Source organism: Hyperthermus butylicus DSM 5456, assembly GCF_000015145.1.
GTDB classification, from domain to species: Archaea; Thermoproteota; Thermoprotei_A; order Sulfolobales; family Pyrodictiaceae; genus Hyperthermus; species Hyperthermus butylicus.
Map to the genome: position 1 here is coordinate 227793 of NC_008818.1, position 56401 is coordinate 284193.

The window sequence follows — 56401 nt, forward strand, 5'->3', positions numbered from 1 at the left end:
ACCAGTGTGAGGAAAACAAGCTCTGGGCGTGGAGGCCGAACAAGGCCTTCACTCATGGCTAAGGCTGTAGCAGCGTCACGCAACCCCTCAAGAACGCCCTTGAGTGCCTTGTCGAGCCCCGTGCTCAACGTTTTGCCAGCCTCGCAGCTGCCAAGCCTATGCCGAGTATCACACCTACGCCTATTGCGCCAGCTACTATGTAGCCTATAGTGTCGGGTAGACCCGGCACGGTGTAGTCGCTGAAGGGTGTCCACTCCGCGATAGTGTGCTCCTCCAGGCCGAGCTTCTCAGCAGCAACATCGAGGGGTTCATGGTATCCGACTTTCTCTGCCAACACGACTCCAAATATTGGACTAATCACAAGCAATGCTGCAGCCACGATGAGAGCGCCACGGTACCTGCTTAGGAGGCCCTTCATCATTCCACCCCCGCTGAGTCAAGCCGCTGTATAGGCAGCTATCTTCTCGGCTGTCTCCACAATAGGACTGTGACGCTGGTACAGATAGTCGACTACGAGGGCCGTTATCAGCCCCTCTATCACGCCGAGAGCAGCATGCCATGTAACCATTACGGGTACCGAAATTTCAACCCCGTAGGGGAATGATGGACTTAGACCTATCTCTACGCCGGCTGCAAGGCCCGCCAGCACTATTCCCAGCCATCCGCCGAGGAATGCACCTATGAACCTAGCCCTCCTGGTACCATCCAAGCTTCTCGCTATAGCCTTGTACACGTAGTAGCCGGCTAGGACAGCCACTATACCCATGTTCAGTATATTAGCGCCCAGTGTCGTTATGCCGCCGTCGTGGAATACTAGTGTCTGCACAGCGAGAACTAGCGCCATAACATAGAAGCCCAGCCAGGGCCCAAAAAGTATGCCAGCTAACGCACCACCAACAAAGTGTAGCGATGTGCCGCCGGGCAGTGGCCAGTTCAGCATCTGCGCCACGAATATACCAGCAGCAAGCACAGACATCGCAACTACCTGCTCGCGAGTGAAGAGCCCACGTATTCTCCTCCACGCATACACGGCATATGCTAGCGTGGCAGCATAGGTTCCGGCAATCCAGAAGGGGTCAAGAAAGCCGTCCGGAATATGCATGCCCCATGCCCCCTGTGCACCTTTCACCTACAAATGGTACACATCACAGGACCTATTTAAAATTGACCCTTTCCTAGCGTAAAACCGGAGAAACGCATAGAGTAACACAAAGCCATGGGTCACAGCATGTCCATGCATGGTCTCTACACAATCCAGCAGCCGTAAGAGAGTAGAGCAATTACCAGCTAGCTAGTCGACCCACACACGCGTCCTGAGCTAGCAGACCACATAGCCTTGCCGGGCCCACAGCCGTATAGGCGCAGAGTTAGGCTCCAAGTAATGCCTAGTTGTACCAGGGCAGTGGCGGGCTGGCAGATTCATGGCTTATCTGGGTGGTTCTCCTGTGCTAGCAGTAGTGTTTGATACCATGCGCTGCAGTTCTTGCAGCTCCTGCTGTATCTCCTCAAGAGTCTTTATAACCTCTGCGATGCGGTGCTCAAGCGTATTTATCCTCTCCTCTAGACTCTTAGCAGGGTGTTCCTCTATGGCCATGTGACCCAGAATGGCTTGGAGAGCGTCTAGGTATGTTATGTGGCGACGTGGCTGTAGCGAAGTAATCTCGCTAGTAGCGGCATTAACTATGTCCACTGCTACCAGGCCACGATAGTCTTTCGTTGTGACTGTTGCCTTCCAATAGAGTGTTCCATTCAGCATCGTGAGCATGGGCTCCTCTATGCTGAGTTCGCCCCAGTCATAGATGGGATGTGCCTGCTTTATGTAGCTCTCCACCTTGCTTATCCCGATGACGGGTTCAGGAAACTCGTAGAAGAGTAGCTGGAGCCCTTCCACATGGCTGGCTTCGACGTAGATGATGTATCTGGTGCTATAGGTCTCGCCGGGCGGCTCGGCTACAAACACCCAGTACAGCCTACTGTCAGCTCCCTGCTCAAGGTAGGGCTGGGGATTAGTGCCGATGTCACGTATCACGTAGGTGTTATGATGCAGATAGAACTCGATGAGTCCAACACGATACCGGTATGCCTCTACCCAGCTCCTAGCTATAGCCTCTGGAAGCAGCGGCATGCCCTGGAACCGGGGATCACTTGCAAGCCTATCCTTTTCCACCACCTCTATACCTCCATCCTCGTCTACTACCGCGTAGCCATAGAGTATCGGTATGCTGTAGAGGAGGCCCCGCTTCCACGTCACAAGGGGTACTAGGATGTATATCCTCTCCTCGTGGAGTATCTCGATATTGTCCTCGAGTAGCGGCTTATACCGGAGCCCCGCGGCCAGGACGATGCGGCGTTCAAGAGTATCGAAGAATAATAGCCGAAAGACTTTGCTGTGCAGCCCCCATTCGAGTGGCTTCTCTACAACCTCAACGTGTGGTGGATACTCGTCACCGTAGACGAACACTACGCCGAGTGGCTTCTTGGTGAGATGGTTCCAGAAGCCCTCCGGCTCTATTATCCAGTTGTAGACGCTATGGTTGCCCAGGTAGTAGACATAGCTGTCCTCCGAGTACACACGGTGTGTTGGTATTTGGATGCGGCCGCTCGCATAGGCATAAGCGGTCATCAACGGTATAAAGCACTTCAACCCGTTAACATCTATGGGCTCATCAAGAGACATAACCTCAACATGCCTGCTCGCTGCCACCGGCGCATAGAGAGAAGCTAAGCCAAGCGCAACAGCCAGCATGGCAGCAGCGGCGACAATATAGGCTACAAGCCTCCTTCTGCCGAGAAGCCGGTAGGCATAATTAAGCGCAGCCAGGCCAGCGGTAAACCAGTAGGCAGCCAAGACGGCAAGACTAGCAACACCATACAAGCCGAAAGGAAGGCAGCAGCTACAGCAAAACCCAGAGAAAAGAATACAACCCTGCCAGCAGCCTCACGGAGCGGCTCAACCCTCCAAAAGGTATACAGTAAAACCGCTAAACCAAGCCCAACTAGTAAAAGTCTAACAGCAAGAACTAGAATGGGCAGGGAGGCGAATGCAACAGCAAGCCCGTGAAGATACAGTACATAGCCTCCGGAAGCGATGGAGCCGAGCAACACCGTTACCACAGCACCAGCAAAAGCCCAACCACGCCCACTATCCACACCAGGAACCAGCGCCAACCACTACACCTACATACAACACCCATCAAAATCGGTCTAAACACATAAACTTACCCGTATCGGTGAAGTTTCCACATAAAGCATGGTGGCAAGCATGGTGGCCCCTCTAGTGTAACATCATAATACATGCAGGCAACGAGGATCCTAGTTGTATAGCCTTGCACGCTCATGGCAGGAAGGATGTAGAGCAAGTGATACCAGATTATAGAGAAGGTACAGCTCGTGAAGAGACTACTCGCAGAGAGAACAGGCATAGGCTAGGCAGGCTCCTGGAGCCCGGTACACACTAAGTGTTGGGCGGTGTTGGCTCCTAGCCTGTGCATCCCTGGGCTCATGGCCTCTCTTTGGCTAGTGCTTCTAGTGCCAAGTGTGCTATGTAGAGGGTCTTTGTCCTCCTGGCAAGGTATTCTGAGACCTGGCCCAGCACCTTCTTGTCGGCTTTGCCCCTGCGGGCTAGCTCGTAGAGTGGCTCCTCCAGCTTAGGCTGCTCCAGATCTTCGGCCCTCCAGAGCCTCTGCTATGTGTTCGAGCGGCGTGTCTGCTGGGAGCCCGGCTGCTGGCAGCAATTCCTTTGTCTCGTGGGCCTCCTCTAGTAGTCTCACCAGCCTCTTCATGCCCGCCTTCTTGGCCGCGTCTAGCTCTACAACCTTTACACCCACAGCTGAGGCGTACATGTTTATCCTCTTAACCTGGTCGTGGGCGAGCGCAAGCGTCGGATAGAGCGCGAGACAACGGTACTCCCCCGAGAGGCTGCGGCGCAGAAAGTGAAGCAGCCAAGCCTCTGTCTTTCCGGACCCGGTGCCAGATACCAGGACAACATTGTAGCCTCTATTGAGGGCCTCTAGCGCCTCAGCCTGGTGCCGATAAAGCCTTCATTTGCTGCTAGGCAGGCTCGAGAGCTGGGGCACAACATCCGAGAACCTAGCCTCCACGGTCTCTGGCTCCGACGGCGGCTCCACGAAGGAGATGTAGGAGTAGCCTAGCCTCTCTAGCAGCTTGGCAGAATCAACGCGAGCCATACCATGGCCTACCACTTTGAGGCGATCAACCGCCACCCTATTAACCCGCGCTGCACGACGCGTCAACGAAGACTGTACAGAGGCATGCTGGGCTTAAGGCTAGCCTCCCGTAAGCTGTCTATGATACCTAGGGGGCCTCCTCAAGCTAATCTTGACGGATAGCCAGGCTGTATGGATTCCTACAGCTTCCTATCCACAGCACCTCGAGCTATACGTCAGACCTCTCTGATCGTGTTGCTGTATTTTCCGCTTACATAGATCCAATTGTACCGTATGGGTTTGAAGCAGGAAGGGCGGCAGCACTATACTAGCCTCTGGCTGCCGTGTAGTGTACGCGGCGTCTGTTATGGTTGCATTGCGTCGCCGTAGGCTGGGTAGAAGCCAGCCTGTGGGGAGGCGGGGGCCTGGGCCTAGCGAGGATTTCCTCAGGGAGGCTAGTGAGGCTGTCCAGCCGATCCACGGGCAGGGCTTCTTCTACGTGGGGTATGGCTACATAGCATATTACATAGTATTTGACTACAATGATCCCCTAGGCTACTACGAGGCTGTACTCCGCAATCCCAAGCTCTACGAGGAGGAGACGCTGAAGCTCTACTATGGGATGCAGGAGCTTGTGGATCAAGAGGAGGTGAAGGTTAACGGGGAGCGTGTCCGCCCCAAAGTAGCTATGGTAGATATCGGGTTTCGAGGGCGCAGCTCAAGAGTCTACATAGTTTTCGCGCTACGGTTCCGCGCCCCGATAAGGCCGGGGGTTAACGTGTATGAGAACCGCTACGAGCCAGAGCCCATAGAGTACGACTATGAGGCCTACTGGGTGTTCCCGCCGGGCTCCAGGATCCTAGAAGTGGACATGGGCACGGGAAGCGAGGACTGGGAGATAGTCGATGACAATGTCCTAGCGATCTATGGGAAGCGGGGAGGCAGAACGGGCGGCTACGAGAAGATAGTCTTCCGCATGCCTGAGAAGCCTATAATGCAGGACGAAGAGTAACAGGCCACAGCTGGACGGGGATGTTGAGCCAGGGGCTAGCCCCTCTCCACGAATATCTCAGCGTCTCTAGCGGGTATCCTCACCCCCTCTAGCAGCGCCTCCCTTCCAAGAAGCATTGTGCCATCATCCCTCTCTACCACCACTTGGACTCTGCCATTCTCGACGACGGCCTGCACAACCGTCCTGTCGCCCCTGCAGAGTGTGTATATGCGTGCACCTGCTATCTCAGCAACCTCGAGCACTATGTCGGTGCAGCTCCGGTTAGTGGTCTGTGCTGTCAACCGTTCACCCCTAAGTATTATGGCCACTGCTGTCAGCGGGTTAAAGTAGTCCCTAAGGTCTAGCCTTGAAATCCTAGCCTCAAGCGCTGCAGGTTTGGCAGGCATCGCTGCAGGTGTTGCAGTAAGTCTCAGTGGTGATGCTGCAGGCTGTAGGGATGGCCCAGCAGCTGCTGGCGCGGCGGGAGGCCTTGCTGCAGGTGGATGAGCGCCTATAAGCTTGTAGAGGGCCATCACTCCATCTGACAGTATGCTCTTCGGCCATGTCTGCAAGTCAATGTTTACCAGCTGGGGTGTGAGCGTTATCAACTCGATCGTGCCACGCTTAGCGCCAAGGAGCTTGGCGAACTCCTGGAGACACTCGTCACCCTGAAGGAGCCTAGCGCCGATGGCTATACAGCCAGCGCGGCCGTCGCCCGAAACGTCTATCTGGAATATCCTACCGTCCGGCGTCTTATAGACGAGTCTCCCATTACCCATCCTCAGCAGCTGAGCTATAGCTGCGCGTAGAGGGAACCTGGAAGCATCACTTATCCTCACAACCGGGCCTATGGTCGTGTACATGGCCCGGTTGCACCACTCCAGAACAACTCTACTTCTTCGTGAACAACAGTATATAGCTTGCCGCTAGCGGTGCGGCACCAGCCACCGTAGCCTCTAACAGCGAAAGGCCAGCAATCAGCGATGACAAGTAGTAGGCGGCTGTTATGGCGCCTGCAAGGAGCACCCTTAGCGCGGAGACCGTGAACCCAACCCTCTCCTTAGCAGCCTCCGCCAGGGCTGGCCTTGCTGCTGGCGCTGTAGCCTCCTCGAGCCTGTCAACAGCAAGTCTTAGGCTTGTGCCGCAGTTGGGACACGTCCTGGAGACATTGTAGGCTCCACAGTAGGGGCAGACAGCTGTGCCAAAGGTTAGGCGGCGGCCACAGCTCGGACAAGTGTACGTATAGATCTCCAGCATGGCGCCACACTTGGGACACTTGAGTGGCCTACCTTCCAGAATCCTGCGTACTGGTTCAAAGAGCGCCGTTGTAGCTCGGGGGTCGCCGAGTATCGAGATCGTGAAGCCCTCGCCGAGATCGGCTACGAGTAGTGAGCGGCTAGCATAGCCAGCAATCGCCAGCTGTGTCCTGCCGCCGACAGCGCTGTGGCTAGCAGCCTCGAGGTAGGAGGTTGAGAGCGAGGCTAGCTCGTCGGCATAGATCTGCATTTCCGGGTTCGGAGCGTTAACACTATAGGCTAGGCCCTCGTGTGCACCAACCACAAGGTCTACACCATCAACGCCAGCTGCTAGCGTCATAATGCTGGTCAGTTTCTCCTCTGGCGACCCCCCCTTTGGTGGTGAAGTGCTCAACACGCACACCACCCAGCTAGTATAGGTCCTACCAGGGTGGAAGAAAAACATGGCTATAAAGCAGTAAGTGCAATGGTAGGGAAGGAGGCGGGGGCTAGATTATGGATGAGAGCGTGTAGCTAGGCATACTCCTCTTCTCGCCCACATCAACCACAAACACCTGGTAGAATGCAGCAACTATCTCCTCGCCGAGCTTTGACCAGAGCCCCCTTAGCTCGCGGTACTCGCCGTTATCCAGGAAGCCTAGGTCAGCCATGGACCTGGGGGGCCAGCCGCCGGGATAGCCGTGCTCCCTTTCAGCATCAACTACTTGTCTCCAGTGCTGTGCAGTAGCTGAGGGGAGCCCTTGGAACGGGCTAGCCCCAAGGTAGACATAGGCTACGAGCTGGAGTCCATACCATGTCGGGGTCCACATAACCCAGGAAAGTAGCTCTCTTGATGTCTTAGCTGGGAGAAGAGTGACGGGTAGCTCTTCAGGATCCGGTGTGCGTAGAGGTATGCCTAGCTCTGCGAGCGCGTCAACGGGCATGTAGTGCGCATCTCTAGCCGGTATAACCGTGAGCGGATACTCCGGGTCATCCATTATCGCCGCTGTCTCAATGTCGAAAAGGTAGACCCACCTTCTCCCATCAACCACCCCGTAGGCAGTATTTGCCGTGGTGATATCGACGTGGATTATGTCAGCGGCTTCGAGGCACGCTAGGGCTTTAAGTACGTCCTTAGCCATCGCGATGCGCTCGGCCTCACTATTCTCCGCGAGGTAGCTGCGGAGCGTGTCAAAACTGTTAATGATTTCTGCTAGCGTCCTAAAACCTTGCACGGGCCGGAAAACCAGTACAGCACGGTCACCAAGAGCACCAACGCCAACCGGTATGCCGCGGCCGATAAGGCTTCTGGGCGGTGTGAGGCCACAGCGGCGGCGTAGGCGGAGTATACGGCGGAGCATCTCAGCTATACGCTCTACAGGCCTGGCTAGAACAGTCTGCTTCTCCGTAAACACCTTAACGATGTACTCTCTCCCCCTTATCTTGGCCGTGTAAATGTCTGCCTCGCCGCCGCTATCTATGAGGCTCCACTCATCAGTACTTGTCTCCACGACACTGCCGTCGTGAAAAACCAGCGGGATAAAGGTCATCCCGTTGCCAGCACCCCCACTAGGTTGTGGAGCTGTATGGAGTCTAAAAAATCGCTGTCTCGCTTAGCCTCTCAACGAACCTTCTCACAGCCTCTTCCCACTCCCTGGTGATCTTATCGTTCCTTGGCGCGTCAATGAACATCTTCTCGTGGTATGGCGGATCAACTAGGTCTATGAGGCCGCGCTCTTCCAGCACCCTTCTCTGAGCCTCCCTTAGGAAGCTCGCAATAGTGCGTAGCGTCTCGCGGTCAGCATCAAGGCCTAGCGCTATCGTTGCGAGGCCTATGCGGTTCCTCTGGTTTAGAGCCCTAAGCTTCTCCTGCAGCTCCCCCGTAATCCGGTCTGCAACCTCTACAACGTCCTCCGGAGTCCTCTTAGTCTCCTTGCCGTCGGTAAACATGAACACCGTTACATACTTCTCTGAGGGTATACTAGTGTCTTCGATGTACCTCTCGATAATCATTGCAGCGTGTTCAAGGGCGTCGGCCATAGCGGTCATGCCGTAAGGGCGGTTCTCCTCCGTGCTCTCCTGGAATACACGGAGTGCTGGATTGTGCTCAGTTACCGGGAAGTATACGGCGCCACCTCTCTCTACGACTTTCACGTCATCGCTAAACCATACGAAGCCTACGCGGAACGCTGGCGCCATATTGCTACGGGCAAGCCTCGCTAAGAGCCTTTCCACAAGCTCTACGAGGTGCTCCCACTTGCTCCTATGATCATAGGTTTTTAGCTCGCTCATGCTAAGGGAGCGATCCAGCATGAATATAACCAGCACTGTGTAGCTTAGCGGCCTCCGCTTAAGCACCCTCAGCATAGTGCTTGGAATAGCCACAGCCTCCCACCTTCCCCTACCCAGCTACTATCCCATTGGGCCCTGGATTTACCCTCCCTCCCCCGTCTCGGCCTTCCCTGCCTTCTGCAGGATTGTTACCACTGAGAGGCCTCCAGCTATATTGGCGTAGACGATGTGGTTGCCTGCCACCAGTGCTAGCCTCTGCGGCGGCTGTATCCCAAGTGTGTCGAGAGCCCTTGAGAGTGCTGTGAGAGCCTCGGATAGCAACTGGGCAGCCCTTCTGGCAGTATCCTCGGCTATGCCATCAACGGCTATAAGCCTCTTCTCCTCAACATTAACTGTCATAGCCCTAATGTTCCTAGCGCGTAGTCCTGCTGGTCCAGTGTGTGCCAGGGAGAGCAGGCTGAGAAGATCTACGAAGACATCGCCAAGCCTGCCACCGGGTACCCTTGGCTGTAGTATTGCTGGGAACACGCTGACGAGAACAGTAATAATCCTGTTAACTATCCTCGTGAGCGCCTCGCCGCCATACTCCTCTAGCAGCCTACCCTCAGCCTCAGCCTCAACGTAGACCCTGCACGCTGAGCCGCGGGGGGTAACGGTTACAGCTACATAGCCCTTAGCGTCGCCACTGAGGTGGAACTGTAACCTCTCCGGCTCCTTCTCCGCCGAAACCTCTAGCCTTAACCTCTTATACCTGGGCGACGCAAATGAGAGGACTATGGCTCCGCGTTTTTCACCCTTCTCCAGGAGCCTGCCGGCACCCTCGAAGAACTCTGCATAATTCTTAGACGCTAGCGTCTGTAGCACCTGGTCACAAGAGGCGTGTACGTCTAGCACAGCTTCTCTCCGAACCAGTGGCAAGGCTGCCCTACGCCCACACTAAACCCTACAGGAGTCGCTACTACTAAAAGATGTGTATTGGCTCCAGCATCCCGAGCCGGCAGGGATGAAGCTCTAGCTGCAAAACCGTTAACCCCTCACACCCGGTGTAATTCTGTCCCCGGGTTTCCCAAACGGGGCCTAGTAACAGCTCATAGGTGGTGCGGGAAGGCTTGGCGTGGAGGGCCTGGGTTGCTACATACAACACCGTACACAGCGAGGACGACATAGCAGTATGGATGCATCCCAGCGGCGACTACGGTGTGGCCGTGGTTGCAGATGGGGTATCCGCGACGGGTAGTGGCGGGGCCTCCTTTCTTGCAGCCCAAAGCTTCACCATGGCTTGCCGCTACTATATGCGGAACCACCTGGACTTCGAGACTATACACCGCTGCCTCGGCTTCGTAGCGGAGGCAGCACGCTCCTCTAGCGTGGTGGACGCTGACATAGTGGCGTCGCTGAAGAGGGACTACTACACTAAGTGTAGCAGTGGCGGCAAGCCCTGTACCGAGCCCCTGACACTGGAGAAGGTGATAGAGCTTAAGCAACCAATGATAGCGCCGAGGAGGGTTGAGAGACGCGAAGCCCCTTCAACAACGCTGCTAGCAGCAGTCTTTGCAGGTAGCGTGATAGGCTTCCTGCTCCTGGGAGACGGCATAGCAATGGGGATGGGGACTCGGCGGGAGGAGCTATGGGTCTCGTGGGGGGCGCTGCCGCAGTACTTTCAGGGGGCCCGTGTTGCTAGGCTGGTGGAGCTAGGCAGCGGTATATTCGGTAGGCCAGTGGTGCTCCTAACAGAGAGCGAGCCAGGGGGTCTCTACGTAGTTGCAACCGATGGCGTTGACCCGGCAGCACTTGCTGAGAGTCTAGCCGAGCTAGTTGCCAGGGTGGGGAATATCACAGAGCTGGAAAACCCTGCTGCAACCCTACTGGAGTCGGTCAAAACCAGGATGGGCGGTATGGAGGACGATGCATCCCTCGCAGTAATATACCATACAGGCTAGAGGTTTGCGGAGGATAGGTTGTAGACCGTTACTATCATATCTCCCTTCTCGAAGACGTGATCGAGAATATTCTTAGCCTGCTCTGGGTTAAGCTCGGCGCCAAGTTGTGCTGCTGCAACAACCCTACCATCCCTTATGAGGAGGAAGTAATCCGTAGCGTTGAGCTGTACACGGAGCAGTATAGGCCCCTTACTGGTTAGGGCTGCCCTGAAGTCTGGTAGGTTGACTGGACCACGGTATATTATAGGCGCCCGGAGCACTATGCTGAGCACGTAGGATATATCGGCTAGCCTTCTCGCCAGCTCGCCGTCCCATGCAGAGGGCTCTAGTACTGGCGCCTCAACCCTAGCTGGCACAGCTTGAGGCTTAGCGGCGGCAGCCTCGGCAGGAGATAGTATGCGTAGCTTACCCTCTCCCAGGTGCTCGACCGCGTAGCCGCGGCGTCTAGCCCACTTCTCCACCAGCGGCACAGCATCAGCGTCAAGGCTCACTATTATCTTGCCAGTCTTCCTCACCAGGTTCTCAATGGTGCTATAGGGTATAAAGCCGCCCATGCCGGTGAGCTCGAGTACAGTCTCCTCCACCAAGACCTTGCACCTTCCGGGGAGCCTACCACTTAGCTATGGTTGAGAGTATACGCTCAACCATATTCCTACCGCGCACGATCGGGCCATGCTTTGGCGCAATAGCCTCTATGTCGAGTGTTGTTATTCTCTCTAGCCACTCCTTCAACGCTGTCTTGTCTGCTGTGTGGAGCACATAGCTTCTAACCATTTCCTCGTAGGTGTCAATGTCGTCTACGTACATGTTCCAGAGCCCTGGTGGTGACACGGCACCGAGCGTTACGCCGGTGAAGAGCGTGCGGCTACGCTCGTCGTATATTGTCAGGGTGGGGGCTCCACGGGCTCGGGAGGGTATTACGAGGAGCTTGCTGTCGCCAAGCTGGAGCGACACCTCCCGTGTGGGTAGGGGCTGGAGCTGACCCGGCGCAGTAATGTACGCGGCGAGGACGGCAACCCAGTAGGCGGGAGCAGCTATTGAGGCCTTCTTCGCCCTCGCCACGAGCGCGTCGAGGGCTTCCATCGCGTCGGCTTCAGCGGAGGATAGCAGTATGTAGCGCACTTCATCCAGGTCGGCCACAACGTTCCTAATAGCCCTTAGTAGTCTCTCGCCACCACTCGGATCTATTATCGCTGCCTCATAGCCGGAGACTACCACGTATGTGTTTGCCGCAAGACCACCATACTCCAGCCTTGCAGCACCACCAATCCAGTAGACCTGGTGGCCATTATCATCGAAGAGCTTCTCGGGCTCGTAGAGGTATGCCTCACTGCTACCTGTGAGGCTCCAAGCCTTAATCCTCACACGGTAGCTTGGGGGCCTAACAGCTATCGAAAGCACCCTATCGCCAGTAAATTTGTCCCCCTCAACCTCCGCGTAGAGCCCGGTTATCCTGTTCCCGCGCAACACCATTCGTAGCAAGTACCTGCCGCTGTAGTCGCTCACCTCTGCTAGGTAGTCATCGTATCCCAGTAGCGCCATAAGCCTCTGCGCAGCCTCGAACGCAACATTCCTTATCGGGGTAAAGCTGTCGTAGTAGACTAGCGTGGTACTCGCGGGCAGCGGTACCTCAAGGGCTGCTAGCTTGTTATCAGCATCCACGAGATCTATCTTAGGGCTAGTACCCTCAATCTTCCTAGCAATACCCTCAGCTACATACTTCACGATATCGCTAGCTATCTTTGCTGCACCACCAGCACCACCACCACTGACAACTATATGCGAACCCTCACCAGTATCAATAATGTCAACGGCGAGTATTAGTGAGTCGGTGCGGCCCTTAGCTACGAGTATCACCGTCTCATCCGTCTCGTATATCTTGAAGTCTAGCCTCGCCCTCCTGCTACCGATTAGCCTCGGCACCCTGATAACCACATAGTTCTCGCCAACCTCCTCAACGTTCTTTGCATTCTTTATGAAGTCCGTTATACGGCCAATGAGCTTCCTTACACTCTCGGGGTCCAGGGGCACAATGAGCTTAATGGCGCCCTCCTCCCGGCTCATCAAAGGCCTTATGACACTCATTCCTACCCGCTACCCCGTGCAACTTGTCCCACTTGTTCCCCCTATGAGTGTGTGTATTTCAGTATCGCCCCGGAGATGGGGATCCACTTGAAAATGGAGAGGAGGCAGCTCCACCTGCCCTACCTTATGTAGCCTCCAATTGCTGTTGCTTCGTGGAAATAGTTAATAATACCTCTTAGAACACTGTAATCTAAAGCATTAATACCTGTTTATAGCGTGAGTTTGTCATGGTGAATGCTGTGCAGGCTCCGGAGCATAGCTGGTTACCCCACAACGTTACCTCGCTGAGGGAGGGTGCGCTAGCAGCACTCATAATCCGGAAGACGGCAGAGAAGCTTACATCGATAACTAGCGTGGATGTTGCCATTGCTGGTGCTGGCCCTGCAGGGCTTACTGCTGCCTGGCTACTAGCCGAAAAGGGGTTGAGAGTTGTCGTAGTAGAGCACAGCCTTGGCGTAGGCGGCGGCATGAGAGGCGGCTCCATGCTGATGCCGGTAGGCCTTGTCGAGGATGGACTCCCCGCCGAGCTGCTTCGCCGCGCCGGTGCACGTCTCGATAGGGTGGCGGATGGACTCTATGCTGTAGACCCAACGGAGGCTGTGGTAAAGCTGGCGGCAAAGGCTATCGATGCTGGCGCAGTCATCCTACCCGGCCTCCACGTCGAGGACCTCATACTCTGGCGGAGCGGCAGTGGCTACCGTGTCGCTGGGCTCGTGATAAACCTCTCCCCTGTCGTCGAGGCTGGCTGGCACGTAGACCCCATCTACATCGAGGCTCGCGCAACGATAGACGCTACCGGCCACGACGCTGAGCTTGTCAAGCTCCTCTCCAAGGCGCTAGGCGACTCCAGCATTAGGGTTAGGGGTACACGTGGAATGGATGTCTGGGAGGGAGAAAAGCTGGTTGTAGAGTATACGGGAGAGGTGTACCCAGGCCTCTACGCCGCCGGAATGGCCGTATCGGAGACCTATCAGCTGCCAAGAATGGGCCCCGTATTCGGCGGCATGCTAGCCTCTGGTGCCAGGGTGGCGGAGCTGGTAGCGTCTAGGCTCTCCGAGCAGTAGATCTCACAACAGCCAACTCTTTCTCTACCTCCTCCCTCCTCTTAGCTTCAGCCCTCACAGCTTCCAAGTGCTCCCTATCACCCTCTGGGCCCCGTAGCCTTCTAGCGAGCCCTGCAAGAGTCCCCTCCGGTCCATAGCAGACCAGAGTGTCGCCCTCAAGGATCACAGTATCGCCACGTGGAGCACCGATGTAGACTTCTCTCCCGTTCACACGCCGGTAAATACCGAGTACAAGCACTCCCTCGTCGGCAAGCTTTAGCTCGCGGAGGCTGCGGCCAGCAAGCCAGCTACCAGGCTGCACCTTTAGCATTGCAATTGAGTAGCCCTTGCTGAGCCCTAGTAGCTGCTCGTAGTCGTAGAGGCGTAGGTTAGTAAACCTCTCAAGCATCCTCGCTATAACCCTGCTCATCCACCGGTCGATAACCCTGGACCTGCTGAAAAGGTAGAGCCCAGCAATGCCAATTGCAAGCCAACCAGCCCTCTCAGCGGCCTCTCCAGCGCTCTGCCCGACGAACGTCAGCACCAGCGAAGCCATGGCTGTGGTTATGCCTGCACTACCGAGCGTCATCAGCACGCGGATTATACGCCGGCGAACCGGGTGCGAAACCACATACTCGGACTCGGAAGTTGTGAACCCGACACCGGTAAACGCAGACTGGGCCTGGAAGACAGCCACGTCCCTGGAAAGACCAGTCATCATCAACGCCACTGTGCCGATACGGACTATGATTATCGAGAAGAGTATCGTGAGTAAGACCATTACTAGAGGCATCAAACCCCACGTACCACCCCAAAAGGGCAGCTGCACAGCTCAACAGTTTTCCACGACTACAGGCAGCTAATAACGGTTAGTCCAACCATGACTCTAGCCAAGTTGGCCGACGCGCCATCCCCATGCTGGGGTACGTGTAGTGTAGAGCCGGAAGGCTGTACCCGTCCCCGCGGAGGGGTGTAAGGAAAAACCAGTGGATGCAATAACGGACATGATCTAGCGTGGAATACCTCCCTTAGCTGCCCCTCTTTACGAGGACTACGGCCACTATAGCTACGAGTATGGCGGCTATAGCTGCTGCTACGTGGTACACCGTCTTGTTGGCTTCACCAATCTCCTCAGCCGGCTTTGTAGGCTGCTCCTGCTCGGGAGCTGGGCTCGGCGCCGTCTCCTCGGGCTGCTGTGGCGGTGGCGTCTCCTCCCCTGAGACCTTCACGGTGACTAGCGGGAGCTGCTCTAATGCTACATTCTCCTCAGAGACTTCTACACCCTCAGCGGGTTCCAGCTCAACCATCTGCGGTATAAACTGTTCAAGCCCAGGCATCATCCCGGCGAGGAATAGTATTAATTTCCGATAGTTAGCAAACATTGTCGATAGGATTGTTAGAGCCTTCTCAGCGTCCCTAGCTGGGTCTCCGCTGGGCTTTGCTACTGCTACCCTATGCCCAGTGTAGTCGACGCTTATGAGGATCCTATCGCTGTCAATGCTGATCTTTACTTCGGCGCTTGCATCGCTTGGCGGCTTCTCAACGAGCATCGCTTCGGGGCCAGGGGCGCTTAGGGCTGTTCGCATCATGGTTAATACTTGTAGCTCTGGCGGCATACCCATGCCAGCTGGCGGCTGCATTGTTGAGAGCTGCGACAAGGCCCTATACATCAATATTTGCATCTCCTTGGAAAACATGATGTACTTCTCTACTTCGCCGACAAGTCTCTGCTCATAATCCAGGTTTAGGTTTAGCGTATTCTCCTCGGTTCGCAGCTCCAGCTTGAAGGTGAAGGTGCCGGAAACGTCTATATCCTCTCCCGCTAGCTGCTTTAGCCTCTCAGCCTCCTCGCTACTCAGACCCTTGGATAGTTCCTCCAGGGTCTTCTCAACATCTATAACTGCCTGGATCTCTATCCTCGCAGTGTCACCCTCTATGCTATGTACCAGCCTGGCTATCTTGATGTACGTTACTCCCTGGCTCTGTAACGCCGCGTTAATCTCCTCCGGCGACGGTATGTCGGTCCCTGCAAAGTCCTCTGCCGGTGTTAGGTAGACCACAGCATCCACTGTTGCGGTCTTCTTGTCCTCGGATACTCTTACGTCAAGCTTCTCTATCCTTATATCGCCCTCACCGGAGGTGCTAACACCCTTCATGTAGCCTGTGAGGCTGAGATGGGTGCTACTGGTTTCCCCAGAGAACTCTACCGCTATCAGTGCTGGCTCGGCCCCAGCCTCCCTGCTGGTCAGGGTTCCGGATAACGTCAGCTTGGACTCGTAGTTGTCCCACGTAATGCTGCTAGCATAGTGTCCCACTAGCTCTCCGGTGAGCCCAGTATCCTCGGGCATCATGATACTAGCTTTCAGCCTATAGACCGGCTGTACAGCACCATCACTGTACACTATTATCTTGAGGCTCGACTCTTCAACGTTAAACGTCATGGTCTCATGTGGCTGCATCGCCGCAGCTGTTGCCGAGGCCGCGAGTAGCAGTAGGGGTACAAGCACGTAGAATAGCCTGGACACGGTGCATAGACGCATATCAGGATACACCTTTGCGTATCTACTCCGGGTGTTGCACAGTTATCCCACGATTATAACTCTACCCATGTCGCTCCACTGTATTAGCTCCTGCAGCAATCCCCTCCCGTCATGCTGAGGCCTTGGCATGGCTTCACGCCGGTATATTAGCTGGTAGGGGTGTAGAGTCGTGTGATCCGACGGGCTAGGGGTCCACCCAGCGTGGCCTACCGATGTGCCCCTAGAGGTGCTCGTTGCTGGTCGGAGGCTGGAGGCTTTGGTTAGGGTTAGGAACGTGATATGGGTGTTTACTGCTGCCTGCAACCTGGATTGCATCCACTGCTATGTTGCACGGTGGAGGGGTCTCCGCGAGCTAAGCCTTGAGGAGAAGCTCCGCCTCGTGAGGGAGATTGCTGAGCTTGGTGTCGAGCATGTGGGGCTTACGGGTGGGGAACCACTGATACACCCACACTTCCCCCGGCTTGCCAGAGAGATCGTAGACCACGGTATGACATACCACGTGGTAACAAACGCTACGATGGTTCGCAGGGAGGCCGCCGAAATGCTTGCTAGGCATGAGGCACATGCAATAGTGAGCGTTGACGGCCCGCCAGAGATCCACGACAGGATGAGGGGTCCCGGAGCGTTCCGAATGCTCGAGAAGGGCGTAGCCACCCTGCGGGAGGCTGGCGTCGAGTACAGCAGCGTTATGGCCGTAAGCAGGCTAAACTATCGCCATGCTGCTGAGGCCGTGGAGGCAGCCTACCGGCTCGGAGCTGTAGAGGCCGCATTGATACCCGTAATGCCCGTGGGGAGGGCGAGGGAGGCAAGAGTCTATGTAGGAATTGAAGAATATCGTGTAGCCGTGAAAGCAGCAGCCGCAAGGGCCGAGGAGCTCGGGCTACCCCTCTCGCTCTGGTGCACCCCATTCGCTCCACTCCTCACCAGGAGGAGGGTCTACTACTGGAGCTGCAGGCTAAGCCCAACAATAGACATCGATCCCGCCGGGAGGCTGCTGCTCTGCGACGTCCTAGACATAGTGGTCGCCGACGCCTCCAGGCAGGGGCTGAGAAAAGCTGTCGAGGAGTACGAGCGACACCCACTAGTCAAGCTCGTGGAGAACCCACCGAGGCTGCCAGAGCCCTGCCAGAGATGCATGCTAAGGGGGAGCTGCCGGGGTGGATGCTACGCCCGAGCCCTACTCCTACGAGGCGACCTAAACGCCGGAGACCCCCTATGCCCCCTCATTGTTGCATGGACACCGAAAGCCTAGGGTCACCGCTTGTGAACCCATGCACCCATCCCGCTTGGCCCTAATGAGTTCTGAGCAAAGACATGCCTCCATAGCCATGGGGTAGCCGCGTGGAGAACCATGGAAGGGTGTGTTCCGGCGCGCAGCCGGGGCTCATCCAGGCTGGCCGCCGGGACTCGGCGGTGTCGACCCGGCGAGGAGGCCGTGTATGGTTGGGCGTGGCTCTGGGCTATAAGACTGCGCGCCCTATAGCTTGCCGAGCCTAGCCTCTACCTTGCCGTCTGAGACCTCTATGACTGCATAGTAGCCCTGGACTAGCGGGCCGGGGTTTACTGCTAGGGTCGCTCCTAGCCTGGCCTGGCCCCGGGCTTCGTGTATGTGGCCGAATAGGTGTAGAAGCGGTTGTAGCCCCTCCACGAGCCTGCGTATAACTAGGAGGCCGCCGTGCCCGCCCCAGGCTGACTCGTCCAGCACACCGTATGGCGGGTGGTGCGACACCAACACGTCCAAGAGCTTCTCGTCCACCTCCACGCGGAGCTTCTCGGCGTCCCCGTAGGGCTCAATGCCGCCTATACCAGCAAATACAAGGCCCCCTATGCTCCGCGTCCTGCCGTCGAGCAGGTAGCCCCTGGACGCTAGCTCCTCCCTAACCCATCCAGAGTCCATGTTACCGGTGACAACTACAACATCACCGCCAGCCTCCCCTAGGATATCCACCAGCGACGGGCACTCGAGATCGCCACTGACAACTACAACGTCGTAGGCTAGCTCACGCAGAGCCCTACGGAGCATAGCCTCCGAGCAATGCACGTCGGAGACGTGGAGTATCTTCAGCCTCGCCACCCCAATTCCCACGTTAGTGTGACTCCCAGCCCGGGCCCTATAGGCTGTTAAACCTGGCAGCTGGTTCTGCACCAACGACTGGCATTCCTTCCCGTTTAGGCTCTGGAGTCTACTTCGGCAGATGTTAGTTTCCGCTGGGAGCGCCCTCGGAGCGGCTACTGCACTAGGTGGATAAGGGGGAGGATGGAATTTAGGTATCAGCTGGGCGGTCCCGGTATGAGGCTTAGGCCGTGGCTTAGGCTGGCCCTCCACGCCTTTCTGGTGGGGCTTGTAGCTGGCGCTCTTGCCAGGCTTCTCTTCTGGTCTCGCATCGAGGCCTCCGCCTCCAGCGGGGGCTACGGGCTATCCCACTACCTTGCAGGGTTTGTTGTGCCCCTACTGAAGCTCCTCTCTCCAGTATATGGGGTGGCGTTCCCCAGCTTCTTTACGGGCTATGAGCTCGGCGAGTGGCTGCTCGGCGACAACCCATTCAGCGAGTTGCAGAGCTTCGCCATAGGCCTTGCCGGGGGCCTCATATTGATCTGGCTTGTTCAGCTCCTGGCGAGGTGGCGTAGGAGGGCTACCAGCTAAATGAGGCCCACACCCCGCCCAGGAGCTTCTGGGGCTTGAGCTGGATTGCCCGTGGTACTCGAGGTTCGCGGCCTGATTAAGCGGTATGGCCGCTTTGTCGCGGTTTCTGGTGTGGGCTTCTCGGTTGCCCGTGGCGTTCACGGGCTTGTGGGGCCTAACGGTGCCGGGAAGACCACAACTATGAAGTGTATTGTCGGCCTGGCAGTTCCCGATGCCGGGGACATAGTCTTCCTTGGCGAGAGCCTCCTAGCCCGGGGAGCTCACCGGCTGCGTAAGCTGATGGGCTACGTGGCCGAGATGCCGGTGCTTCCGGAGAACTATACTGCTGAGGAGTTGCTCGTGGAGCTAGCCATGTTGGAGGGCTTGTCTAGGAGTGACGCGTTGAGGGAGGCCCGTAGGGCGCTGGAGGAGGTTGGCCTCTGGGAGGCTAGGAGGCTCCGAGTCAAGGCGATGAGTAAGGGTATGAGGAAGAGGCTCTACGTTGCCCAGGCCATCCTGCAGCCGAGAGAGCTCTACGTGCTAGACGAGCCGTTCACCGGCCTCGACCCGGAGGGTGTCGCAGAGCTCCGCCAGCTAGCAACAAGGCTCGGCAGGGATGCAGGCGTGCTCCTTAGCAGCCACCTGCTGAGAGAGATGGAGGATCTAGCCACGGAGGTCACGGTGATCTACCGGGGCAGCGTAGTCTACACAGGCTCCCTCGACCAGCTACGCTCCAGGATAGGTGGCGGGGTGGTACTCGAAGTGGAGGTTGATGATGTCGCCCGGGCTGCCAAGCTGCTAGCCTCGAAGGGGTATAAGACAAGCACCTACGCGGGCCGTGTCAAGCTGAGGCTAGGTTCCCGCGAGGAGGCAGCAGAAGCCATAGCAGCACTTGTTGAGGGTGGTGTAAAGGTGTACTCGGCTGTGAGGAGGACACTGAGCCTAGAGGAGGCCTACATAGCGCTCATCGTGGGCAAATCGTCTCAAGTGCTGTCCTCGCCGCGCGCGGCGTAACAAGCTCCAGGAGCCTAGCCATACCCCTCTCCAGCTCCTCGGCCTCGACAATGGCTGCACCGCCAGCAGGTATTACGACATCCCCACCACCGATAAGGGCTGAGACTACACGCCACATACTCGGCGCATGGCCCACCAGCACCGAGTCAGGCTCAGGCCCCAGTTCTTGCAGGGCTTCGACGCTAAACCTGCCGGGCTCCAGCTGCTCGGCAACAGTAACCTTGGCACCGTAGAGCCTTGCAACTATCTCCGCGGTCTCACGAGCTCTGCGGAGAGGACTCGAGTAGACTACGCGGGGGCGCACGGGGAGAAGCATCGCGACAAGCTCCACATCCTCTCGACCTCTCTCGGTGAGCCAACGCTCCTCATCGCTACCAGCAACATCCACTCCCACAGCCTCTCCATGCCTCATAAATATATACACAGCCAAGACTCTAGCCACCCCAGAGTACGCAACGCTATGTAGAGGGGTTTTACAGGCTAGGCTCTGGGGCTAAGTACGTCCACAACACTCCCTGGGTATGTGGCGCACAGGAGCGTGGAGGGGCTCCCCCTGTGGCTGGGCTTGCTGTGAGGGTTGCGGGGCTGACACTGAGGCACCCTGTTATGAATGCTAGCGGCATCCTGGGCTCTCACCCAGAGGGCGTTAAGCTCCTAGTGGATGCTGGTGTATCGGCTGTCGTGACGAAGTCGTTTACCGTGGAACCACGGGAGGGCTACCCTACTCCAATAGCTGTCCCGCTACCCTATGGGCTCCTCAATGCTGTTGGCCTTTCAAACCCCGGCATAGACGGTATATCGGTTGTTGTGGAGGAGGCTAGGCGGGCTGGGCTCCCCGTGGTGGTGAGCATTGCCGGGTCGTCAGAGGACGAGTTCTCCCGTCTAGCATCTGCAGCCGAAGAGGCTGGCGCCGATGCCATCGAGGTCAACCTCAGCTGCCCCCATGCCAAGGGCATGGGGAGAGAGATAGGCATTGAGCCGAGGCTGGTCTACTCCGTCGTCTCTGCAACTGCCTCAGTGACGCGTATACCGGTCATAGCTAAGCTGGGCTACGTTGACCGACTCGTGGAGGCAGTGGGGAAGGCGCTTGAGGCTGGGGCGAGAGCTGTCACACTGATAAACACATTGCCTGCAATGATGATAGACGTGTATGCTATGAAGCCGGTCCTGGGCAACCTTGTCGGAGGCCTCTCAGGCCCAGCAATACATCCAGTTGCTGTTAGAGCAATCTACGAGGTCTACAGAGAGTACCGGATAGACATCATAGGCGCTGGAGGCGTAGAGGACTGGAGGACAGCAGCCGAGCTGGTGCTTGCTGGAGCCCGCGCTGTACAGGTGGGCACAGCACTAGTAACCCGCGGGCTGAGAGTCATCGGAGAGATAGTCCAAGGACTAGAGAGGTACATGGAGGAGGTGGGCGTAGAGTCTATAGAGGAGCTAGTGGGGGCCGCCCACCGGGACTAGAGTCTTGGCCCGAGAATTCGAGGAAAAGATAGTTCTGGGCAGCTGCGAGGAGCTAGCAGCTGTTGAAGAGAGGCTCCGCGAGCTAGGGGCAACGCTCGAGGCGGAGGTTTACGAGGAGGACACCTACTACCAGCACCCCTGCCGAGACTTTGCGGAGACCGATGAGGCTCTGAGGCTTCGGGTAGCCCGGGGAAGGGTAGAGCTAACCTATAAGGGGCCCAAGAGGGTTGTGGAGGGGGCAAAGGAGAGGGAAGAGTACACCGTAACTGTGGACAGTGGGGCGGCTATGGCCCGAATACTCGAAAAGCTAGGCTTCAAGCCGGTAGCCACGGTGCGGAAGAGGAGGCGATACTATAGCCTCCCAGGCCTCGCAGTGGTATCGCTCGACGAGGTTGAGGGGCTCGGCTGCTTCGTTGAGATAGAGTACCGTGGCAGCGACCCCTCGAAGGCGGTGGATACGGTTAAAGCCATAGAGTCTAGGTTAGGCCTGGAATCCAAGCCTAAGACGGTGAAGTCGTATCTGGAGCTCCTCCTGGAAAAATATGCAGGTGGAGCTAGTAGACCTGGCGGGTTCCGAGCTCACTGAGAGCAGCCCTTACTGCCTTACGAGCATCATCGTATTTCAAGTAAGCTATGAGGCCCACAGCAAGGCTAAGTGCTACGTGGATTATGAGCAGCAGTATCGCGGCTACCACAAGCCATGTCTTGGCCTCGGCATAGTAAAAGATTCTCGTCTCGCCGCTCTCCTCGCCCCGTAGCGTGAGCACAATGCGTATAATGTCGTCTACGACAATGCGCCCCCCTTCCTCGACAACGTTGAGCCCCCGGAACCTCAGCAGGTCGCCAAGACGCCTCCGAGCCTTCTCGACAGGCATGTCCACGGTGTACTCGTGGCTATCGAATCGAAACATAGATGCCACCCTCGCAACCAGGTAGGCCAGCAGAACTATAAGAGCTAGGATAAGCGCAAATACTATACCACCTAGCGCCAAGGGGGCTAAAAGGCTGTCCAAGCCCTCTACACCCTCAACCCGGATCTCCAAGCCTCCAAGCCCATAGCTTGTCATGGCGCTACACCGACCTTATCAGCATCTGGTGCAAGAGCTTCCTCGGCAGCCCTCTCGGAGTAGCGGCTCTGCGGAGCATAACAAAACTAAGCCTCGCATCCACTCTCCACACGGGGGCGTGGAGAGGAGTGTTAGGAGGAGTCTTCCAGGGCCCGGAGATACTAATCATACTACTCCTCGTGGTCCTACTCATATGGGGGCCGACGAAGCTGCCACAGCTAGCCCGCGGCCTGGGACAAGCACTCTACGAGTTCAAGAAGGCCTCCCAGGGCTCAGCAGAGAGGGAGGACAAGCAGGCACGGAAGACCGGGGAGACTCTAAGCAGCGTAGACGATGAGACCTTGAGGAGGATAGCTGAGAAACTCGGCATCAGTACCGAGAACAAGAGTAGGAGCCAGCTAGTAGAGGAGATAGTCAAGGAGGCAAAGAGGAGAGGCCTACTCGACGAGCTAGACGTGCGAAAGACCTAGCACTACACAGCCTCGGCTCAAAGCCCCATAAGCCGGACCCCGTTTTACGATTGTCTTCAAGCCTCCCAATAGAGCCGCTTACCGTGACTGCGTGGTGTGCTGGAAGACACACTGTCCTGGGAAGGATTTCTAGCTAGCCCAGTATCTTGCTAGTGCATGGAGCCAGGTGGCTAGCCAGCTCCTCTAACTCGCGGGGAGCGCGCGGCCTCCTCGAGAGCCGGGGCACCTTACATACGGGTAGGCCTAGCTCTTCTAGCTCCCTGAGGGCCTCCATTTGCTCCTGGTGCTCTTCAAGCCATGGCCTGCATATGGGGCAGACTGTTGGGTTTACGATCATGTTTGCTATCAGTGCCCGCGGCTCTATGCCGTGGCTCCGGAACTCGCCGAGTAGGCTCCTCGTGATCGCTGCTGAGAGCCGGTCCGGGCTAGTGACAAGCACTAGGCGGTGAATGGGGCCCTGGAGCATGTCGAGTATCCCCCTGGCGAGGAGTCTCCACTCCTCGATGAGGCGTAGCGGATCCCGGCGCGGCTCGCGGCGCTTCAACTTCTCGAGCGCACTGCGTATCCTTAGGTACATCCTAGCAGCGTCGCCCAGGTGGCTGTAGAGCTCGTACTCCACCCTTAGCAGGCGCAAGCTGCTCCCAGCTGCAGCCGTGTCCCAGACGATTATGTCAGCATCGCTTCTCTCGGCTGCAATGCTGTAGACGAGGTAGAGCATGTACTGGTCAGCTATTCCCGGCGCACCAGCAACATAGTCCACGACTTCGCGGCCCACCGGCAGGAAGCTGCTCAGAACCTCGTAGACCTCGTCGCCGAAGCGCTCAATCCAGAACCTCTTCACATCCTCCTCCGAAACCTCGAATACTGTAACCCCGCTGCACTCCTCCCACTTCACGCCAGACCTGCCGCAAAGCAGGAGCCCAAGGGCAGGCGCCGCATCCGTGGACACGGCTAGCACGCGGTACCCCTTCCCTGCGAGGTGCAGGGCTAGCGCAGCAGCAACCGTAGACTTACCCGTACCACCCTTACTCCACAAACTGACGACTAAGGGCAGTCAACCACACCAGCCGGATATACACGAAGAACACTACAAAATCATTGCTGCAGGAGACGAGTCAGCGTCTTGCTAGAAGCCTCATGCCCTAATGGGATAATACTCGATCTTGGATCTACTGGCATTGCTGTTGTTACGACTGTCTTTCATTCAGTGCATCACAAGAGCTAAATATACACGTAGTACATTGAATGTATTACGACGGGTAGGCGATGAGTGTTACCGTATCGTTCCGTATACCGAGGGAGCTAAAGGAGAGGATGGACCGGCTCCGTGGCAAGGTGAACTGGAGCGAGGAGGTTAGAAGGTTTCTTGAGGAGCGTGTACGCGAGTATGAACAGCTAGAAGCTATCCGTGAGCTTGAGGAGACTGTGAAAATCCCTTCCACAGGTTCCTCGGGGCACAGCTTTAGGGTATGTGAGGGAGGATCGTGATAGTCATTGATGCCTCTGGTCTGGCTAAGTATGTGCTCCACGAGGAGGACTGGGAACAGGTAGGCGAGTATATCAAGAGCAAGAGGCCTCTTGCGTCGGTTGACCATGTGTTGAAGGAGGTTGGAAACGCAATATGGAAGCACTGTCATCAGGTGAGTCATAGATGCTGCCAAGGCTATGAGGCTTTACGGGAAGCTCCTAAAGCTTGTTGAGACGGGAGTCATAGTCTTGGAGCCCGAGACGGACTATCTGCTTGAGGCAATAGCAGATAGCTTTGGAGTACGGGGTAACCCTCTACGACGCATTATATATCGCTCAGGCCCGAAGGAAAGGGGAACTCCTTACAAGTGATAGAAAGCAGGCAGAGATAGCTTCCCGGAACGGCATTAAGGTCTACCTGGTAGAGTAGCAGTGCCGAGCTGGATAGGCTTACGCTACGCCGCTAGGGGTTTGTAGCCCTATCTTCGGGAAAGATGTATTATCCACAACATCCACGTCTAGGGCTAGCGTTATGGATGTACTTGGACTGTATAGCTGTGAGGGTGTAGGAGATTATGGCTGGGTGCAGTATTGCCAACTATGCTTCGGGCTGCGAGGTTTTCGAGAGGCTCCAGCGTAGTCTCCGTGTGGACTGGCGCGACTACGTGGCTCTGGTCGCGTTCGAGTATGATGCGCGGGAGCACCCGTTCGCTGTGCTTGCAGGGATCATACTGAGCCAGAATACTAGCGACAGGAACTCTATCCGGGCCTACCTGCAGCTCCGCGAGATGGTTGGCGTATCCCCGGAGGCCGTGCTTTCGGCGCCGGAGGACAGGCTTATCGAGGCTATTAGGCCGGCTGGGCTGGCAAGGCAGAAGGCTAGGGCGCTCCGGGAGGCTGCCCGCCGCATCCTCGAGGCTGGCGGCGAGAAGGTACTCCTGGAGATGCCCTGGAGGGAGCTGAGAGAGTTCCTCCTATCGATACCCGGTGTCGGCAAGAAGACTGCTGACGTGTTTCTCCAGCTTGTCCGGAAAGCGCCAGTCTTCGCGGTGGATACTCATGCCGCACGTATCGCGAAGAGATGGGGACTCGTCGGCGAGAAGGCGGGCTACGACGAGACCTCACGGGCCCTCCTAGAGTTCTTCGGGCCAGAGCGCAGCGAGAATGCACACCGGCTCCTCATAGCGCTGGGTAGAACCTACTGCCGAGCACGCAACCCCCGCTGCGACGTGTGCCCTCTACGCGACATATGCCCCTACCCCCGCGGCTGCAGCACGGGGAGGAATGATGGAGGAGAGGGCTAGGCTCTACCCGAACGAGTGCGTAAAGCGCGTCGTAGCCTTCATACCGGAGGGCCACATGCACGCCAGGCTAATAATCGAACTCTGCGACCAGAAGATAATACTCCACGAGGCAGCCGTAGCCGGGATCGTCAGAGCGTATGCGATGGTAGCTCTGCACCCAACGAGGAGGGCGGTAGAGCTGAAGGCCCAGAGGCTCTCCAAGAGGGAGCGTAAGCTGGGCTACGCGGAGTGGCAGCTGGTCGAAACCAATAGGCCCGAGAAGGAGGTGCTCGCCGAGGCAATGGAGGTTTGGGGGTCGGCAGAGCTGGTGGAGAGTCATAGCTAATTACTGCGAGGGGCATCGAGGCTACTTTTCCGCCGTTGCTGCGGCTCCTAGCTCGCTGCGGCTTCTGTGGAGGGTCCAGGCTTTCGCTATGGCGGCTGGGTTGTAGTATAGCGTTAGGAGTGTTATGCCCGCCAGGCCCAGCACAGCTGCGAAGATGAATGCTGCCTGTGCCCCAGTTACCCCTGCCACTATCTCTACCGTGTAGTATCTCCGGTAGATGTAGGCGCCTATGAGGGGCCCAGCCACCATTCCAAGGTTGAAGAATGCTTGCTGGAGCCCGAATACTCTTCCACGGAGCCTTGATGGTATTAGGCCTGCCTGTATAGAGCGGAGGAGCGGCATAGTTATGTTCATCAATATGCTGAGTGCCGCAGCCACAGCTATGAATAATGGGTAGCTCCTTATGAACCCTATGGTTGCTAGTAGTAGCCGTGCCAGGGCATAGCTCGCTATTAGGAGTCTCTTCCTATCCGTGTCGGATAGTTTATCCGCTATGTGGGCGACTGGATAGGATACCAGTAAGCCAGCTAACCCCGCAATACTCATTGCGGCTGCAACCTTTGTTGGCTCCTTGGCTATGAAGTCTATGATGTAGACTATCATTATGCTTGTCATTATGCCCATTGCTATGCCGTTTAGCAGGCCGTTAGCGTAGAAGGCTGTTAGCGCCCTCTTGACAGGGCTTGGTAGCTCGCGTAGACCGCCTCGAAACATCTCCATAGCCTTCTCACTTGCCGTCCTCGCAGTAGAGGCAACGGCCTCCTTCAGCGTTGCCGCCACGGCTACCGCTGGTAGCGTAGCAATTGTTATCAGTATGAAGGGGGCACGGAAGATGTCTACGACGGGGTGACCCTCGAGAAGCCTCTTACTGGCCTCGTAGGCTGCTGAGCCTATGAGGGGACCCACCACCTGGCCCACGTTCGCGGATATGATGTATAGGCTTAGCGTCCTAGTGCGCAGCCCCGGAGCCACAGTATCCATTAGCAGTGCCTCGGCTACAGGCCAAACAAGTGCCGATGCTACACCCTGCACTGCGCGGAGGACTATGAGCTGCCACTCTGCTGTGGTTAGAGCATAGAGTATACCGAGCACCGTGTAGAGGGACATGCCCGTGACTATCAACGGCTTTCTGCCGACGCGGTCGCTAAGCCAGCCCGAAGCAGCTGCGAAGAGGGCTCTGGTGGCCATGAATGCTGAGGCCATAGCGCCTATCTCTAGTGCAGCCCTTTCAGCCCGCACCGTGCCAAGCTTCTCTGGCAGCTCTACAAGCAAGCCTTTCAGAGCTAGAATATAGTATGGGACGATGAGGTTTACAGCTCCAAACCCCACGGTTACGAGGAACGATATGAGTATGATGCCGGCAACGTTGCGGGAGAGCAGCCTCTCGCCATGCATACTAGCAAGCACCCACTGCAGCGCTGACATATCGGTTTCTGAGCAATGCCCGGCTCGGGGCTACGCTGCAGTACCCCCTATACATTGGTTTTGGCTATGCGTGGTACTGTTTGGGGGTGGGAAAACCATTGGAGAACCAGTAGCCCACTATTTATAACTGGTGAATCCACTGGAACTCCATGGTGTAGAGCTTGGCTTCAGCCACCCCCACCCCCAACGACCTCTACGTAATAGCACTGGGCGGCAACGCGTTCATGAAGAAGGGCGAGGGCGTTGAGGCCCAGTGGCACAATGTGGAGAAAGCGGCTCGACAGCTGGTTGACCTCATCGAGCAGGGCTACAGGATAGTGGTAACCCACGGTAATGGGCCCCAGGTGGGCCTCATAGTTAACTGGGTACACCACTACTACGGTCGGCCCGTGGAAAGGTTGACACTCGACATCGCTGGAGCCATGACGCAGGGCTGGCTGGGCTACATGCTCCAGCAAGCCATAGGTAACGAGCTGGAGCGCCGCGGCATGCCCCGTCGCGTAGTCACGCTCGTCTCCCAGGTCCTCGTAGACCGCAACGACCCTGCATTCCAGAACCCGACAAAGTACGTGGGCCCATACTACTCGAGGGAGGAAGCTGAGAGGATAGCCAAGGAGACCGGCTGGGTCTTCAAGCCGGACCCCAGGGGTGGCTATCGCCGCGTAGTGCCGAGCCCCAAGCCGCTCCGTGTCGTGGAGATAGAGGCTGTGAAGAGGCTTATCGAGCAAGGCTTCATAGTGATAACAGTTGGTGGCGGTGGCATACCAGTGGTAAGCAGTGACGGTCGCCTACGTGGCGTGGAGGCTGTGATAGACAAGGATCTGGCCTCGAGCCTCCTCGCCCAGAGCCTCAGAGCTAGAGCCCTCATAATACTCACTGATGTCGACTACGTCTACCTAAACTATGGTAAGCCGAACCAGCAGCCGCTAAAGTTGCTAAAGGCGTCGGAGGCCCGTAGGCTGCTAGAGGAGGGACACTTCCCTCCAGGCAGTATGGGTCCAAAGGTGCAAGCTGCAATAGAGTTCGTAGAGGCTATGGGTGAGGGATACTTCGCCGCCATAGGGAGCCTTGACAACGCGTTAGCAGTGGCGCGTGGCGAAAAAGGTACAAGGATTGTCCCCGGCTAGGCGTTCCTCTGGTATAGAGGGCATAGCGCGCAGAACCAGGGCGCAGCGCTCACCTTAACCCGGTAAATCCCCTCGTCTTCGACGACTATGTCCATGCCGAGCCTCTCGGCTGCCTCCCTACTGAGCCTCCATAGTATGCAGATGCCGCGGGACTGGTATATGCATGTTTGGAGTTTCCAGCTTCCAACCATTTCTGCTGCACGCTTGAACTCTTCCAGCCCGGCGACGCGTCCCTCGAAGAGCCTCAGCACGCCGGAGAACTCCTCGACTTCCTTTTCAACCTTCTCCAGGCCCTCCCAGACCTCCCTCAGCCTCCTCTCGGTCTTGGCAACCCTCTCCTCTAGCAGCTCCTCCCTAGCTATGGCGCCTGGCTCGGGCTCTATGAGGGCTATACGGGGCCTGGTCTCTCCCTCCACGGACAAGGCTAGGTGTACACCCCGCGCTAGAACCCTGCTACCCACAGAGATGCTGGTCTTGGAGACTGTAAGACGGGCAGCGCCCCAGTAATACCTTGGCTAGAGTTTAACCTCCGCGAGGAGGTCCTCTAGCAGCTCCAGCTCGGGGAACTCGAGGACGCCAAGCTCCTCGGCTAGAACGTAGGGTTTCACTTTACGTAGGTCGACCTCCTCCCGGAGTATCGGGGAGAGATACGTGTCGGGAGAGAGGGTGACGCTAGTACCAGTCTGATACTGGCCCACGGCGGGCAACACGACAAGGGCCGCCTGGAGCCTTGGGTAGGGCGCCACGAGGAACGCGGGGAGCTTGGCAATGAAGCCTAGCCGGTCTCGCAGCCTCAGACTCGGGTGCTCATGCCCCATAATGACTACCTCGACCCTGCCGGGATAGTCGCCCTCGGGTTTCCGGTGGCCATGCACTACTAGGATCCCGTCCTGGTATAGCTCCTTGACCACCTCTACGCCATACCTTTCAGCAACTATCGGCAAGTAGTTATCATGGTTGCCCCTTACAACTGTAACCCGGACCCTCCGCTCCTCCCGGAGGAACTGGAAGAGACGGGACAGCTCCTCCCTCTCGCTCGGCAGCAACCTGGAGAAGCTATGCTTGACGTCGCCGGCGAATATCACCCATTCAGCCCCGGTTTCGTTGAGCCCCCTCCGAACAACATCGAGGCTACGGAGCAGCTGGACACGCGGGATAAAGTAGCCCTGCCGGGCAGCCTCCTCCTCAAACCCTAGATGCAAATCCGCTACTACCAGCGCATTCAGCCTCCTAACATACACTGCCGGTAGGTCACCAACAACCTCGACACCCGGCGCTATCTCCAGCAAGGCCATAGTCACCATCACTCTATTGTTGTGGGCCGCGGGGGAATCCGCCCGCGCATCCACAAGGGGGCCGATACGGCCCCAATGACCGAGGGGCTTACGGGGGAGCGGGGGCAGAGCCCGCGGCCCACCCGTGAGTCTTCCTTAGAATACACAGCGGGGTTTTCTCCGAAACGTTTTCAGCTACAAGCCCTAAGTGCATTATTTCTCGGAGGCGTATGGCGCCGTGAGACCGGCAGCCTACGCTGCTGCCGCCCTGGTACTATTCGCCTTTACTCTTCTTGCGGGCACTAGCACCGGCCTAATAGCCGCAGAGAAGGAGAAGCATAGCAATACACGATGCTGTGAAGGACTATGTTGTTTCCCGCTTGGCTACCAGCCTAGTAGCTGGGGTAGTGTTGAGCCATTCCATAGACAGGGCCTCTGTGAAAGGGAACATATAAATCGAACCAGTAACAGAGACGACAATACTCAATTTTGTTGCAATGACAGTAGCTAATCTCCATACTGAACCCCTGCTAATACCTAGCTATGACTTAGCAAGCATAAACTCATTCACAGCATATACCGACACACTGTTACCCTTCTTCTCCCCGGCTCCAGAAGCCCTAGCCGGAGAAGGGACAGCTTCAAATAAAACATGCTACGTCATGAATGCACATGTGAACAATATGACATATCATCGGGAGATTATAGTCAGATGCCTATCCTACATGATAGTTGTTAGGGAGAACACCACCATTCCCTCATACCCCCGGCTTCCTCTATAACACATACAGGATCAAGTATGGCGATAGGCTTGAGTACGAGTTCATCAGTACTACACACTCCAAAGAATTCATGGATCCCAAGACGATATATGAGGAGTATGTGAAGTCCATTTTCGATACCAAATCATGAGTGCCTATCCTGGTAAAGATGGAGTACAAGTTTGTAACAGAGAAGAACACAACCACCCTCTTAATTCTCGATGCCAGGTTCTCAAGCAGGAAAGCCCAGCTATACTTCAAGACGTTTGACGTAGGCGAGTACCGGGGCGTAATGCCCGCCGAGTCTGTCCAGCAACTTTACAAGGCTATCCGCCAGCTTAGCAAAATAACTAGTGTAATGGTATCGCCAACAGGTACTGTGGAGGTTAACGGCACCACATTTCAGGCCTACAATGCGAGAATAATCATTAATGGCACCGTGAGCTACCGTTATAGCCAGCTAGAGCTGCACTGTATAATTAAGGGCGTCTACGCCAAGATAGGCTCGCTACTCTACCCCCTAGATGTTAGGGTGAAGGAGTACCGTGCAGTGCTGACAAGTGGAGACACGTGTATTAGTATGGTGCTGGATACGCCGCTATACACCACTAGCAAGATATCGCCCGCCAGGTAACGGCTGCGTGATGACGGGAGGAAGCATACCCGGTGTTAGGGAGGGTGTGATAGGGTAGGAGAGCCTTGGCTAAGCTGGCACCCTGGATACCGACGCCGGTAAGCGTTGTCTATGCTGCATTGGAGGCTGCATGGGCCGGGCCATGCGATGTCGTCTACGACCTTGGCTCCGGCGACGGCAGAGTAGTCGTTATCGCTGCCAGGGACTTCTGTGTAGAGAAGGCTGTGGGTGTGGAGATCGACCCGGCGCTGGTCGAGGTGTCAAAAGCCAAGGCTAGAATGGAGGGTGTTGCTGACCGTGTCGAGATTATCGAGGATAGCTTCTTCAATGTTAGCCTCCGCGGTGCCACACTGGTTTTCCTATACCTCTACAAGAGCATAAACGAGCAGCTAAGGCCGAAGCTCGAAGAGGAGCTGGAACCAGGTGCGAGGGTTGTAACGATAGACTTCCCTGTGCCTGGCTGGCTCCCCGTGAGAGTGCGAAGGCTCCGCGACGAATCAGACATACTCCGAACAATCCATGTCTACGTGATAGGAATTAGTGATACACATTGGGCACGTCGAGGCATAGAATTGGGGGCAGCAACTTCACAGCTCACAGCGCTTACATGTAGGAAGATTTGTACAGCAAGATCGAAACAATAACAGCGTAGTGCCGACTTGCAGGTCTGGCTGTGCCCCCGGTACCAGCCCCGTGTGCCGCACTATACCACTTTAGCTATGAATATCCCGTCCTTATCGCGGATTATGCGTGCCAATACGATGTCGCCAGGCTCCAGGCCCTTGGCTGCCACTATTGTTACGAGGCGCTGCCGGTCCATCGTCACTGCGAGCTTCTCGCCCCTCAGCCAGCCAGGCCCTGCAACTACCAGCTTTACACGCTGACCCGCCCGTATTGGATGCCGTACACGTGGCGCATACCTCATGCCCCACTCATCCATGCTCCATGTTAGCCTTACTCCTAGCTCCTCCTCCAGCCTCTTCATCTTCTCCCAGAACTTGTTCCAGGGTATCTCCCTCACGCCTGGCGGGTGCCTGCCGTAGCGGTGCCTGATATACTTCTGGATTGTTACCGGCGGCCACTTCTTCCCGGCACCGATCCTGTATGCCCACTTGACGATCTCCACTATATCGTCATCGTTTATCCCGGGGAGCCAGACTGGGGTTACGTGTAGGTCTATACTGGTCTCCCTAGCTATGTACTCTGCTAGCTCAATAACCCTCCGGACGTCGTACCAGGGGGTGCCGGCAAGCTTCCTAGCTTTCTCGGGGTTGAGGCTCTCTATGCTTAGGTTTACCCGGTCCAGCCCTGCTTCCTCGAGTTTGCCGATAAGCTCCTTTGTGAGGGTCTCCCCGTGCGTTTCAGCAGCTACACTTCTGACGACACCAGTCTCTTTCAGTAACTTCACGAGTCTTGGCAGCCAGGGGTAGGCGAATGGGTCACCAACACCGTCTATTAGTGCCTCGACGTGTACGCCCTTCTCAACTGCTACCTTGTGGACCCACCCTGCCAGCCACTCGGGCTCCACTATGTACTCTGCCTGGCGCCACCTGCTCCGAGGCCCTGCATCTACACTGCAGAAAATACAGCTCAGCGGACAGATCGTGGTAGGGCGCACTTGAAGCACGTTAGTGCCACGGTCTATTACACCGAACTGTATTACGCCGATGAGGGGTAGGGGCTCGGTGACGAGGTATACTGGGCGGCCCCACACACGGCCCCAAAGCCGCAGACCTAGCGCCTCAACAACCTCCCTCACAGCCCCAGGCACACCCCACAATGATAATAGGACCTCCTTGCAGGCCTACGGGAGGACGTGCCGGTTCCACCCTTAAATTGATGCAGCGAGGGCAGGCAGTGCATAGCTAGCAGGCAGACGGAGAAGGGCAAGGCCTATTTTCTACTCCTCACGCTCGCTGCCCATGGTGGTGTCCTCGGCTTGGCTCAGCTGCAGAAGCTCAGCAACCGGGTCTACCTTCTACCGGGAAGTCCTAACACCCTCATAGTGCTCGACAACGACAAGGCTTACGTTGTTGATCCAGGTATAGGGGATGGAAGGACTGCGGCCATCGCGGAGGCTCTGGGGAGACTTAGAGCCGAGCTAGCGGGCATAGTGCTTACGCACGGACACACAGACCATCTTGCAGCTGGCCTGGAGCTTGTAAGGCCTGGTGTGGAGGTGTATGCTCACCGGTATTGTGTACCGCTAGTGGAGAGCATGGAGGCTAGGTTCTTGCTAGTCTACAGTGGCCTCGTAACGGCTGAACTTGCCTCCATGCCGCTGGTGACCCTTGGCGTTACCTCGCCGTTTGACTGGGGCCACCAGCTGCCAGCAGGGATGAAGACTCTCGACCTTCACGGCCACACTCCAGGTCACACAGGGATACTGCTAGAGGAGGACCACATCGCGGCTGCTGGCGACGCTGTTCTCGGCGAGAAAGTGTTGTCTAGGTTCGGCATACCCTTCGCCAGCAACCTCCGCGAGTGGTATGAGAGGCTGCCAACCCTCCGTGAGCTAGCCGAGGCGGGTTACACCATAGTACCAGGCCACGGTCCGGTAGCTGGCGGCAGCAGAGCACGTTCCATGGTCGAGGCCAACATGGCCGCGGTCGAGAGAGTCTACAACTACGTGCTAGACAAGATAAGGGAAATGGGTGGAGCAACCGTGGAGAAGCTCACAGTTATGGCTACCAGGGATCTCTCAGCCGTGGAGCCCACGCCGAGACAGTTGATGCTCAACAGAACAGCAATACACTCCATACTAGCCTGGCTCCACGAAGAAGGCAAGGTGGAACCCATAGCTAGCGATGAGGGCGTTGTGTGGAAGCCGAAGCAGCTCTGAGCTGCGCAACGCAGCCGAGATACGTTACGGGATCCCCCAAGCCGGGACTGTCCGTCACACACCACATCTCCAAGATCTATTTCGCCTAGCTTGGAGCCTTACGCTGGCCAGCTATGCCCTCCTCTGTACTTGTGCAGCTTCTGGCCTAGCTGACACTATCCATACATTAGCATCATGCACCTCTGCACTGCTGCCTAGGTGTTTTCGCTATTTCCATCGCTAGCCGGCTGCTCCTAGCCCTGGAGTATGCGGGGGCCGCTGCTGTCTACAAGTATCACTGTACCTACGTGGGCTTCTATGAGCATGTCGGGGTACATTTCCCCTATCACCCTCTTTATAATGTCCCCGCTGCAGTGTATTGGGGCTGCCTTCTCTACGCCGAGCTCGCGGAGCCTAGAGACGATCCTCATGTTGTCCCCGATGGGTGCCCCAAGCGTGTGGAAGCCGCCGATGACGAATCTTACTGGTTCTCCGAGGACATCTATTGCCTCTTCTACTAGGCGGTCTACGCCTGTATGGCTACAGCCAACGAGGAGCACCACGCCATAACCTGATACGTTGATTGCTAGTGCTGACTCCCATGGTGGGCCGTAGAGGGGCTCTAGGAGGATTATGCCTGGCGCTATCACGGTGGTGTTGAGCACTATGTTATCTGCAGGGGTGCCCGGTGGCCCATAGCTCTCCACGCCAGGGTTGTCGAGTAGGATTGCCCAATAGCCGCCGGTGTGGTCTCTGTGAAAGTGACTAAACACCACAATGTCTATGTTGGAAAGGTTTACCCCGGCCTTCTCCGCATTGGCGCGTAGCACTGTTGGCGAGGGCCCTGTGTCGAAGAGAATCAGCTTCTTCGGGGTCTCTACTAGTATTGCAATGCCCCAGGCGCCCCTAAACCCGTCCCAGTCGTTATTGTCTACGAGCACGGTGAGCTTAACCCACTCCACGCTACCAGCCTCCATCCGGGTCCCCCCATCTTCCAGCACACCTGTCCGGGTTTGTGTCTGGGACTCCACCGTAGTAGTTTATGGTGGGTGCACGGCTAGCGCTGGGGCTATAAACACAATATGGCTTGTGGCAGGCCAGCCAAGGGAGTCATACATTCTACCAGTTCTCGTAGACTGTGTTGACGCCGAGAGAGCCGACGGCGCCATGGGGCTTCTAGCGACAAACCTTCCCTAGGTATACCGCCTGCTAGGCCTCAGTGCCTACGATCTGCTGGTGCTCTACATGGATCTCCTCGGTGGCGACATTGACACCGCTCTGGAGGTGTTGAGGGATCTGGGGCTCGAGCCGGTGCTTCTCCAGAGGCGCAAGCCATGGCAACTCTCTGCCGGCCAGCTCAAGGCCTATACTACAGCTGCCGCGCTAGCCTCGAAAACCTCTAACGTGCTCCTCGACGAGCCATTCGAGCAGCTTGACCCGGCTAGGAAGCTCAGGATGCTCCGCCGGCTCCGCAGCTACCAGGGCACCCTAGTGCTAAGCACTCATGAGACATGGGTGCTGAACCAGCTACGCGACTGGAGCGTCTACATAATGTTCTCGGGAAGGCTCTACGGCCCCGTAGAGGCCTCAAGACTAGCTAAGGCCAGGATTGTGGCGGGGAGGAGGGCTGACGCTCTCCTCGTAGTGGAGACGGGGGAGGGCTCAGTGAGCTTCGTAGAGTCTGGCGAGGGCCGCCCGGTCTCTGAGATACTCACCCTAGACCGTGTATATGAGCTGTTTGCGGGGAGTGCAGCTAGTTGACACTATACTTGGTTTACAAGGTTAGGAGCGTACTCCTAAACCCCGCTGTGATAGTATGGGCTATACTCTTCGTGCTATTCTGGGTCGTGATGGCCGTTTATATCTTTGGGGCTGGCTGCTGGAGAAGAGGGGTGAGCCATGGTACCGCTACGCCGTCGAGAGCTACGTGTCCACGATGTATGCTAGCCTTGGCTTCATATCGATGGGCTCTACTGCTACAAGCCTGGCCTCTGCCATACCATACGCCTCAGCCGTAATAAGGTACGTGACAAGGTTTACCAGGCTCAACTCTAAGCTGTTCGTGGTGGAGGATCTCGCCTCAAGCATTACAGCCCTCGTAGCCACTGCCTCCACGATAATAGTCTCGACTGTGCTCCTCGCCTGGCAGCGCTACGGCATCCTCGTAGTGCCCGAGAACCCGTTCGGGCTCCTAGCAGTACTCGTGGTGCTCGGCATCTTCTACTACTTGCTGGCAGTAATGCTGGGATTTGCAGCGCTGGCAGCTGGCTACTCTAGGTTTAAGCATGCACTAGTCATGCTGCCCCCGCTGCTATCGTTTATCCCCTACGCCGCGCTCTTCGTGGACGTGGGCAATAGCATTGGCTACATCTACCCGGCCTCTGGGCTTGTGGCACTGGCCATAGGTTATGCAAGCGGGGAGACGCCACCAGCAAGCGGTATCCTAGAGTGGACCGCTACCTGGCCACACACTGGCTTCAAGCCCGTAGACCCGCTACTCGTAGCAGTCTCGACAGCGACCTGGCTAGCACTGATGACCGCTGCCTCCGTGGTGCTGGTACGCCGGTCTAAGAGCGTCTCTGTGGAGGAGGTTGGGCCCCTCTAGGCTCACCATATGCATCGCCAGTAAGCTCTGATAATATGAGCCTGGTGTTCTCTCTTATTTGTCTAAGCCCGACAGGCTCTGGAGGCGCTCCCGGTTCTACTGGCGAGCCTAGGGCTAGGAGTGCAGCTACAACCACAGCTGCAGCTGCTGCTAGTGGTGCAAAGCCTCCCAGGTCGGATAGCTTGGAGGCTAGTGCTGCTGGTAGTACTGCGAGTAGCCTCGAGACGACAAAAGTGAGCGCTGATACGTCGAGCCTTGCGTACTCGTAGTGGGCCACATCGTAAACGATTGTACAACCACGCCTAGCAACCATTCCCACGAGGCTCATGGCCAGACTGTGCGTTGACGGGAGCCCGTCGTAGCCGTTGAATAGGAAGTTTGCGAAAATGCTGGAGTCCCCGACAACGAGCAACCTCGATCCGTTATTCTCGTAGACTACTGCGATTGGCACCCACCCATCCGCGGTGAGTGCCCAGCAAACCGGGACACTGCCAGGTCCAGGCTCAACTCTCGCAACCTTCGACGAGACTATCAGCGTGCCATTACAGTTTACGAGAACCATGTAGGGATGCGGGGTTGTACTCGGCTTCGCGGCCACCAGGCCTGCTATGCGGCCAGCTCCGAGGACCTCGAGTAATGGGTTAGCATTACCTGTCTCGTCTGCAATGAGCATCGAGACCCTCCCCTCCCGGTACAGCTCTGCAAGCCACGCCGCCTCCCCGTGCTTGATGGGCTTGTCGGGCCCGATGAGAAGGTATGTTGTACACCAGCCTGGCTGGATGGTCTCGGGGCCCCCGAGCTGGACCGGATAGCGGGCAGCTAGCTCGTTGTAGAAGCTGCTTGAGCCTGTGAGGAAGCTGTTCTCCGGGCTCGTGGAGAGTATCGAGGTTACACGGGCCTCGAGGCCTACACTGGCGAGTCCGAGGACACCGGTAATGGCTAGGAGGGCGAGGAATAGGAGCCTATAGCTCTCTAGCCAGCCTCCAAGCCTCATCAACTACACCACGCGGCGGGCCGCGCCTCGAGTACATGTGGTCCCGGTATAACCTTGCCACCCGGGCAGCAGACCCCAACCCGTGCCTCCTAGCAGCCTCGCCCACCTCACCCGCAGTAGCGCCATGCGGCAGGTAGAGCCCGTGCCTACGGAGAGCCTCGAGCACCCGCAAGTAGGCCCGCCTCAGCTCGAGCCTCAGCCCCTCATACCTGTAGCCCGGCGGGACCATGTATGTGCTACGTGGTTGCGGCATGCCAGCCTCCGGAAGCTGTGTTGTGCGCGCAGAGAGCCTGGATACTACGAGGAGAAGCGCCACCACAGCGAGGCCAACCACGAGGGCTATGAGCCCAGCTAGCCACGGATCCATACCACTCCCGCCGCCGGCATACTGTACAGCTACACCTGTTGTCTCGGGCTGCACTGCCGACGCGTTGCCCGGCACGAAGCTCGTGGGTGCTGCTGGCTGTTGCTGTAGGAGGTCTGGAATGTAGTGGTGAGGGGTCTCAATCCCGGGCATGATTGTTCGCCGCAGGGCCCCACCGCTAACCCTCTATCCGCCCCCCTTAAGGGGGCTAGGCCTGGTGTAGCCCGGGTTGGCGGGATACAAGCCGCGTATAAGATCCGTAACGCTTCACGCCATCGTTGATGACTGGGAAAGCTGGGAGGACATAGCCAAGACGTTAACACGGGCTACGAGGACTGCTAGGAGGCTCCGCGCAATTTTCGAGGAGACTACAGGCCTCGAGGTCTGGACTGTCCGGGTTGCACTACCACCTATGGGGAGGCGAAGGAGCTACGTAGACTCTCTCGTCGAGGCCCTGAAGAGGGCAGAGCTGGACAAGGATATCCTCTACGCTGTCTACCACCGCGATGCCTACAGCGCAGACGTCGATGAGGTCAAAAAGGTTCTATCCGTTGCGGGTAACGTCTATGCCAGCGTGTCAGCGCCCGAGCCCATGCCAGAGGCTGTTAAGCTGCTACACGGCCTTGCACTACTAGGCCCAGACATGTCGGCGAGGGTCGCGGTCACAGTGCCAGACCACGTTGAGACACCATACTTCCCCGCTGCAGCGACGCTCTCCTCCACTCCTGGCATATCAGTAGCCCTCCTCTACCCCGGCCTCCTGAGGGGCCGCGACTGGGCAGAGGCGCTAGTAGATCTCCTAGAGGCGGTGTCCCGGGTTGAGGATGCAGCCGCCCGTGCTGCCGAGGAGTTCGACCTCGACTTCTACGGTGTAGATCTCTCGCTCTCTCCATGGATGGAGGATAGTGTGGCGGCTGTGGTTGAGGAGACTCTCGACGACCGAATCGGGGCACCGGGTACGATGTCCGTTATAGCAGCGCTGGAGAGCTTTATAGAGGAGGCTTGCGAGGAGACCATGTGTACGGGGTTTAACCAGGTAATGCTCCCCGTGGCGGAGGATAATATTCTCAAGCAGCGGGTGGGAGAAGGAGCGATAACCCTCCGAGACTTGCTAACATACACTTATGCTTGCATAGCAGGCCTGGACCTGCCCGTAGTGCCGCGCCAGGACTGGAGCGAAACCCTTGCAGCCAGGATAATCAACGAGCTAGCGGCAGCAAGCTACCGGAAGGGCGCGCCTCTCGGCGCACGCGTAATAGTAGCCGACGCTGAGCCAGGTAGCAACGTGGAGTTGCCCAGGTTCGGCAAGACACCAGTGATAAGAATACAGTAGCCGCCACGTAGAAGGTAAAAGCCGTAGCTTAGAAGCCTTTGCTCCCAGGGGCTGGGGATGACTGACAGGCTATACGCCGACCCCTCCCTGGGGGTGGCGAGGTGCCGCGGCTAGGGAGGACCCAGCCCCTTCGGAGGCTGCCTACTAGTTTTTGAAGAACGGTTTCCTCCTCTCGCCCTGCCGGCTGTGAGCCTTGGCTGACGCTGGTGAGCGGCTGGGGAGGCTGCGGGAGAGGGTTCTCAGCGAGGAGAATATTGTCCGGCTCCTCGTGTGGCTTGCCGTGCCGTTGATGGCTTCTAGTAGTGTTAGGATACTCTACGAAGCTGTGGACGCTTTCTGGCTGTCGAGGCTCGGCGAGGCCGCCCTCGGCACACCAATAGTCTCGTGGCCCTATCCTGACATAGTGTTTGCTGTAGCGTTTGGCCTCTCGGGCAGCGTATCAGCCATAGCAGGCCAGTACATCGGGGCCGGCCTCTACGACCGAGCTTCGCGCAGCGCCGGCACCGTCCTAGGCCTCATAATGATTGTCGCCGTGCCCGGCTCCATAGCTATAGCTGCTACTGCGCCGCTCTACCTCGATGCTATAGGGGTGCCCGAGACCGTTAAGCCCCTCGCCGAAGTGTACCTGGCCATCATAGCGCTCGGCACACCGTTCTCGGCGCTATTCCTCTTCTTCAACATGCTGCTGGGAGCAGCCGGCGACACGAGGACACCGGTTAAGGTGTCTATAGCAGCTACAGCGATAAACGCTGTTCTAGACCCCATACTGATATTCGTGGCTGACCTCGGCGTCCTCGGAGCTGCTCTTGCCACCTTTATAGCCTCCCTGTTCTCCGCCAGCTATGCCGCCTATAGCCTAGCCACGGGGAGGCACGGGTTCAGGCTGGGTATTCGGGACCTCATACCCGACCGCAGCCTGTTACCGCTTGTCGCCAAGGTCTCGGCGCCGCTGGTGGTGCAGCGTCTAGGCATGACATTGGGCTTTATGGTTATGGCTGGCATCGTGGCTGGCTTGGGCGAGGTAGTGCTGGCAGCATACCAGGTTGGCCACGTGGCGCTCAGCATTGACTCGATAATATCGATGCCTCTAGCCCGCTCGGTAGGCATAGTCGTAGCCCAATCCCTCGGCGCAGGCCAGACCTGGAGGGCGCGCAAAGCCGTGAAAACCGGGCTACTACTCCTAGCAGGCTTCGTCGGAGCATACATAGCAGCCATAGTCTACTTCGCCGAAGAGTTTGCTAGGATATTCACTAGCAACCCGGAAACAGTAAAGGTTATAGTGGACATGCTCCACGTCTTCGGGCCAAGCATACTATCCTTCAACTTACTCACATTAGCAAATGTCGTAGCGAGGAGCAGCGGCCACACGTTCTTCATATCAGCCCTAGGCATAGCTAGGCTGTGGTTCCTCCGGATACCCCTCTCATGGCTTCTAGCCTACCAGCTAGGCCTAGGCGAGAAGGGACTATGGGCAGGCATGGCTATAAGCAACCACGTAGCCGGTGGAACAGCCCTAGCATGGCTAGCCTACGGCAACTGGGCCAAACCAGTAATAACGCAGGAGCAAAGAGAGCATAAACCCGGACACATGAAGACACAGTCACAACAGCAGGGCTAGACAAGTACGAGCCTTGAGAACCCGAAACCAGCAGAGGAGCAAGTCCCAAGCTATCCCGAGATCAGGAAGGGGACGGGAAGCTACTCTCCCTGCGGGCCTGCCTGGGGGTGGATGATGTTAGAACCCCTAACTCCCCGGGCAGACCCGCCAGGGGGCTGATGAGGCCCGGCTTTGCTGACACCAACATCCCTACCGCTGCCGCATAGCTCCACGTATAGCTCCTCGACTCCTGGCGGCCGAAACACCGTGTAGACAGCATAGCACCTCGCAAACCCGCTAGAGAGTATGCGTGCCAGCCTGCGGGGGGCATCAGCGGCCGCCGCAGACCCGGCAACAACTATACTGTCAGCTGTGTGGCAGGACCTCCGCGCCACCAGTCTCCCAGGCCTAGATCCGGGGGACAGCCCGTAAACCGCGAAGCTAGCCACACTCCCTCCAGGCTCGGCGGCGAAGATGATTAGTACTGCTAGGCCTCGCCTAGTAGCGCAGCTCCTCAGCTCTTCGCCACCACTACACGAGATACAAGCTATGCAATCCCCTCTCGGTGTAAGTACGCTTCGCTCCTCAAGCTCGAGAGTAGACTCGTGAGCAAGTTGAACGTTGGGGTGGCCGCGACACCGCACTACAGCGATACAAGTGCCAAGCTCCACACAGCTCCCCCGATGTGCCACCCTAGATTTCGGTACTTGTTAAGACAGAGGATAGAGGACGAACACATACGCTGCCCGCTCCTTCCCACGTATAAGCGTGCTTATGCTGAAAGTGGGGTAGTACTCATCATACTTGTATGGACAGTAGCGCTGCTGCTTGCTGTTTCGGCTGTTTAGAGTAGCCTGCTATTGCTATGATTATGGCGTCCTCGGCGTCTAGGAGTGCTTGTTCTAAAGCAGCGGCGAGGACGTCTACTGTCAGCACGGCCGCTATGTAGGTTTTTGCTACTAGCTTCCGGTTGTGTTTCCTGGCTGCTGCAATGTAAGCGTCCGCTGGTGGCAGGTTTTCCGGTAGCTGCTGTGGCGCCTTTGCCTTGAGTATCGTCTCTAGCTGTTCTGCATCTTTTGTCTCTATAGCTTGGCGTAGACTGTCTGCTGGGAGCCTGTACGTCCTAAGGTTTTCGAAGTAGAGCTGACTGGTTTCACTAGGGGCCTCCAGGACTGCTAGGGTTGATGCTATTCTTACTGCTGTTATGTCTAGCCGCGCGCCTATGATCTCGCGTGCGTACTCTGTTTCTGCCACTTGTAGCGCCTCTGCCAAGGCTGCTATGAGTTCTAGGTCTAGGGCCGTGCTTAGGTATTCAGGGTTCTTCTCGACGATTGCCGCTGCTTTTTCGAGACCTACTGCCCTTAGCGCCTGGCTTGGCTTTGCCTCCTCCTCGGCCAGCCTCCTGAGGAGCCCCACCTGGGGGGATGCCGGCTGTACTAGCTCCTCGTCTCGTGGGGGTGTTTTGCCCCGTAGCATTCTCCCTATTATAATCTCGGCATCGTGGACTAGGAGTACTAGCTTGTAGGCCCTGTGTATCGCCTCAGCCTTCCCCGAGGCTATGGCTTCGAACCTGCCGAGCAGCTCGGCCATGTACCTATAGGCTGCCACCTCAACTGGGCGAGGATTGGCAGGCTTCTCAGGGAGGTACTTGGAGAGCTTTGTTGCCTGGAAGAGTTCTAACACTGCCTCATCGCCAGTATATTGCGCCATAAGTGCCTTGAGGTCGTCTTCAAGGCTTAGTAGCCTGGCCGTGAAGGCTTTGACATTGAGGTAGTCGACACCTACGTCGGGGATCCGGTTCAACCCTTAACCACCCTCGCAAGCATGTCAAGGGCTGTTCTCAGTGCCTCCTCACGCCTAGCCTCTATCCGCTCTTGGAGCCTTGCAGCCTCCTCCCGCTCCCTCCGGGTGAACTCCTCCTCCAGCCTTGCCAGCTCCCTCTTCACGGCCTCCTCTATCCTCTGCTTTGCCTGCTCTAGCAACTGCTCGGCTACTGCACGGAGCTGGGCTGCAAGCCGGTCAGCCTGCTCTACGAGCCTTGCAGCCTCCTCCTCTGCCTGCTTCTCTAGGGCCTCAAGCTTGGACTCCATCTCCTCTACAGCGTGTAGTATCTTGCTTAGCTCCCTAGCCTCGCTCAAGACGCGGGCTCCCCCGCACCAGCCGGTCTAGGGTCTTAGGGGTATTTAAGGGGGTGTTCTAGCTGCAGCCCCTGCCCCATGACATGTCCTCGGCCGTCACGCTGTAGGCGTCCGGCACCTTGGGGGTCTCCGCTGGCCCCCGCGCATGCTGCTACGATTACCCGGTGGTTGCGGTAACGGCTCGGCATTGTATGGTAGAGCTTTGTCCCACCTTCCCCAAAGCCTCGACGACCTCCTGGCTGCCAGCCTCGACCATTTCGTCTCCACAGCGAGCATGGTCCCAGCCTCCTCGTCTACTATGACATGATCGCTTCTACCTGCAGTGGTAAGCTGCCAACGGTGTCAAGAACAGTACTGCGCCTAGAGGTGGCGAGCTTAAGGGTCAACATGCGGCATCACAGTTATGCTGCAAACTCAAACCTATAATTGCCCCTTGCCCGAGAAGCGGTTATGGCTGATGACGGGAGGAGGGTTGACGAGGACTCGGGGTCTAGCCTATGCTGTTACGGCTGCTATACTTTGGGGGAGTATTGGCGTAGCCTACCGGCTAGCCTTGAGCCATGGTGCTAGCCGTGAATGGCTTATTCTCGGTCGCCCCCTCATCGGCGGCCTAGGCTCTCTCGCTGCCACAGTGCTCGGCTATGGCAGGCCTGGCAGGTGGAGCCTCCTTGTGGGTGCTGGTACGCTAGCACCGCTGGTGGTTGTCTATCTCTTCGCCGTCGAGCTTCTCGGCGCTGCACTTGCCAGCATACTGCTCTACACGGCGCCGATATGGGTGGCCCTCCTCGGCCTGCTCCTCCTCGGTGAAAAGCCGGGGACCCGTGGTGCTCTAGCTGTAGCCCTAGGCTTCACTGGCTCCTTCCTCATAGCGTTTGAGGGCTGGGCCCGTGCAAGCCTCGTAGCCGTACTTGTTGGGCTTGCAGCTGGCCTACTCTACGCAGCCTACATGCTCGCCGCCCGCTATGCGTTACGCCACGGTGCTGGGGAGCTAGAGGTTGGACTCCACAGCCAGCCCTTCACAGCCATGGCAGTAGCAGCTGTAACAAAGCCAGGGGAGCTGCCTGCGACTGTGGACTTGCCATGGATGCTCTATCTCGGAGTCGCCACGATGCTTGTACCCTACGTGCTCCACGCCCGCGCGCTGAGACTTCTGGAGGCTTATCGGGTCTCGGTTGTGTCGCTCATAGAGCCCCTAGCAGCGACGGTGCTGGCTGCGCTGCTGCTCGGCGAGAAGCTCACAGCGCTACAGCTCGTGGGAGCAACACTAATTCTTGCGGCTTCCCTGTTGGCACTAGAGAAGGGACGCTAGCGCCGTGACAGGCTGTAGCAGCGAGGAGCTAGAGAGACTAGCGAGACAACTCGCCGAGGCTGCTGGCGGAGAGGCTATACCCAGAATAACCCCAGCTGTTGAGAAGTTGCTGGATCACGTTAAGGACTGTATCGTGACCAGGTTCTCTGGGGAGCTGGTGGAAGCGGAGGAGTGGCTCAGCCATGTGAGAGCCGCTGTTTCAAGGTTGGCTAGGCTCTTAGGCCTCGCTGGCTTCACCTACCCCCGGGAGTTCGGTAGCTTCGTCCAGGACCCCGAAGCGCATCTCCGCAAGAAGCTATTCAACTACGTCTATGACCTTGCTAGGGGGAGAGTTGACCTTCGGGAGTTTGAGAGGAAGGCCACGGCTGCGGTGAGGACTTCACTACGCACCAATATGAGGACAGCATACCAGTTATGGGGTCTGGCTACAGTGATGGCTTTGCTCGCGGAGAGGGGCTACGAGCTAGTGTACCCGGAGCACCGGTTCCTAAGCTTCGACAGGAGCGGCAAGCAGAGACTCGGCATCATACCCCCCAACGCTGTCCTAGCAAGGCTTAGCAAGGGCTTCATCAGCATATTCCACGAGGCTCCCCGGCCGCTAGGCTGGGAGGACACAAGCGACCTGCAGAGGATATGGAGTCTCTACACCGCGCTACGCCCTGATGCAATGGCCTACAGCGGCATGGTCATGAACATGGTTGACCTCTCCACCAGCCCGCCAATAAAGAGGCCAGACGTGATCATTGAGTTTAAGGAGCTAAGCGACTGGTACGTGAGGATAAGGGATCTCAAGGGTTACTTCCGCAAGCCCCTGACAGCGGAGGAGTGGAGGAACAAGTGGCTAGCAGGCCTCTTCGAAGGCCTAGCAGACATTATGGGCGTACAGCGTAGTGTAGTCGAGCAGCGCGTAGAGGAGGGGGCCTCCCTGAGGCTCCGCGAGTATCAGCTCGTAAAGCTCTACGCCAAAACATACAACCCCCGCTACATGATTCTCATCAGTAGGGCTGCAGTACCAGGTGATGTCCGGGAGAGCCTAGAGGAGGACGGCATAACAGTACTCGATGCTGTAGGCTTCCACCCGGAGAAGCTGGAGCCCCTGGCAGACCTCCTAGACAAGATCTCCGGGTACCGTGGCGGCGAGAAAATAGTAATCACGCTGCCTCCCGAAGCCGCAAAGCTTCTCGAAGAAGCCAAGGCGAAGTTAGGTGTAGAGGACACGGTAGAAGCCATAGTGGCTGCGCTCCGGAGGCTCCTCGAGGACTAGCCGCAGAGTAGCCCCCAAGCAAACTCGTACACAGCCATTGTCACGTAGACCTCAACAAGCGCAGCTAGTAGCAGGAGCACAGCACCAGCAACAGCCATTAACACGGCCCACCGTGTTCCATTCCTTGCAAACTCCGCGGCCAGCGGAGCAGCAGCAAGCGCGACCATAGCCGGTATTTCCAGGACACCATGGGGAAGAATAAGCGAAGCCGTTACAAGGACTGCCGAGACACTGCCTGGCCTACAGCCAGGGGCAACAGCAGCTTGAATTAACGGGCAGGCAAGCGTGCCGCCAAGCACAAACCCGTTAACAGCAGGCACAAGCAGCGGCACCAAGGCGAGCACAACGAGCAGCGGCCGAGCACGCCGCCTAAGGATAAGCTTTGCAACAGCATATGGTGCAACAAGCTTCAGCGAGAGCATAAGGTTATGGAGGTATATCACCGACACACTCTCGGCTTTCGGCAGCTCCTTAGCAACCTCCATAAAGTAGTCGAAGAAGTCAGAGGGCCGGACAGAAGCATAGTAGCTGCCAGCAGCAGCGGCGGCTAGAAACACTAGGAGAGCGGCAAGATAGACTAGGGCCGGGCTATACCTGCCGCTGGAACCCCGGCTAGTCATGAAACCCCCACAGCAGGGGCCTATGGCCAACCTACACATAAGGCTTCCCGGAATAGTTGGTGGGCATACCCTGAGCTGTACGGAGCAAGCTAGCTACATACCCTCATAGGACACCGATCTTCAGCCGCTCAATAGTCTGTGAACCCTAGTTTACGACAAGCTGCTAGCCAATGCAGCGCTGGGGACGGCTTCCCCAGCCGTGTCTGTTCCGGACTCAAGCTTCAGCCTGCTCCAGGCAATTATTACAGTGTTATGTATTGCTCTATAAACCCGTTCTAGATGCAGGGTTCCTCACGGTGTGGTGCTTCTTGGCGAAGACGGTTATGCTTGAGGCTCGTAGTGGGTCGGTGCCGGAGGAAGTTCTGGAGGTTGCTAGGACTGAGGGTGTGGATCCGAACAAGCTCCGGGTTAGGCTTGCTGAAGGCAGGGTGATTATTGCGAGGAATATCAAGCGGCAGGGCAGGATTAGGCTTGTTGGTGTTGGTGAGGGGCTTACAACGAAGGTTAACGTTAACATTGGTGTTAGCACCCATGTGAACGATATTGAAATGGAGAAGGAGAAGGCTAGGATAGCGGTTCAATATGGTGCCGACACGATTATGGATTTGAGTGTTGGTGAGAACCTCGACGAGGTTAGAAGAATCCTTATGGAGGCTTCGGAGCCTCTACCATTTGGCACTGTGCCAACGTACCAGGCTTATATTGAGGGCGTGAGAAAGCATGGGGGGATGCCCGACGAGGACTTCTTCCTCCAGGTTCTCGAGCGCCATCTACGGGACGGCGTGGACTTTATGACAATCCATGCCGGCATTACTAGGGAGCTGGCGGAGAGGGCGCTTAAGAGTAACCGTATACAGCCCATAGTTAGCCGTGGCGGTGCCCTGCTGGCGGCATGGATGATGGAAACCGGCAGCGAGAACCCCTACTACCGGAACTGGGACTACATACTAGAGCTGTTTGCAGAGTACGATGCCGTGATAAGTCTTGGTGATGCGCTGCGCCCTGGCGCTATAGCTGATGCGCTAGACGAGCTTCAGATCCTGGAGCTGATCAATAATGCACGGCTCGTGGAGAGGGCTCGGGAAAAGGGTGTACAGGTTATGGTTGAGGGACCTGGCCACGTGCCGATAAACAAAATCGTCGCTGATATAAGGCTTATGAAGAGCCTCACCAGGGGTGCCCCCTACTACGTGCTTGGCCCGCTTGTGACCGATATAGGGCTCGGCTACGACCACATAGCGGCAGCTATAGGCGCTGCAATAGCTGCTGCCGAGGGTGCCGACCTCATCTGCTACCTGACACCCGCCGAGCACCTAAGCCTCCCAAACCCGGAGCAGGTTAAGGAGGGCCTCATAGCAGCGAGAATAGCTGCGCACGCTGGTGACATAGTCAAGCTTGGCAGGAGGGTTATGGAGCCCGACATTAAGATGAGCATTCACCGTGCAAGGCTCGAGTGGAATAAGATGTTCAAGCTCTCGCTGGACCCGGAGAGGGCTAGGAGGATCTATAGCCAGTACGGCGTGCAGCTCCCATCGTGCACTATGTGTGGCAGCTACTGTGCTTTTCTCATCCTCAACAAGTACATGGAGAAGACCCGGAGGTGATGCTGGATGACTGGAGAGCATGAGGAGAGGGCGGGTTATCCCTGGGTTTGGAGCACCTGGGTTAAGGCACCGATACTGAGGAATAGGGATCTCCTCATAGCCTCGGCTTGCCTGCCATTCGTGAACCCAGAGCTGTTCCGAAAGCTGGCGGAGGGCAAGACAGCGCTCCTAGCGTGCCCGGAGAGGGAGTCACCGGCACACTATGGGAAGATTGCGAGCATTATAAGGAGCAGCAAGCCCAGATCCATAACCATAGTGACGATTGATGGTAGTCCACACTGCTTCGCGCTACACGCAAGCGCTAACGAGGCAGAATACATTCTCGGCGAGAGGGTGGAGAAGAAACACTACGTGGTCGTCAACGGGGAAGAGCTTGTCGAGATAAGCCCCAACGCTGTGAGGGTGGCTAGGTACCTGCATATCGTTGATAAGATTATCCGAGAGCACCCAGAGATCATGAAGGAGCTGGATAGGGTTAGCCTTGAGTATAGACAGGCTAAGAAGCTAATCGGGAAGGATGAGGAGTTAGAGGAGGCCGCCGCTAATGGTTAGCACGTCCCCGGACACGTAGGGGTTCTCCACTGCGTCGAGAACTATTTTCGCCACCTCCTCGGGCTTTGCCAGTCTCCGCAGAGGGATTTGCTCCTCAACCCAGTCCATGTCGCCCCAGGCCCGCGTCATGTCTGTATCCACGCCGCCCGGCGCTACCGCGAAAACTCTTATGTTGTAGTCTGCAAGCTCCTTGGCGACAGCGATAGTCCACGCGATTAACGCTGCTTTTGCCGCCGAGTAGTGGGATGCCTCGGGCTCCGGCCGGAGCCCCAGCACCGATGCAATATTGACTATTACTCCACCGCCATTCCTCTTCATGTAGGGTATTGCTGCGTGGGCAACATTAAGCGCTCCATAGAAGTGTACCTCTATCATGCGCTGCCAGTCCCTAGGCTTCATGTCCTCAAACAGCTTCGGCTCAAGGATACCGGCATTATTCACCACTACGTCTAGGCGGCCCCACTTCTCGATAGCTGCTTCTACAAGCTTCCGAGCCTCCTCGTACACTGATACGTCAGCTCTCACCACGAGGGGCACCGCGCCAGCCTCCTTCACGAGCCTAGCAGTCTCCTCGGCTGCATCCCTGCGCGAAACATAGTTGACAACTACGCCCTTAGCACCACGGCGGGCAGCCTCGACAGCTACAGCTCTGCCTATGCCACGGCTCGAACCGGTAACCAGGACAACCGAGCCCTGAACCCTCAAACCACACCCAACCCCCGATACATGCCTGGCGAGAGAATGACACCCAGGGACCCCTACCAGCGTAAACCCTAAGCTAGGACTTATATCTCGAGCCGCTAGGCAAGAATAGGCCTACGGCTTTAAGCCTTCACACAACCCCTCCAGGCCCTCCCAGGCACACGAATTTCCCTGGCCACAACCTTGCCAGACTCTCTTGAGTATTCAATCTGGGAGAATCCCATGCTCACTCATCTTCATAGCTTTCAGCAATACTGCAATAAACCATAGCAGCCACTAAGAGGACCATGACTTCCGCCCTCGTAGAGAAGGACCAGGCAGCGCCCACCGGTATACGCGTAGGCTCCGCGGAGGTTAACTATGCCATGTTCGCTAAAGTGCAAACAACCCTAGAGCCGAAACTCCATTGACACCGTGCTGACTACCCATACCGTTGTGTGTAGTAAAGGTAGCAAGTAGAACTGCTAAGACGAAGGTAATGCCAGCTACGAGAACTATAACGCCTAGCCCAGACATGTTCAACATACTCCCAACCACATTAAGTCCCCAGAGCATGTAAGTGAGGGTACAAAGCCCGCATAACCTAGGCTATTAGGAGGGCACAGAGGGCTCCACAGCTACACATATACCAGCACTAGCCTCACCAAAAGTCCCGGGTTTGCAGCTTTGCTCGGTCTTGCAAGGGTGAGGCTAGAGCTTCTGATGGCCACGATACTTATTGTGATAGGTGTAGTGGTTGTTGTTGCTGGGGCACTAGCTGCCTACCATGCTTATGCCATGTATAATCCTGTGCTGCCGCCAGCTGAGAGACTTGATCAGGCTATAGCCTACACCAGTTATGAGCTGGTGAATCTGGCCGCTAGGCTAGGCTTCTTAGGGCTAATGATATGGGCTGGATCTGTCCTCCTGCTCCGCGGCATAGAACTCCTTCAGACATTGAGAAGGGAGGGGAAGGGCTGACAAGGTATGCTAGTTGCTGCCCGTTACAGCTTCGCGATAGTTAGCGCCATCCTCATGGCTGGGCTTGTGGCACCCCTACTTGTGTTTGGCATCGAGGTCTACATGGACAAATCACTGTTCGAGATTTACGTAGTGTCAGCAAAGCCCTACAATGCGACGCACCTTGACGTCACGGTAAAGGTAGTCTATAGGGGTTCAGTGCCGCTGACGGACGCCTACATCTACAGCTCTGGCAGCTCAGCGAAGCTCGGCACCCTAGGACCGGGCTACTCTCAGAAACTAGTCCACCTCTACATTCCCGTTGACGGAGCGGAGGACATGGTGAGGCTCGGCTTCAAGATAGCAGGCATATACCAGGTAATGGTGGAGGTGAAGCTACACCTTGCAAAGACTTGAAAGGGCTATAGCAGCAATAGGTCGCGGCATTGTAACCGGCGTCGCATACTATACCGTATTCGTGCTCGTGCTACACCGCATCTTAGCAACCATGGCACCCAGCATAGAGCCTATTACGGAGAACATACACACCTACCTGGCGGCAGTGATACTACTAGCTGTGCTGAGCACAGCTGAAACAGCCCTGCAAGACGTCTACATTGTTGCACCGCTAAAGATACTATCAAAGCTTCTTGCAGCCCTGATCTTCGCAGACATAGTAAACTATGGAAACGTTGAAGCTGTAATCCAGGGCGTGCGCGTCTACATCAACATATCCCCAATCGTCTATACCATGATACTGTTAAGCCTAGCATACGGGGCCCTAGACGCCGCCTCATACACTAAAGCCAGGGCTGAAGAGAGGCTAAAGAAGCCCCAAACCCAGACATAACACACCACACAGGGATCCCAGCCCCGCGGGGAGGGCATGAAGAACGGGCTACCAGCCCAGAGCCCCTCATCCATGGAGGGGCTGTGAGGAGGAAACCTCGGGGGCGACCCCTCCCCGGGGGCGTGGAGCGCATGGGATTTCTACCCGGGTACTGCTGGGCCTTCACGCCCCGGCTGACCGGTGTTGCCCAAGCTCTATCCGACCCCTCTCGTGATAGTCATTGCTGCAGCAGTACTTGCAGTCCTGAGCCTCGCCACCGGTGATACCGCTACAGCAGTCTATGCCGTGTTCTGGATGCTTGCAGGGCTAGCACTCGCATTGAAGGATGAGCCTCCGCTGCTAGCGCTAGCCTCCGCAATAGCAACCATGGCTGCGGCAGCAGTAATTGCTGGAGACTATACTGTGGTGCAGAAGTTTCTCGTAGCAGCTGCAGCTGCAGCACTAGCATACCTAGTCTACATACGTGCAACCACAGCGAAACACCGCCTACAACGCGGGAGAAGGAGTTAGCACTGGCACTTACTCGCGCTATGCCTCCATGAACCCCAGGAGGAGCGGGCCTCGGCTCACGGCCGTTGCCCACACCGCCCCCACCAGCTGGGGGCTTCGGGCTGACGTGCACACGTCAGCGGCCCATGTAACAGTTCATAAGCCGTCCAGGCCTTATATAAGCCGTACAGAGCTGGATACGCAATCCTGATATAGTCTAAGGCTTTAGATCCGTCATCCCAAAAAACAAGCGTTGATGACGGAGCACGCTGGGATCCAGCTGGGCGAGTACCTACAAGGCTTGTAGCCAACCTGCTCTCTATCCTATTGCCGTTTTCACTAACTCCTTCTCACGATGGAGGAATACTTGTGTAGAATGGTTAGCAGCAAGAGCCTCCATGAACTCACTGGCTTCAAGCGCCACTCTGCCCCTAAGACGGTGTGGAGTGTTCAACCCGTCTCCTCTTGAGCGCTCTCTGGCTACATCAGTATCGCAGCCTTCAGCGGGCCTGGAGACCTGGAGAAGAACCCCTCAAGAAGCCATGATTTTCATCGGCTTCGGGCTTTTGGGTGGCTAGGAATGCGGAGAAGCTCGCCATAGTCTAGCTGGTGGTCAAGCCTCGCCTCCACGGGTACTAGGGAGCCTTTCAAGCAGCTTCTTTGGCCTTCCTCCTAACCCTTATGCTGGTATACCCTGCAGCCACCACATACACTGTATAGACTGTCAAGCTCACATGCTAGCTACTGCATGGCGTAGCATGGGGCTGCAAAGAGTAATGCTGCACCGAGCAGTATTAAGCCAGCTACTGTCGGCAACATTATGAGCGTTACTGTAGGATCCCGTTTTGCTACCAGCAGGATAGCCGCGACTGCTGCGCTGCCTCCAACAATGGCATAGTATATCGCTAGGAGGCTGGTTTTGCTGCCCCACTCCTCTGGCTCCCAGTTGCTGCCATAGTCTACCGGGACCTTGTCCGGGAGGGCTGCATAGGCTATAGCGCCGAGCACAGCCCCCATAACCACCACGGCTGCCAGTGCTAGCAGCATTATCCTCGCCCTCTCCCTCTGCAGCCTCGGCGCATTCTCTGCATCAATTCTGGAAGAGCCAGCCACAAGACCCTCAAGTTTATCCGCTAGCTCTGGCGCGTTACCACCAACGAAGACTGTCCTACCGTTAGCTAGCTCTAGGGCTAGCAGGTTCTCCAGCCTCTCAGCGTATATGTAGGCCCTACCATACCCCTTGACCTCGAAGAGCCCCGAGTAGAAGCCTGGCAACGATGTTCCGGCAAGCCTCCACACCGGCACCACCTTATCAACAACGCGTACAGATCTAATGGCATCAAGCGGTATCTCTATCACACCACAAGACCCCATATCTACGTGGAGCGTGTCAATATCCAGGCTCGCTCTTACCCTACAGATTCTCGGCAGGAACACAAGCAGAGCCGGCAATACCACCACTAAAAGCCCAAGCCCAGCAGCGAAGGCTACAGCTGCAGGCGGGCAAGGCGGCAACCCTGTAAGGGCGATAACAACAACGACGATCGGGGTTGCAACCATGCTCAGGGCTATGCGTAAAACCGTATCAGAGTATGCCAAGAGGCTCCCTTACACGTAGAGCACAGTGTAGATGGGTTATGAAGCCTCCGATCACCCACTTAGGAGGTGTTTGAGCGTAAAAACTGCCGGTGGGTAGGGGCTACGGTATGGTTAATGATGTTGCCTCGTATGGCGCGGTATCTGTGGCTGTATAGGCTGTGGGATAAACTCCACACCAGGCCTGTTATACGGCGCTTGAGGGTATAGCTCCATTAGCTCGTAGACCTCTGGTGGCAATTCCGTCTTCACCGGCAAGCCTAGCTCTCTAGCCTTCTCCACGGTTATCGGGTAGTCGTGTGTCCAGCCGCCTTCGGTCAGCTTTTTCGCTAGCTCCCAAGCCTTCTCCTCGCCCATCTTGTCGCGGAGCAGGTAGACTATGAGTTCCTGCATCTCCCTTATAGCCTTCTCTGCGACATCGGCAACTACCAGCGTCGTATCGCTCGCCTTATCTCCCTTCATCTTTGCAACCTTGACTATGCTCGGTGCTGGCACTACTGGGCCCTGCGGCCCCAGCGCTAACTGTGGATCGAGCGGGCCTAGCACGGCATTCGGATCCATCAATATCTCGTCGGCTGCCAACGCGATGAGGGTGCCACCACTCATCGCGTAATGTGGCACTATCACAATCTTCTTTCCGGGATGCCTCTTCAGCGCCATGGCTATCTGGCTTGCGGCGAGGACTAGGCCGCCCGGCGTGTGGAGTATAAGGGCTATAGGCTTGTTTGGCGGCGTCGTACGTATCGCTCTCAACACCGCCTCGGAGTCCTCAATATCTATGAACCGGCGTATCGGTATGCCGAAGAACGATATTCTCTCCTCCCTATGTATCATTGTCACTAATCATTGTCACTACACGCCAGCCGTACTTCTCCTCAATACGCCTTATCAGCGCCAGCCTTGCAGCCTGCATCCTCCTGATGCTCAGCACGGGCTCCAGCATCATCAGGAGGAACAACAGTCAGAAGAGGAAGAATATCGTGCTGTTAACCATGTCTATTAGTGAGGGGGCAGCAGCCTCCCCAGCCAAGACCTCTCTGCACCAATAGGGCTAACCCATGCCAGGGGGCTTAAAGGGGAGACGAGAAATGTTTGGATGAACAATACTCCATTGCTCAGGAGGCACTACAAGGACTACTTTGCAAGGGTTATTATCTTCTCATAGAACCAGTTCATTGTCTTCTCACTCCAGAGCTCGTTGCGGCCCCAGCGTACGCCCTCCGGAACCTTGGTCTCTACCGGGCCTACCTGTTTGCCGGAGCTGTCTATCGTGTAGCCCCTTATCGGGCCAGTGAACGGCTCGAATAGTAGTTCCTTCATCTCCTCATATAGCCTCTTTATCTCCTCAAGCGCCTTCGCCGGTATTGCCTCGGTGTTCAGCGTTGCAAGATAGACCGCGCCCTCCGGCTTACCAGCCGTAGACTCTTCGATGGGCCGCCTCCACCTTATCGGCGTGAAGTCGCCTAGGCGGGCCCAGATATCCTCCTTCTCCGCTATCCCCAGCACCTTCTTTGCGAGCAGGTAGGTGTATATGGGGGCCCAGTCGGCCACCTGGCCTGTCAGGTGGCTTCTCTTTATCCTCTCAACCATCTTCTCGTCCTTGGTCTTGCTTAGCAGGTATGAGAGCATATCGCTGTAGTGGCTGAAGCTGTAAACCCCGTACTCTGCTGCTGTCTCGAGTATTGCCGTGGAATCCTCTGTGTAGGCTATCACGTCTACGTTGTATGCGTTTATGAGTGTTTCAGCGTAGCTCCTGGCTTTAGGCGGGTCGAACCACTGGAAGAGCGGCGCGGTCACGTAGATCTCTAGCTTGCGGCCATTGTCGCAGTTACCGGTTATCTTTGCACCGTACACTGCGCCGAGAGCAAATGCGTTTATGTGCCTGACGACTTCCGGTATGAGGAAGGCTGGTACGTAGCCTACCCTGCATGTCTTGGTGACAGCGCCTGCCGCTATTCCGTTTAGGTAGTAGAGCTGGTAGAACTCGGCGAAGTAGGTGACAACGTTTGGTAGATCCTTGAACTCCTCCCAGGGCCCGCTGCAGTGGTAGAAGGTTACCTCCGGGTACTCCCTGGCTAGCCTCTTAATCGCATCCATGTAGCCAAAGCTTGTAGCGAAGACTGCCTGGTAGCCATACTCCTCTATGGCCCGTTTTATCGTTGTGTAGGCCTGGTTTTCCGGTATCTTCTCAACGTACGTCTGTACACTGGTATCCACGAAATCCTTCAGCGCCTCGAGGGCCCTCCCGCGGCCGACATGATGTGCGTGCGTCCAGCCGACATCTCCTACGGGGCCGACATAGATCCAGAGTGCTCGGAGCTTCTGGCCCTGCTGGCTCCTGCTAAACTGCTTGGTGGCTGGCTGAGCTGTACTGCTTGACTCAGGGGTCCCACTTGTGCCGCTGCCTAGGAGAGATGCCCCAAGCGCGCCTAGGGCTAGGCCAGCAGCGCCTACGCCTAGGAGTTTGAGGAGCTCTCTCCTGGAGGGCATGGCGGTACTCCATGATGGCTTCTCGGCGGTGTTTACTTATAAGCTGGTTCTAGAATAGTTGTACCTGGGTTTTTTGCATCAGTTGATGCATAGTGGGTTGCGGGAAGCGATGAAGAGTCCCCGGAGCGGTAGGCTGGGCAGGGTAGCCTTCACAGTTACCGTAGTCTCCGCGCTGAGGCTGGCAAAGGAGAGGTTCACCTACCGCGAGCTATCCACCGCCACCGGTATACCTGCTCCACAGATTGCCCGCTACGTGTCTGGCAGTAGCCTCCCAAGCAGCGAGAAGGCCGAGAGGATACTCAGGGGGCTCTGGAAGCTAGCTGACCCTCGCCGTGCACTTGCAGAGAGACTGGCCGAGACTGGGGGCGTTCTCGACACCAGTGTGGTGCTGACAGACCCCCTATACCTCACCCTGGCGAGCCTATACTACCTGGAGAGGCTCAGAGACATCGAGCCAACAAGGATACTAGTGCCGGAGGCGTCCGGCATACCGTTAGCAACAAGCCTAAGCCTACTCCTTGGCGCCCCATTCACTGTTGCCAGGCGCTACATGGGTTACGGGCTATGCAGCAGCAGCGAGCCGAGATTCTGCATCCGTCCCGGCCAGCTAGGCAGGAGCGACCGCGTACTCATAGTAGACGACATAGTTGAGACCGGCATGACTCTCCGAGCACTCGAGGAGATAGCGGATAGTATTGGAGCCCGGGTGGAGGCTGTGGCCGCCCTGGTGGTTGTAGGTGATGAATGGAGGAGACACACCAGGATAGCCCGCATAGAGGCAATGGTGTACCTCAAGAAGCCGGGGATGAGGAGGGAGCCAGGCCTATAGCTCGGCATGGCATGTGCATCGTGCACTGCACTGAAAGCTTTATGAATGAAAAGTGGAG

At 56.9% G+C, this 56401-nt stretch carries 62 protein-coding genes and 2 pseudogenes (1 of these 64 running past the window's edge); 30 read left to right on the top strand and 34 right to left on the bottom strand.

Translation table 11 applies throughout. The annotated features are described in order from the left end of the window. From HBUT_RS01265 to HBUT_RS09425, 6 genes and pseudogenes are all read right to left on the bottom strand, one after another. Nucleotides 1–128: the beginning of an energy-coupling factor transporter transmembrane component T family protein gene (locus HBUT_RS01265; protein ID WP_011821429.1), read on the bottom strand. Its footprint begins 646 nt before the window's first position; the window shows 128 of its 774 coding nt (coding positions 1–128); its start codon is at nt 126–128; the stop codon falls past the left edge of the window. Beyond that, a complete protein-coding gene (locus HBUT_RS01270; protein ID WP_011821430.1) occupies nt 125–418 on the bottom strand; it encodes a PDGLE domain-containing protein in 294 nt (97 codons plus the stop codon). Before HBUT_RS01270 ends, HBUT_RS01265 begins: the two co-directional genes overlap by 4 nt. Nucleotides 419–436: 18 nt before the next feature. Beyond that, nucleotides 437–1102, bottom strand: a complete 666-nt coding sequence (locus tag HBUT_RS01275; RefSeq protein ID WP_011821431.1) for an energy-coupling factor ABC transporter permease — start codon at nt 1100–1102, stop codon at nt 437–439. Between the two features lie 324 nt (nt 1103–1426). Next, nucleotides 1427–2875: a hypothetical protein gene (locus HBUT_RS01280; RefSeq protein WP_110138722.1), complete on the bottom strand. Its 1449-nt coding sequence runs from the start codon at nt 2873–2875 to the stop codon at nt 1427–1429. Nucleotides 2876–3647: 772 nt separating this feature from the next. Then, nucleotides 3648–4019 (bottom strand): annotated as a pseudogene (locus HBUT_RS09675) (DEAD/DEAH box helicase); the annotation flags it as partial. Nucleotides 4020–4040: 21 nt separating this feature from the next. Further along, nucleotides 4041–4187 carry a hypothetical protein gene (locus HBUT_RS09425; protein WP_153801351.1) on the bottom strand — a complete coding sequence of 49 codons (147 nt, stop codon included), beginning with the start codon at nt 4185–4187 and terminating at the stop codon, nt 4041–4043. Between the two features lie 328 nt (nt 4188–4515). On the opposite strand from HBUT_RS09425, the gene HBUT_RS01290 reads away from it, so the two are divergent. Continuing rightward, nucleotides 4516–5178, top strand: coding sequence for a hypothetical protein (locus tag HBUT_RS01290; protein WP_228546746.1), 663 nt, complete (start codon nt 4516–4518; stop codon nt 5176–5178). Nucleotides 5179–5213: 35 nt separating this feature from the next. Here the strand turns inward: HBUT_RS01290 and HBUT_RS01295 are convergent, their stop codons facing one another. The 5 genes from HBUT_RS01295 to HBUT_RS01315 all read right to left on the bottom strand — a co-directional run bounded on the left by HBUT_RS01295 (nt 5214) and on the right by HBUT_RS01315 (nt 9602). After that, entirely contained in the window at nt 5214–6020 is an 807-nt protein-coding gene (locus HBUT_RS01295; RefSeq protein WP_011821434.1) for a hypothetical protein, read from the bottom strand. 28 nt (nt 6021–6048) lie between these two features. Beyond that, nucleotides 6049–6807, bottom strand: a complete 759-nt coding sequence (locus tag HBUT_RS01300; protein WP_011821435.1) for a zinc ribbon domain-containing protein — start codon at nt 6805–6807, stop codon at nt 6049–6051. A 94-nt stretch (nt 6808–6901) separates the two neighbouring features. Continuing rightward, nucleotides 6902–7942, bottom strand: coding sequence for a protein kinase family protein (locus tag HBUT_RS01305; RefSeq protein ID WP_011821436.1), 1041 nt, complete (start codon nt 7940–7942; stop codon nt 6902–6904). 43 nt (nt 7943–7985) lie between these two features. Continuing rightward, nucleotides 7986–8777 (bottom strand): vWA domain-containing protein, encoded by a 792-nt coding sequence (locus HBUT_RS01310; RefSeq protein ID WP_011821437.1) that lies wholly within the window; start codon nt 8775–8777, stop codon nt 7986–7988. 48 nt (nt 8778–8825) lie between these two features. Then, the gene (locus tag HBUT_RS01315) at nt 8826–9602 is read right to left on the bottom strand and encodes a hypothetical protein (protein ID WP_011821438.1); all 777 of its coding nucleotides are present in this window, start codon (nt 9600–9602) and stop codon (nt 8826–8828) included. Between the two features lie 191 nt (nt 9603–9793). Here HBUT_RS01315 and HBUT_RS01320 point away from each other — a divergent pair, with 191 nt between their 5' ends. Continuing rightward, entirely contained in the window at nt 9794–10624 is an 831-nt protein-coding gene (locus HBUT_RS01320) for a protein phosphatase 2C domain-containing protein (RefSeq protein WP_011821439.1), read from the top strand. On the opposite strand, the gene HBUT_RS01325 is transcribed toward HBUT_RS01320, so the two are convergent. Together HBUT_RS01325 and HBUT_RS01330 are read right to left on the bottom strand one after the other, a co-directional pair. Then, nucleotides 10621–11211, bottom strand: a complete 591-nt coding sequence (locus tag HBUT_RS01325; protein WP_011821440.1) for a hypothetical protein — start codon at nt 11209–11211, stop codon at nt 10621–10623. The genes HBUT_RS01320 and HBUT_RS01325 overlap by 4 nt on opposite strands. A gap of 22 nt (nt 11212–11233) precedes the next feature. After that, nucleotides 11234–12709, bottom strand: a complete 1476-nt coding sequence (locus tag HBUT_RS01330) for an oxygen-binding di-iron domain-containing protein (protein WP_011821441.1) — start codon at nt 12707–12709, stop codon at nt 11234–11236. Nucleotides 12710–12936: 227 nt separating this feature from the next. Between HBUT_RS01330 and HBUT_RS01335 the strand changes: the two genes are divergently transcribed. Further along, nucleotides 12937–13773 carry a sulfide-dependent adenosine diphosphate thiazole synthase gene (locus HBUT_RS01335; protein ID WP_011821442.1) on the top strand — a complete coding sequence of 279 codons (837 nt, stop codon included), beginning with the start codon at nt 12937–12939 and terminating at the stop codon, nt 13771–13773. Here the strand turns inward: HBUT_RS01335 and HBUT_RS01340 are convergent. Further along, on the bottom strand, nt 13754–14548 hold the full coding sequence (locus HBUT_RS01340) for a TrkA C-terminal domain-containing protein (protein WP_048061372.1): 795 nt from the start codon (nt 14546–14548) through the stop codon (nt 13754–13756). The genes HBUT_RS01335 and HBUT_RS01340 overlap by 20 nt on opposite strands. A 232-nt stretch (nt 14549–14780) precedes the next feature. Further along, complete coding sequence (locus tag HBUT_RS01345; RefSeq protein ID WP_011821444.1) at nt 14781–16292, bottom strand: hypothetical protein; 1512 nt, start codon at nt 16290–16292, stop codon at nt 14781–14783. Between the two features lie 214 nt (nt 16293–16506). Here HBUT_RS01345 and HBUT_RS01350 point away from each other — a divergent pair, with 214 nt between their 5' ends. After that, complete coding sequence (locus HBUT_RS01350; RefSeq protein ID WP_011821445.1) at nt 16507–17544, top strand: radical SAM/SPASM domain-containing protein; 1038 nt, start codon at nt 16507–16509, stop codon at nt 17542–17544. Nucleotides 17545–17769: 225 nt separating this feature from the next. Here the strand turns inward: HBUT_RS01350 and HBUT_RS01355 are convergent, their stop codons facing one another. Beyond that, nucleotides 17770–18378, bottom strand: a complete 609-nt coding sequence (locus tag HBUT_RS01355; protein ID WP_052287730.1) for a metallophosphoesterase family protein — start codon at nt 18376–18378, stop codon at nt 17770–17772. 171 nt (nt 18379–18549) lie between these two features. Here HBUT_RS01355 and HBUT_RS01360 point away from each other — a divergent pair, with 171 nt between their 5' ends. Both HBUT_RS01360 and HBUT_RS01365 read left to right on the top strand, forming a co-directional pair. Continuing rightward, nucleotides 18550–18936, top strand: a complete 387-nt coding sequence (locus HBUT_RS01360) for a hypothetical protein (RefSeq protein ID WP_048061373.1) — start codon at nt 18550–18552, stop codon at nt 18934–18936. 51 nt (nt 18937–18987) lie between these two features. Further along, nucleotides 18988–19929, top strand: coding sequence for an ABC transporter ATP-binding protein (locus tag HBUT_RS01365; protein WP_052287731.1), 942 nt, complete (start codon nt 18988–18990; stop codon nt 19927–19929). Here HBUT_RS01365 and HBUT_RS01370 read toward each other — a convergent pair. Further along, entirely contained in the window at nt 19880–20353 is a 474-nt protein-coding gene (locus HBUT_RS01370) for a SixA phosphatase family protein (RefSeq protein WP_228546773.1), read from the bottom strand. The genes HBUT_RS01365 and HBUT_RS01370 overlap by 50 nt on opposite strands. A gap of 131 nt (nt 20354–20484) precedes the next feature. Here HBUT_RS01370 and pyrD point away from each other — a divergent pair, with 131 nt between their 5' ends. Together pyrD and cyaB are read left to right on the top strand one after the other, a co-directional pair. After that, on the top strand, nt 20485–21393 hold the full coding sequence (pyrD, locus tag HBUT_RS01375) for a dihydroorotate dehydrogenase PyrD (RefSeq protein WP_011821450.1): 909 nt from the start codon (nt 20485–20487) through the stop codon (nt 21391–21393). A gap of 4 nt (nt 21394–21397) precedes the next feature. Further along, nucleotides 21398–21979: a class IV adenylate cyclase gene (gene cyaB, locus HBUT_RS01380; RefSeq protein ID WP_011821451.1), complete on the top strand. Its 582-nt coding sequence runs from the start codon at nt 21398–21400 to the stop codon at nt 21977–21979. Here the strand turns inward: cyaB and HBUT_RS01385 are convergent. Further along, the gene (locus HBUT_RS01385; protein WP_011821452.1) at nt 21948–22460 is read right to left on the bottom strand and encodes a hypothetical protein; all 513 of its coding nucleotides are present in this window, start codon (nt 22458–22460) and stop codon (nt 21948–21950) included. The two genes, cyaB and HBUT_RS01385, sit on opposite strands and share 32 nt — an antisense overlap. Nucleotides 22461–22588: 128 nt before the next feature. On the opposite strand from HBUT_RS01385, the gene HBUT_RS01390 reads away from it, so the two are divergent. Next, entirely contained in the window at nt 22589–22930 is a 342-nt protein-coding gene (locus HBUT_RS01390; protein ID WP_011821453.1) for a twin-arginine translocase TatA/TatE family subunit, read from the top strand. Nucleotides 22931–23063: 133 nt separating this feature from the next. Here the strand turns inward: HBUT_RS01390 and HBUT_RS01395 are convergent, their stop codons facing one another. After that, the gene (locus HBUT_RS01395) at nt 23064–23966 is read right to left on the bottom strand and encodes an ArsA family ATPase (RefSeq protein ID WP_011821454.1); all 903 of its coding nucleotides are present in this window, start codon (nt 23964–23966) and stop codon (nt 23064–23066) included. Between the two features lie 230 nt (nt 23967–24196). Here HBUT_RS01395 and vapB point away from each other — a divergent pair, with 230 nt between their 5' ends. The 4 genes from vapB to HBUT_RS01410 all read left to right on the top strand — a co-directional run bounded on the left by vapB (nt 24197) and on the right by HBUT_RS01410 (nt 26026). Then, entirely contained in the window at nt 24197–24418 is a 222-nt protein-coding gene (gene vapB, locus HBUT_RS01400; RefSeq protein WP_228546748.1) for a type II toxin-antitoxin system VapB family antitoxin, read from the top strand. 274 nt (nt 24419–24692) lie between these two features. After that, complete coding sequence (locus tag HBUT_RS09680) at nt 24693–24827, top strand: type II toxin-antitoxin system VapC family toxin (RefSeq protein WP_194840486.1); 135 nt, start codon at nt 24693–24695, stop codon at nt 24825–24827. A gap of 145 nt (nt 24828–24972) precedes the next feature. Continuing rightward, nucleotides 24973–25701, top strand: a complete 729-nt coding sequence (locus HBUT_RS01405; protein ID WP_011821455.1) for an endonuclease III domain-containing protein — start codon at nt 24973–24975, stop codon at nt 25699–25701. Beyond that, a complete protein-coding gene (locus HBUT_RS01410; protein WP_228546749.1) occupies nt 25682–26026 on the top strand; it encodes a hypothetical protein in 345 nt (114 codons plus the stop codon). The genes HBUT_RS01405 and HBUT_RS01410 overlap by 20 nt, the downstream gene beginning before the upstream one ends. 21 nt (nt 26027–26047) lie before the next feature. On the opposite strand, the gene HBUT_RS01415 is transcribed toward HBUT_RS01410, so the two are convergent. Further along, nucleotides 26048–27421: an MFS transporter gene (locus HBUT_RS01415; protein ID WP_048061375.1), complete on the bottom strand. Its 1374-nt coding sequence runs from the start codon at nt 27419–27421 to the stop codon at nt 26048–26050. A gap of 191 nt (nt 27422–27612) precedes the next feature. On the opposite strand from HBUT_RS01415, the gene arcC reads away from it, so the two are divergent. Beyond that, on the top strand, nt 27613–28578 hold the full coding sequence (gene arcC / locus HBUT_RS01420) for a carbamate kinase (protein WP_011821458.1): 966 nt from the start codon (nt 27613–27615) through the stop codon (nt 28576–28578). Here arcC and HBUT_RS08800 read toward each other — a convergent pair. Further along, on the bottom strand, nt 28575–29000 hold the full coding sequence (locus HBUT_RS08800; protein WP_011821459.1) for a hypothetical protein: 426 nt from the start codon (nt 28998–29000) through the stop codon (nt 28575–28577). The genes arcC and HBUT_RS08800 overlap by 4 nt on opposite strands. Before the next feature lie 93 nt (nt 29001–29093). After that, nucleotides 29094–29873 carry a metallophosphoesterase gene (locus HBUT_RS01430; RefSeq protein ID WP_011821461.1) on the bottom strand — a complete coding sequence of 260 codons (780 nt, stop codon included), beginning with the start codon at nt 29871–29873 and terminating at the stop codon, nt 29094–29096. A gap of 909 nt (nt 29874–30782) precedes the next feature. On the opposite strand from HBUT_RS01430, the gene HBUT_RS01440 reads away from it, so the two are divergent. Next, nucleotides 30783–31247, top strand: a complete 465-nt coding sequence (locus tag HBUT_RS01440; RefSeq protein WP_153801352.1) for a hypothetical protein — start codon at nt 30783–30785, stop codon at nt 31245–31247. 65 nt (nt 31248–31312) lie between these two features. After that, nucleotides 31313–31891, top strand: coding sequence for a 50S ribosomal protein L11 methyltransferase (locus HBUT_RS01445; protein WP_011821463.1), 579 nt, complete (start codon nt 31313–31315; stop codon nt 31889–31891). A 59-nt stretch (nt 31892–31950) separates the two neighbouring features. On the opposite strand, the gene HBUT_RS01450 is transcribed toward HBUT_RS01445, so the two are convergent. Next, nucleotides 31951–33006, bottom strand: coding sequence for a radical SAM protein (locus tag HBUT_RS01450; RefSeq protein WP_011821464.1), 1056 nt, complete (start codon nt 33004–33006; stop codon nt 31951–31953). Nucleotides 33007–33186: 180 nt separating this feature from the next. Here HBUT_RS01450 and HBUT_RS01455 point away from each other — a divergent pair, with 180 nt between their 5' ends. Continuing rightward, nucleotides 33187–34089: an MBL fold metallo-hydrolase gene (locus HBUT_RS01455; protein ID WP_011821465.1), complete on the top strand. Its 903-nt coding sequence runs from the start codon at nt 33187–33189 to the stop codon at nt 34087–34089. 233 nt (nt 34090–34322) lie between these two features. On the opposite strand, the gene HBUT_RS01460 is transcribed toward HBUT_RS01455, so the two are convergent. Beyond that, entirely contained in the window at nt 34323–35045 is a 723-nt protein-coding gene (locus tag HBUT_RS01460; protein WP_011821466.1) for an MBL fold metallo-hydrolase, read from the bottom strand. A gap of 268 nt (nt 35046–35313) precedes the next feature. On the opposite strand from HBUT_RS01460, the gene HBUT_RS08805 reads away from it, so the two are divergent. Next, on the top strand, nt 35314–35829 hold the full coding sequence (locus HBUT_RS08805; RefSeq protein ID WP_011821467.1) for an ABC transporter: 516 nt from the start codon (nt 35314–35316) through the stop codon (nt 35827–35829). A 55-nt stretch (nt 35830–35884) separates the two neighbouring features. Further along, the gene (locus tag HBUT_RS01470; protein ID WP_048061378.1) at nt 35885–36673 is read left to right on the top strand and encodes a hypothetical protein; all 789 of its coding nucleotides are present in this window, start codon (nt 35885–35887) and stop codon (nt 36671–36673) included. On the opposite strand, the gene HBUT_RS01475 is transcribed toward HBUT_RS01470, so the two are convergent. Both HBUT_RS01475 and HBUT_RS01480 read right to left on the bottom strand, forming a co-directional pair. Beyond that, complete coding sequence (locus HBUT_RS01475) at nt 36636–37667, bottom strand: hypothetical protein (RefSeq protein ID WP_011821469.1); 1032 nt, start codon at nt 37665–37667, stop codon at nt 36636–36638. The two genes, HBUT_RS01470 and HBUT_RS01475, sit on opposite strands and share 38 nt — an antisense overlap. Next, on the bottom strand, nt 37636–38184 hold the full coding sequence (locus tag HBUT_RS01480; protein ID WP_011821470.1) for a DUF4129 domain-containing protein: 549 nt from the start codon (nt 38182–38184) through the stop codon (nt 37636–37638). The genes HBUT_RS01475 and HBUT_RS01480 overlap by 32 nt, the downstream gene beginning before the upstream one ends. Nucleotides 38185–38260: 76 nt before the next feature. Between HBUT_RS01480 and HBUT_RS01485 the strand changes: the two genes are divergently transcribed. Continuing rightward, entirely contained in the window at nt 38261–39364 is a 1104-nt protein-coding gene (locus tag HBUT_RS01485; RefSeq protein ID WP_011821471.1) for a DUF711 family protein, read from the top strand. 193 nt (nt 39365–39557) lie between these two features. Continuing rightward, nucleotides 39558–40982 carry an MATE family efflux transporter gene (locus HBUT_RS01490; RefSeq protein WP_011821472.1) on the top strand — a complete coding sequence of 475 codons (1425 nt, stop codon included), beginning with the start codon at nt 39558–39560 and terminating at the stop codon, nt 40980–40982. 80 nt (nt 40983–41062) lie between these two features. Here the strand turns inward: HBUT_RS01490 and HBUT_RS08810 are convergent, their stop codons facing one another. From HBUT_RS08810 to HBUT_RS01505, 3 genes are all read right to left on the bottom strand, one after another. After that, nucleotides 41063–41632 carry a DUF371 domain-containing protein gene (locus tag HBUT_RS08810; protein WP_011821473.1) on the bottom strand — a complete coding sequence of 190 codons (570 nt, stop codon included), beginning with the start codon at nt 41630–41632 and terminating at the stop codon, nt 41063–41065. Between the two features lie 127 nt (nt 41633–41759). Further along, nucleotides 41760–42764, bottom strand: coding sequence for a V-type ATPase subunit (locus HBUT_RS01500; protein WP_011821474.1), 1005 nt, complete (start codon nt 42762–42764; stop codon nt 41760–41762). Next, nucleotides 42761–43099, bottom strand: coding sequence for a hypothetical protein (locus HBUT_RS01505; protein WP_011821475.1), 339 nt, complete (start codon nt 43097–43099; stop codon nt 42761–42763). The genes HBUT_RS01500 and HBUT_RS01505 overlap by 4 nt, the downstream gene beginning before the upstream one ends. Nucleotides 43100–43571: 472 nt before the next feature. On the opposite strand from HBUT_RS01505, the gene HBUT_RS01510 reads away from it, so the two are divergent. Beyond that, complete coding sequence (locus HBUT_RS01510; protein ID WP_011821476.1) at nt 43572–44408, top strand: DMT family transporter; 837 nt, start codon at nt 43572–43574, stop codon at nt 44406–44408. 4 nt (nt 44409–44412) lie between these two features. Next, a complete protein-coding gene (locus HBUT_RS01515; protein WP_011821477.1) occupies nt 44413–45672 on the top strand; it encodes a hypothetical protein in 1260 nt (419 codons plus the stop codon). Here the strand turns inward: HBUT_RS01515 and HBUT_RS01520 are convergent. Further along, nucleotides 45669–46292, bottom strand: coding sequence for a stage II sporulation protein M (locus HBUT_RS01520; RefSeq protein WP_011821478.1), 624 nt, complete (start codon nt 46290–46292; stop codon nt 45669–45671). The two genes, HBUT_RS01515 and HBUT_RS01520, sit on opposite strands and share 4 nt — an antisense overlap. Before the next feature lie 323 nt (nt 46293–46615). On the opposite strand from HBUT_RS01520, the gene thiC reads away from it, so the two are divergent. Together thiC and HBUT_RS01530 are read left to right on the top strand one after the other, a co-directional pair. Then, nucleotides 46616–47896 carry a phosphomethylpyrimidine synthase ThiC gene (gene thiC / locus HBUT_RS01525; RefSeq protein WP_048061662.1) on the top strand — a complete coding sequence of 427 codons (1281 nt, stop codon included), beginning with the start codon at nt 46616–46618 and terminating at the stop codon, nt 47894–47896. A 6-nt stretch (nt 47897–47902) separates the two neighbouring features. Further along, nucleotides 47903–48448, top strand: coding sequence for a hypothetical protein (locus HBUT_RS01530; protein WP_011821480.1), 546 nt, complete (start codon nt 47903–47905; stop codon nt 48446–48448). Here the strand turns inward: HBUT_RS01530 and HBUT_RS01535 are convergent. After that, nucleotides 48422–49153, bottom strand: a complete 732-nt coding sequence (locus HBUT_RS01535) for an SDR family NAD(P)-dependent oxidoreductase (protein WP_011821481.1) — start codon at nt 49151–49153, stop codon at nt 48422–48424. The two genes, HBUT_RS01530 and HBUT_RS01535, sit on opposite strands and share 27 nt — an antisense overlap. A gap of 663 nt (nt 49154–49816) precedes the next feature. Between HBUT_RS01535 and HBUT_RS01540 the strand changes: the two genes are divergently transcribed. The 4 genes from HBUT_RS01540 (at nt 49817) to HBUT_RS01555 (ending at nt 51449) form a co-directional block, all read left to right on the top strand. Then, nucleotides 49817–50110, top strand: a complete 294-nt coding sequence (locus HBUT_RS01540; protein ID WP_011821482.1) for a hypothetical protein — start codon at nt 49817–49819, stop codon at nt 50108–50110. A gap of 6 nt (nt 50111–50116) precedes the next feature. Next, nucleotides 50117–50506, top strand: coding sequence for a hypothetical protein (locus tag HBUT_RS01545; protein WP_011821483.1), 390 nt, complete (start codon nt 50117–50119; stop codon nt 50504–50506). Beyond that, on the top strand, nt 50493–50939 hold the full coding sequence (locus HBUT_RS01550) for a hypothetical protein (RefSeq protein ID WP_011821484.1): 447 nt from the start codon (nt 50493–50495) through the stop codon (nt 50937–50939). Before HBUT_RS01545 ends, HBUT_RS01550 begins: the two co-directional genes overlap by 14 nt. Nucleotides 50940–51122: 183 nt before the next feature. Then, nucleotides 51123–51449 carry a hypothetical protein gene (locus tag HBUT_RS01555; protein WP_011821485.1) on the top strand — a complete coding sequence of 109 codons (327 nt, stop codon included), beginning with the start codon at nt 51123–51125 and terminating at the stop codon, nt 51447–51449. A 720-nt stretch (nt 51450–52169) separates the two neighbouring features. Here HBUT_RS01555 and HBUT_RS01560 read toward each other — a convergent pair. The 3 genes and pseudogenes from HBUT_RS01560 to HBUT_RS01570 form a co-directional block, all read right to left on the bottom strand. Next, nucleotides 52170–53027: a PH domain-containing protein gene (locus tag HBUT_RS01560; protein ID WP_011821486.1), complete on the bottom strand. Its 858-nt coding sequence runs from the start codon at nt 53025–53027 to the stop codon at nt 52170–52172. 111 nt (nt 53028–53138) lie between these two features. Next, nucleotides 53139–53970, bottom strand: a pseudogene (locus tag HBUT_RS01565) (SDH family Clp fold serine proteinase). A 188-nt stretch (nt 53971–54158) separates the two neighbouring features. Beyond that, nucleotides 54159–55514, bottom strand: coding sequence for a BMP family ABC transporter substrate-binding protein (locus HBUT_RS01570; RefSeq protein WP_011821488.1), 1356 nt, complete (start codon nt 55512–55514; stop codon nt 54159–54161). A gap of 73 nt (nt 55515–55587) precedes the next feature. On the opposite strand from HBUT_RS01570, the gene HBUT_RS01575 reads away from it, so the two are divergent. Then, nucleotides 55588–56343 carry a phosphoribosyltransferase family protein gene (locus HBUT_RS01575; RefSeq protein ID WP_153801354.1) on the top strand — a complete coding sequence of 252 codons (756 nt, stop codon included), beginning with the start codon at nt 55588–55590 and terminating at the stop codon, nt 56341–56343. The last annotated feature ends 58 nt before the right edge of the window (nt 56344–56401 follow it).

Bases quoted from the DNA above. Each gene is read 5' to 3' on its own strand.
- HBUT_RS08805 (WP_011821467.1), top strand. From the start codon at position 35,314: ATGGATCTCCTCGGTGGCGACATTGACACCGCTCTGGAGGTGTTGAGG.
- HBUT_RS01385 (WP_011821452.1), bottom strand. From the start codon at position 22,460: ATGACAAGCTATGGGCTTGGAGGCTTGGAGATCCGGGTTGAGGGTGTA.
- HBUT_RS01330 (WP_011821441.1), bottom strand. From the start codon at position 12,709: ATGAGTGTCATAAGGCCTTTGATGAGCCGGGAGGAGGGCGCCATTAAG.
- HBUT_RS01345 (WP_011821444.1), bottom strand. From the start codon at position 16,292: ATGCGTCTATGCACCGTGTCCAGGCTATTCTACGTGCTTGTACCCCTA.
- HBUT_RS01475 (WP_011821469.1), bottom strand. From the start codon at position 37,667: ATGAGGCTTGGAGGCTGGCTAGAGAGCTATAGGCTCCTATTCCTCGCC.
- HBUT_RS01270 (WP_011821430.1), bottom strand. From the start codon at position 418: ATGAAGGGCCTCCTAAGCAGGTACCGTGGCGCTCTCATCGTGGCTGCA.
- HBUT_RS01440 (WP_153801352.1), top strand. From the start codon at position 30,783: ATGGAGTACAAGTTTGTAACAGAGAAGAACACAACCACCCTCTTAATT.
- HBUT_RS01520 (WP_011821478.1), bottom strand. From the start codon at position 46,292: ATGACTAGCCGGGGTTCCAGCGGCAGGTATAGCCCGGCCCTAGTCTAT.
- HBUT_RS01405 (WP_011821455.1), top strand. From the start codon at position 24,973: ATGGCTGGGTGCAGTATTGCCAACTATGCTTCGGGCTGCGAGGTTTTC.
- HBUT_RS01480 (WP_011821470.1), bottom strand. From the start codon at position 38,184: ATGCCCGGGATTGAGACCCCTCACCACTACATTCCAGACCTCCTACAG.
- HBUT_RS09425 (WP_153801351.1), bottom strand. From the start codon at position 4,187: ATGGCTCGCGTTGATTCTGCCAAGCTGCTAGAGAGGCTAGGCTACTCC.
- HBUT_RS01335 (WP_011821442.1), top strand. From the start codon at position 12,937: ATGGTGAATGCTGTGCAGGCTCCGGAGCATAGCTGGTTACCCCACAAC.
- HBUT_RS01415 (WP_048061375.1), bottom strand. From the start codon at position 27,421: ATGCATGGCGAGAGGCTGCTCTCCCGCAACGTTGCCGGCATCATACTC.
- HBUT_RS01410 (WP_228546749.1), top strand. From the start codon at position 25,682: ATGATGGAGGAGAGGGCTAGGCTCTACCCGAACGAGTGCGTAAAGCGC.
- HBUT_RS01530 (WP_011821480.1), top strand. From the start codon at position 47,903: ATGACTGGAGAGCATGAGGAGAGGGCGGGTTATCCCTGGGTTTGGAGC.
- HBUT_RS01470 (WP_048061378.1), top strand. From the start codon at position 35,885: ATGGGCTATACTCTTCGTGCTATTCTGGGTCGTGATGGCCGTTTATAT.
- HBUT_RS01360 (WP_048061373.1), top strand. From the start codon at position 18,550: ATGGAATTTAGGTATCAGCTGGGCGGTCCCGGTATGAGGCTTAGGCCG.
- HBUT_RS01275 (WP_011821431.1), bottom strand. From the start codon at position 1,102: ATGCATATTCCGGACGGCTTTCTTGACCCCTTCTGGATTGCCGGAACC.
- HBUT_RS01430 (WP_011821461.1), bottom strand. From the start codon at position 29,873: ATGGCCTTGCTGGAGATAGCGCCGGGTGTCGAGGTTGTTGGTGACCTA.
- HBUT_RS01295 (WP_011821434.1), bottom strand. From the start codon at position 6,020: ATGTACACGACCATAGGCCCGGTTGTGAGGATAAGTGATGCTTCCAGG.
- thiC (WP_048061662.1), top strand. From the start codon at position 46,616: ATGCTTGAGGCTCGTAGTGGGTCGGTGCCGGAGGAAGTTCTGGAGGTT.
- HBUT_RS01570 (WP_011821488.1), bottom strand. From the start codon at position 55,514: ATGCCCTCCAGGAGAGAGCTCCTCAAACTCCTAGGCGTAGGCGCTGCT.
- HBUT_RS01460 (WP_011821466.1), bottom strand. From the start codon at position 35,045: ATGGAGGCTGGTAGCGTGGAGTGGGTTAAGCTCACCGTGCTCGTAGAC.
- vapB (WP_228546748.1), top strand. From the start codon at position 24,197: ATGAGTGTTACCGTATCGTTCCGTATACCGAGGGAGCTAAAGGAGAGG.
- HBUT_RS01305 (WP_011821436.1), bottom strand. From the start codon at position 7,942: ATGACCTTTATCCCGCTGGTTTTTCACGACGGCAGTGTCGTGGAGACA.
- HBUT_RS01545 (WP_011821483.1), top strand. From the start codon at position 50,117: ATGCTAGTTGCTGCCCGTTACAGCTTCGCGATAGTTAGCGCCATCCTC.